The organism is Mesorhizobium sp. M0938 (assembly GCF_040319125.1).
Lineage (GTDB): Bacteria > Pseudomonadota > Alphaproteobacteria > Rhizobiales > Rhizobiaceae > Mesorhizobium > Mesorhizobium robiniae.
Window position 1 is genome coordinate 1 of sequence record NZ_JAMYNS010000025.1, and the last position, 56141, is coordinate 56141.

Consider the following 56141-nt stretch of genomic DNA (forward strand, 5'->3'; position numbering starts at 1 on the left):
GTAGTGCAGAGTAGCCATTTATATTCCTTTTTCTTATTTTCTTAGCGCCCCGCGGTGCCCTGCCTACCCGACAGGTATATTAGCTACAAATCACATACCCACACGCACTGATAGAAATCTTGAGAATTTTCGGAACGGAACGGCCCCCTGCAAGCTGGATATCGTCGCGCTCAAACCGCGTGCTGCGGCCAGCGCTGTAAAGCTGCATAGCCAGCATCTGTAAGCGCATAGACGCCGCGCTCGGCCCGGGCGAACCAACCATAGACGTTGTCAAGCAGGATCTTGGCGGCGCGCGGTGAAATGGTTTTCAGATCGCGGGGCCGCTTCGGGCCATCGGTCATCGCAGCGGCGCAGGCCAGAGCATCTTGTCGGTAAGCGGTCATTATCGGCGTACGGGAGCCACCGCCGACCACAGGGTCGCCGCGCCGGCGCCGATGCTCGTCCACAAGGCGCGATCTTCGCCTCGGGTCTCGTCTTGGCGGCAAGGCCGCCGGGCTAAGCAGCAATTCGACATTGCCGGCAGAGCCGACCCCCAAAAGCCCGAAGCCAAGCCGCCGGCAGAGTGCGCGGAACCGACGATCGTGCTCGCGGCCTTTGCCTCGGCTCGACATCCGCGCCGCAAGCCAGACCTCGTCGCATGACGCGGCACGATCGACACCTTGAAGTATGAGCTCGAGGTTAAACTGCAGCTTCAACTCGCAGATGACGACCACGGGCGGCTCGCCGTCACGCACGCCCACGACATCGCAGCCACCAATTTCGCCTTTGACGGTGAATTCCAGGCTCTCAAGAAACCGCTTCACCGGGACGTAGAGAGACGTTTCCTGCATGCCCGTGGCATAGCCGATTCGTGGCTGGGTGGCACCGAACCCCTTAGCCATTAACAATAGTCACCCTGCGGCCTTTGTAGAAACAATTCCAAAAATTGACATCGACACCAGAATTTGTAACTTCTCTATCATCGGCTGAATACGGGAAGGGAGAGGTCCGGTGTCGATCCGCGAAGAGTTGGCGCATACCACCCTGGCCCTCACATCCGCCGAATCCAAGATCGTGCAGGTCCTGCTTGCCGACTATCCGATGTCCGGCCTCGGGACTGCCTCGCGCCTGGCAAAGGCAGCGGGCGTCAGCGACCCGACGGTCATGCGCCTCATGGTCAAGCTCGGCTATGGCGGCTTTGCCGCCTTCCAGGCCAAGCTTCTGGCGGAAATCGAATCCCGCCTGCATTCTCCTCTGCTGATGATGGAGGCGAAGCGGCCTGCCAATTCGAGCGAAGGTACTGTCAGCGACTACTTCCATTCGGTTTCCGACAGCCTGGAGCGGACGCGCACGGCGGTTCCCTCGCAGAGCTATGGCCGCGCCGCCAGGATGCTGCTCGACTGCAAAGGCCAGGTCGTGCTGCTCGGCGGACGCTTCAGCCGCCACATCGCCTCGATGCTCGCCGGCTATCTCGTGCAGTTCCGTCCCAGCGTGCACGACATCGGCGCTCTGGCGCCGACAGATTTCGACCTGCTGATCGATCTCGGCAAGCGCGACCTGCTCGTCGTTTTCGACTATCGCCGCTACCAGTCGGACGTGGTGAACTTCGCCCGCCAGGCGCGCGAGCGAGGCGTGGGCATCCTGCTTTTCACCGATCCATGGCTGTCGCCGATCTCCGAACACGCCGACCTGACGCTGATCGCGGCGATAGAGGCCAACTCGCCGTTCGACACGCTGGCCACCGCCGTCGTCCAGATGGAGACCGTGTTTGCCCATGCGCTGGAGAGCGAAGGCCAGACGGTGCGCAAGCGCATCGAGGACATCGAAGGGATCCGCCGCGCCAACGGCGTAACGCTCGATGCCTCGGATTTCGTCGATCCCGGTGGCCGCAGCGCAGCCGCCGGAGATCCGGCAAAGTGGGCGGCACCATTCGTCAGGGGCAAACCCAAATCGACGTAACCGGCCCGACATGATCGGCGCAGCATCAGCGGCTGAGCCACCCGCAACACCAAGCAACACCAAAGAGACAATCACGAACGCCGCAGAGGCACGAAAGGACATCGACATGCTGGACAGGGATGCGGCCATCGCCGCTGCGCAAGCCGAGATCGACAAGGATCGCGACTGGGTGATCGGGCTGACCAGCGACATGGTGCGGATTCCTTCGGTGAACCCCAAATTCGAGGCCAAACAAGGCCTGAACCGCGAGGCCGACGTGCAGGCGCTGCTGGAGCCGATCCTCAAGGCGGACGGTTTCGCGACCGAACAATGGGACGCGTTGCCGGGGCGGCCCAATCTGGTCGGCGAATGGGCCGGCGACGAGGAACGCAGCCTGATCCTTTGTGGCCATATCGATGTCGTGCCGGTCGGCGAAATGAAAAACTGGTCGGTCGATCCGTTTGGCGGCGACATTACCAACGGGCGCCTTTACGGCCGCGGAGCTGTCGACATGAAGGGCGGCGTTGCGGCCTGCATCGCGGCGGCGCATGCCATCCGCAAGGCGGGTATCACGCTGCAGGGCCGGCTGGCGATCCACACTGTGGTCGACGAGGAGGCCGGCGGCTTCGGCGCCATGGACGCGGTCGCCAGGGGCAAGCTCGCCAAGGCGGTGCTGGTCGCCGAACCGACCTGGGGCGATGTCCTGCCGGTCGAGGGCGGGCTCGAATGGGCGCGGGTGACGATCCGCGGCCGCAACGCGCATTCGGCGCTGCGCTACAATGAGATCTATCCGCAGCGCCACGACAAGGACCGGCTCGAACCCGGCGTCAACGCCATCGAGATCGCCGCGCGCTTCATCGCCGCCGTGCGCCAATACGAACTCGACCGCACGCGAGCCAGATCGCATCCGCTGCTGCCGCTCGGCATGAACACGATCAACATCGGCGTGATGTATGGCGGCACCGGGCTTGGCGAGAACGGCTTGCCTACGGTGATGACCAATCCGGCGATCATCCCTGATGTCGCAGTCCTCGACCTCGACATGAAGTTCCTGCCCGACGAGAACTCGGCCGATTATCGCCGCGATTTCGAAACTTTCGTGCATCATTTCGCCGCCACCGATGCCTGGCTGCGCGACAACCCGCCGACCATCCAGTGGGAACTGGGCGGCCTTTATTTTCCGCCGATGAACACCTCGCCGGATCATCCGCTGGTCAGGTCGCTCGTCACCAACAAGGCGCGCATCGGCAAGACCCCTGAGGTGAAGGGCTTCGTCGCTGTCTGCGACGCCGCGCACTATGCCGGCGCTGGCGTCGACGGCGTCATCTTCGGTCCGTCCGGCGACGGTTTTCATGGCGCCGACGAATATGTCGAGGTCGACTCTGTGGTGGAGACCGCCAAGGTCATCGCCGCCTCCGTCATCGACTGGTGCGGCGTGCGTTGATGATGTCGCCCCAAGCCCGACGGTTTGACGGCCTCGACCGCCTATTGAGCAACGGTGTATCGTGGCAGATACCAAATACCGATATCGAGTTCCATGTACGAGCTAAGGCAGAGTTAGACGACATTAGACTAGGGTCGCCAAGATCAGGATAAAAATGAACGCGCCCTTGATCTCAGATGATTTCATCCGTGATAAGGTGATTGGCTGTTCTGTAGCGGACCTCCATCGGAGGGAATACTCGCAGGGCCATAGGGGAGAGCGTCACCGCTCCCTGCCCTAGCTTGAAATTTGTCAACTTGCTGGGACTGTGTACATAGCCTCGTCCCATAGCGGCGTTTCTATACCGTCCGCTTTATTAGACGTTTCCATTTTGGAGAACTTGGAGTTATCAATTGGCGGCTCTGGGTTTCCTCCCATGTCGGAGATCAATTTGAAAACTTCCTCGGGGCTGTTGCTTACAAGCTGGATCGCGTTTCCTATCTGCAACGCGGAATTGGCTTTGCCCTCTTTCAGTCTAAGCCTATTGACTGATGTTAGGGGAACTGGGCCGCTCGCCTTCGCACCGTCGAACCAAACGGGCTTCCCGCCCGGTTGGTTGAGACTAGTGAACGTTTTGATTTCAGCATGCACCGCATCAGCTATAGTTTGTGGCTGATCCATGTAAAAGGGAACTACCAAGCCGTCGACACGTGAGTTTCCATGCTCTTTCAGCACGGTAGCGTTCGTCTGCCTAACTCGAACAATCAACGGTGCTTTTACTTCGACAGATACACCGTCAAACCGTGTAAGTTTGATCATTTTATTAACCTCCCTTCAGTTGACATCATAGGTAAATCACTGATGGCGGCCGTCTACAAGCAGCGCCCGTTCTCTCCGGTTGAATTACTTGAGGCAGACGAGATTAAATCCGCGTCAGTCAACGATCTGATCGAATGGGCTCGCGCCACCTTCATTGCCGAGGGCGCTGCGCTCCGCAACGATGACCACCGCCACCTCAACCAAGCGAGGATTGGAGCGCTTTGTCGTAACCTCCCGTAACGATCATGCCGTCCTTACCCCAAGGCATCAGCCATGTAGTCGAAATTCTCATGTACGATGCGAGCCTCTGGGGATAATCCCGCGAGACCAAGTGTTAGGACGCACAACTCATATCCGCGCGCCGAAACCAAACCGTCTATCGAGCTAATTCTTAGGCCCTTGACGCATTCTCCTGGCCGGACCCTGACATCTTCACGGCAAAAGGCAAGTTCAATACAAAGGTGCAAACCTTCGTTGTACGGTCGCTCGCGTACTTCGATACACCTTCGGTCGCGGTCGAGGCGGTCTGGCCCTATCAGGCCGGGCGCTTGATGCGGTCGGCCACCGCCGTCCATGCTGCCCGGATCATGCCGACGAGGCCGCTCGGGTAGACCAGCATGATCACGATGATGAGCAGCGCCGAGATCATCAGCCGCCACGCGCCGAAATCGGCCATTGCCTCGGAAAAGACGGTGAGCACGAAAGACGCGATGATCGCGCCATAGATCGTGCTCGTTCCGCCGAGAAGCACCATCGACAGGATGATGGTCGCCAAGCTCATGCCGAACACGTCGATCGAGGCGTTGCGCTGGTAGGCGGCGTAGAAGGCGCCGGCAATCCCGGTGAAGAAGGCGCTTGCCGCCAGCGTTACCATGCGCTGCCTCACCAGCGAGACGCCGCGGCTGATGGCGTATTCCTCATTGTCGCGCAGCGCCACGATGCTGGCGCCGGCGCGAGAGCGCACGAACAGTCGCAGGAACAGCGTGCTGAGCACAAGAAGTGTCAGCGCGATGTAAAAATAGGCGAGCTTGCCGTCGCGGACCATGTTGTGGTCGAACAGATAGAGGCCGGGCACCCGCACCAGACCTTGCGTGCCGCCCGTCAGGTCCGACTGGCTGATGATGACCTGCATGACGAGCTGTGCGAAGCCGAAGGTCACCAGGATGATATAGATGCCCTTGAGCCGCAGGATCGGAATGGTCACCAGCACGGCCGCCAAGGTGGCGATGGCGCCACTTGCCAAAAGCGCGATCCACGGATCGACGCCAGCCAGCTTGGCAAGCAGGCTGTAGGCATAGACGCCGATGCCGAACAGCGCCAGATGGCCGAAATTGAAGACGCCGCCATAGCCGAGGCTGAGGTCCCAGTTCGAGGCGACGATGGCGTAGATGAAGATCATGATCAGCACGTGCCGGCTGTAGCTGTCGCCGAAGACGAGCGGCAACAGGGCAAGCAGTAGGAAGCCCGCCACGAAGCCGATCGCCTCGCGGTTCCATGCGACGCGGCCGGGAGCAGACGGGATGACGATGTCGAGAAGGGTCATGCGAGCCCCCTGGAGCGGCTGGCAAAAATCCCCTCGGGGCGCACCATGAGCGTCGCGATGAGCACGAGGAAAAGCAGTGCAGGCGTCCAGTAGAGGCCGAAATAGTAGTTGCTCGCCGCCTCGAAGAACCCGATCAGGTAGGCAGCGAAGATCGGTCCCGAAATGCTTGAAATGCCACCGAAAACCACGACGATCAGCGCCTTGAGCAGCGGGTCGGCGCCCATTGACGGGTTCATGAAACGGTAGCCGCCCATGAAGATCCCGGCCAGCCCCGCCAGCGACGCGGCGATGGCGAAGGCAAGGCCGTAGAGCGCCGTGACGTTGAGGCCGACCAGTTGGCTTGCGTCCTCGTTCTGCGCGACGGCCCTGAGCGCAAGGCCAAGCCGCGTGCGGTTGAGGAACGACCACAAGGCTGCGAGGATCAGCGGCGTGATGACGATGATCGCGATCTGGTGCAGCGACACGCCGACACCGGCGATAGTGGTGTTGCCCTCGATCAGGCTCGGCAGCTGCTTGGAGCGCGGCCCCCAGACCGTCAGCGCGCCGTTTTCCATCAGCGAGCCGGCAGCCAGCGTGGTGATGACGACGACCAGCACGATGTTGGGACGGCCGATAAGCGGCCGCACCACCGAGGCCTGCAGGATCCAGCCTGCGCCGGCCATGACGATGACGGCGAGCGGAAAGGCGATCACCACCGGCAGGCCAAAGGCAACGAGCTGCCAGGCGAAATAGGCGCCTAGCATCATGAACACGCCGTGGCTGAAATTGAAGACGCCGATCGTCGTCCAGACCAGCGCCAGCCCCACCGCCATCATGGCGTAGAGCGAGCCCTGGAACAGGCCGCCGAAGAAGATATCCGAAAAGACGCTCATACCCGAATCCTGTCCGATCCTGCCTTCAATGTCCGAAATACATCGCCATGATTTCGCTGTGCTCGATGCTCTCGCCCGGCCGGATCTCGGTCTTGACCGCTCCGTGATCGACAAGAAAGAGCTGCCGGCTGAGTTCGAGCAGGAATTCGATATCCTGCTCCACGACGACGAGCGGCACGCCGCCCTTCGAAATATCCATGACGGCGGTGCAGAGTTCGTCCTTGATCTTCGGCGCCAGTCCAAGCGTCGGCTCGTCCAGGATCAGCAGGCGCGGATGGCTCATCAGCGCCGTGCCGATCGACACCATCTGGCGCTCGCCGCCGGAAAGCGTGCGCACCCTTTGCCGCCAGCGTTCGGCCAGCTTCGGGAACAGTTTCACCACCTTTTCGCGGTTCTCGGCCTCGTGCGGCCGCGCCCGCGGCGAATAGGCGCCGAGCGCCATACAGTCGCCGATCGTCAGGTCGGGAAACAGCTTGTTGCCCTGCGGCACGTGGATGAGACCGGTGGCGACGATGGCGCGCGCGCTCAAGCCGGTGATGTCCTTGCCGTCAAAGACGATGCGGCCGCGTTTCGACGCGACCAGGCCGGAAATGGTCCTCAGCAGCGTCGTCTTGCCGTGACCGTTCGGCCCGAATAGCCCGACATTGCCGTACCGGCCGGCCTCGAGCGTGATGTCATGCAGAACGGTCACGCGGCCATAGCCTGATGTCACCGCCTCGACGCTCAGGATCGGGCTCTCGCTCACGCCGCCGATCTCCTTGTCCCGAGATAGGCTTCCACCACGCGCTGGTCGGCAATCACGCTCTTGGGCTCGCCCGCGGCGAGCACGCGGCCCTGGTTCAGCACCAGAAGATGCTGCGACAGGCTCATCAGGAAGGTCAGCACATGCTCGATCAGCACCACGGTGATGCCGCGCGCCGCTGTCCGCCTGATCAATCCGATCGACGTCTCGATCTCCGGCTTGGTCAGGCTCGATGCCGGCTCGTCGAGCAAAAGCATGCGTGGTTCCGTGGCGATTGCCGTTGCGAGCATCAGGCACTTGCGGTCGAACACCGACAGTTCGCCGGCAAGCCGTCCAAAGATGGCCGACGAAAGGCCGACGAACTCCAGCGCCTCGGCGGCGTGGGTCCGCGCCTCGACCACCCCTCGCCCGGGCTTGCCGTAGCTCGCGCCGATCAGCGCGTTCTCGAACACGGTCAGCCCGTCGAAGCTGGTCTCGCGCTGGAAGGTCCTGAGAAGGCCGAGCTGTGCAATGGCGTTGCCTGTTTTGCCCTGGATCTCCATTCCGTCGAACCGTATCCGGCCCTTGTCGGGGCCGAACGGGATACCGGTGATGACGTTGAACAGCGTGCTCTTGCCGCTGCCGTTCGGCCCGGCGACGCCGAAGATTTCCCCGGCCTCGACGGCGAACGACACGTCGTCGACCGCCTTGAGCGAACCGAACGCTTTCGATACGCCCTCGACTTCAAGCAGCGGCATGCCGCTATTTCATCCAGGGCTGCGGCTTGAACTCGCCGGTCGCGTATTTGGCGGGCGAGATCAGGGTGCGGTTGCCGTCCCATATCTGGAAAAAGGTGATCGGAATGTAGTCGTCGCCCTGCATGGCAAGATGCGTCGCCGGATCGAATTTCAGGCGGCCTTCGGCGACCTGCTTGTCGGTCTCGGACAGCGCCTTCATGATCGCGGCATGGTCGCTCGGGTCGCCGGCCTTTTTCAGCGCGTCGAAATAGACATTGACCATCTCGTAGAGGCCGACGCCGTAGGTGCCGCTTTCAACGCCGTATTTGGCCTTGAACTTGCCCGCCACTTCGTCGGCGCGCGGGTTCTTCGGCGTCGTCAGCGCGCCGCCGAGAAGGTTGTAGATCACGCCGTTCGACTTTTCCTTGGTCAGCTCGACGAATTCCGGAACGCTCGGCGCATATTGCAGGAACACCAGGCTCTTGGTCGGCTGCTCCAGGAACTGGTTTAGGAACGAGGCCGAGTTGCCGGGCAGATAGTCGGTGTTGATGGCCACGTCAGGCACGTCTTCACGCACCTTGGCCAGGATCGAACGCCAGTCGGTCACGTCGCCGAAGGGCACGAGTTCGTCGACGGTGATGGTCCAGCCCTTCTCCTTGAAGGTCTTCTTCATGCCCTCGGAAATGGTCTTCGAATAGGCATTATCGGACGAGATGATGGCGACCTTCTTGGTCGGCAGCGTAATCTTGCCTTCGGCCGCCAGCTTCTCGACAAAAACCGTTACATCGGTGTTGTAGGCGTCGAAGGACGGGGTCAGCGACCAGCAGCAGGCATATTTCTCCGGATCGGGCGCGATGATGTCCTTGGTCTGCTGCGATGTGGCGGCAAGCATGTAAGGCATCTCCGCCTCGGCCATGTTATCGATCTCGAAATTGGTCAGGCTGGCATAGCCGGTCAGCATGAAGTGCACGTCCTGGTCGCCGAGCAGGCGCTCGACCGCGCTGGTGACGTTCGCCGCCGACTGGTCCTTGACGTCGCCCACGACCAGCTCGAACGTATGGCCGTCGACGCCGCCGGCGCTGTTTGCCTCGTCGATCGCCATCTGCGCGCCACGCTGGAATTCCTGGCCGTCGGCTGCCGCCGGGCCGGTCAGCGGCGCCAGCAGGCCGATCTTGACGACGTCGGCTAATGCCGGCGCAGTGGCCAGCATCATGCCGAGCGACGTTCCGATCAGCATATGCCTGAAATGGCGTTTCATCGACTTGGTCATCATTGATCCTGTTCCCCTGTTATTATCGTGGCGATGGTTGGATGATTGACAAATTATGCACAGGCGGGTCAATTTGAAAAGATATTTTCATGCACGCGCGAACAAATTGACTGCTAAGCAGTCCGCGGGAACTGCAGCGGCCAGGCGAATCGCCGCCGATCGCGGTCCTCAACGGCTCGGTCTCGACCAGGTCGACCGTGGCCCCGAAGCATGCATTGAACGCAGCCTGATAGACCGGACCTTGCCGGCGAACCGGCCAAGCCTGCAGGAAATCCAACGCCTGTTCGACGCTGTAGATTTCCTCGATAGGCAGGCCGGGTGCGGGCATGATGCGTACCGGCACCTTGAATTGCAATCTATCCATTCATTGTCTCCCGACATCGCCGCAGCAACGCCGTTCGTCGCGAAAGGTTGCTCGACCGGCTCTCGCCTTGGGCTCGACGCCTCGGAAGTGGCTAACGAGGAGGTCACCTCGGACCGCCAACTTCGATCGGAGCCCCGTGAAGGATGGGCTGAAACCTGAAATAAAAAACCCGCCTCAGCGGCGGGTAACTGGCGCACATCAGCACCGTGCCTAAATCAATAGCATAACTGCCGTCACAAAGCAACGGATTCGCGAACTCGCTCTTTCGTCCCGGCCTCTGTCCAAGCAACATTCAAGCCATTCTCGCCAGACAGATGCGACGGAGCGCGCAAGGATCGATGTGCGAAACCCTGGTCGAACGACCCTCACCGCATTTCGCCCTTCGAATAGCTTCACGCATCAGAGCGAAAAGGCTTTCGCTCTCAGGCGAACAAAAAGTCATCCGCCGTCAGCACGTTCGTAAAGTTTTCGAGAGTAACTTGATTGACCCCCGCGGTAATGATGGTGCTGGTTCCACTTTGGGCAATAGCGAGATCATTGAACGATTGCACGCCCTCCACACCACTAAACATGATACTATCGCCTTGGTTCTGGCTGAAGTCGTAAATGGTATTTTGGGTTCCGACCGTCATTACACCATCGTCCTCGAATATGAACAGATCTTGGCCACCCTCTGCCAAGTCGCTCAGTTGCCCATCACCCCACATGTCATTGATGACCGTGCAGCCGGCTGCCGCGCTCCCCGCGTACAGGACATCGTTGCCGCCCGTGGCCGAACCGGACATTTGTAAAGCGTCACCGCATAAGAAGTTACTGACTTGGCCGCTTTCGCTGTTCTGGCCCCCGGTAAGAATATCGTTACCGCCCGTGGCGGCCCCGGACATAGCGAATGCGTCGCCGTACAACTCGTTTTGAGTGTCAGGAAAGAAGCTCTTATTGCCGCCGGTTAGGTCATCATTGCCGCCCACAGCGCTGCCGAGCATCGTAACAGCGTCGCCATAGCCCAGATTATTGGTGCCTTGCAGCACGGCCACGTCATCGCCACCGCGAGCATCGTCGGACATGTTGGCGCCCGCGTCGCCGTAGAACGTTACCTGAGACCCACCCACGCTCGTGAAGGTGTCGTTGCCGCCCTCGGCGAAACCGGAAAGATCGCCGCCCGCATCGCCATAGAGAGTTTTGCTCGGGATCTCTCCACCCAAGTCCGTGTAGTGGTCGTCGCCGCCCTGAGCATGGTCAGACATATTGCCGCCGGCGTCTCCGAAGAAAGTGGCGGTGGAGAAGAAGCTGCCCGTGAAGGTGTCGTTGCCGCCCTTACTGTGACCCGACATATCGCCGCCGGCATCACCGTAGAAAATGTTGAGGGAGTCGGTCCGGCTCGTGAAACTGTCGTCGCCGCCCCGCGCATTGCCGGACATATTGCTGCCGGCGTCGCCGAAGAACGTGTTGGCGGCCTGTCTGGAGCCCTGGAAGGTGTCGTTGCCGCCCTTACTGTGACCCGACATTTCGCCCCCCGCATCGCCGTAGAAGGTGTGGGTGGCTCCTTGTACAGTGCTGGTCACGAAAGTGTCGTCGCCGCCCTGAGCATGGCCGAACATGTTGCCGCCAGCGTCACCGTAGAAGGTGTTGTCTAGCCGTCTACCCTCTTCACTGCTGAAGGTATCGTTGCCGCCCTTGCTGTGACCCGACATATCCTCGCCCGCGTCACCGTAAAAGGTGTTGAAGGAGTCGCCGTCGGCGCTAAAACTGTCGTCGCCGCCCTGAGCGTGACCGAACATGTTACCGCCGGCGTCACCGTAGAAAATGTTGGTGGATAGGAAGGCGCCCGTGAAAGTGTCGTCGCCGCCCTTGCTGTGACCCGACATATCCTCGCCCGCATCACCGTAAGCAGTGATGGTGGAGGAGCTTGACCCCGTGAAGGTGTCGTTGCCGCCTCGCGTAAAATTGAACATGCTGCCAACCGCGTCACCGTAGAACGTGTAGGTCGAGGGTTCGTTTTCGGTGAAAGTGTCGTTGCCGCCCCTCGAGAAATCGAACAGGCTGCCGCCAGCATCGCCGATTAAGATAGGTGTAGCCAGATCGCCTACGAGGATGTCATCAGTACCCCATTGACGATGCGACAGATCTCCGGGCGTAAAGGGAATGCGTTTAGACTTAGCCATCGTACGCTCTCCTGTTAAGCCTACCCGACCCATCACAGTCCTAAGCTGTCGGGCTAGAGCGAGCAATAATCACGGAGGATTAGTTCGGCTCTTTACCGTGAGACGGACGAGCTATTCTTCGCGAAACGCCTTGCCGAAAGAATCCAGGAAAGACCGCAGGAGATAATTAAGAAAGGTCCGGTCGCCGGTTCCGATGAAGGTTTCAACAGGCATTCCGGGATAAATCTGTTCTCGGCAGCGGTTAAGGAACATTCCACCCTTGGCGAAGTTGGGGACGAAGGCCCGCTTTTAAGGTGCCAGATAATTTGATGCCGGCGGGCTTTTGGGAGGAAGCCATGATCCGTGCTACGCCTTCACTTCATGTTTCGCGCCGCCGCGCATTGCAATTTGGCCTGGGAGCCACACTCGCTACGACCACCGGCTTTACCCCCGTTTCCCGCGCCTATGCGCAGGACGATGTTAAAGACGAAGACATTCTCCGGTTCGCCCTCAATCTGGAATACATGGAAGCCGAATATTATTTGCGCGGCACCACCGGAAAAGGCATCGATGACTCCGATGCTGGCCCCGAGGCCGGCGCTGTCGTCGGTGGCAAACAGGTTTCCTTTGACACGCCCGCCATCGGTGAATTCATGCAGGAAGTCGCGGAAAACGAACTTGCTCACGTCAGGTTCTACCGCAAGACGCTTGGAAGCGAAGCCGTAGACCGGCCGGCAATCGATTTCGATGCAGGCTTTGCTGCGGTCGCGAAGGCCGCGGGACTCGGGGACGACTTTGATCCGTTCGGCAACCAGATGAATTTCGTGCTAGGCGGAATGCTGTTCGAGGACGTTGGCGTCACTGCCTATGCTGGCGCCGCGACCGTCCTGAAGAACAAGGACTTCGTGGCGGCTGCCGCCGGCATTCTGGCCGTCGAGGCTTACCACATGGGAATGGCACGATCGTCGCTTTACCGAATGGGCGAGGATGCCTGGAAGGCCGCCAACGCCGTTTCCGACGCACGTGACAAGATTGACGGACCGGAAGACAAGGACCAAGGCATCCGAATGGATGACAAGGCCAATATCGTTCCATCCACCCCAGATGCGATCGCCTTCACGAGAACGCCGCAAGAGGTGCTTCGGATCGTCTATCTGACCGATCAGGCCGGCGTGAGCAAAGGCGGCTTCTACCCGAACGGCATGAACGGAATGCTCAAAAGCACCTGAGCGGACTGCGAACGAGAAGCTGGATGCGGACGGATGCACGCCGAACATTGGCTGCGCCTGCAGCCCACGTCCAATCTGGTGCAAACGAAGTAGCGCACAGCGCAAGAGGAATTTGCGCGCTACACGGCTGGGCATCTTTGCACGGGCTTAACGCACAAGACGGTGTTAGGCAGGAATTTCGCCGGCTTGTGCCCGTGATCGGCAGTTCGTCCTTGAACCTGGCGCCATCAGGTGCCAAATCTGGGAGGATTTTCGCGCGGGCTCATTAGAAGCCCCCTCTCCCGACGGACAAGAATGGTCACCTATCTCGACGCCGCCACGGCACCGCTCAGAAACACCGGCCAGATCCGCCTCTATGGCGAAGAGGGCTTTGCCGGCATGCGCAAGGCCTGCGATCTTACCGCGCGCTGCCTCGACGAACTGGTGCCGATGGTCGCGCCCGGCGTCACCACTGAAGCCCTCGACCGCTTTGTCTTCGAGTTCGGCATGGATCACGGCGCATTGCCGGCGACGCTCAACTATCGCGGCTATACGAAGTCGTCCTGCACCTCGATCAACCACGTCGTCTGCCATGGCATTCCCGACAACAAACCGTTGAAGGACGGCGACATCGTCAACATCGACGTCACCTACATCCTCGACGGCTGGCATGGCGATTCCTCGCGCATGTATCCGGTGGGCACGATCAAGCGCGCCGCCGAGCGCCTGCTCGAGGTCACGCATGAATGCCTGATGCGCGGCATCGCCGCGATCAAGCCCGGCGCCCGCACTGGCGCCATCGGCGCCGCCATCCAGACCTATGCCGAAGGCGAGCGCTGCTCGGTGGTGCGCGATTTCTGCGGCCACGGCGTCGGCCAGCTCTTTCATGATGCGCCGAACATCCTGCACTACGGCAGCGCCAACGAGGGCGTCGAGATGCGGCCGGGCATGATCTTCACCGTCGAGCCGATGATCAATCTCGGCCGGCCGCATGTAAAAGTCCTGTCGGACGGCTGGACGGCGGTGACGCGCGACCGCTCGCTGTCGGCGCAGTACGAGCACACGATCGGCGTCACCGAGACCGGATGTGAGATTTTCACGCTGTCGCTGAAAAAACTCGACCGTCCCGGCCTGCCGGCCTAGTGTTTCTCCCGGCGCCGGACCTTTCCGGTCAATGGGGTGCGGGCGGCTTATGGGGACACAGAATGACGACGAGCGGAGTTTCTTCTCCGAAAATCATGTTCAGCCTTCGGCGAAAGCCAAGTCGGTCGAAAAGCCGCATTATCTCGGTCATCGCGATCGCTTGCGCCAGAGGTTCGCAGCCGCGGGTCCCGACGCCCTCCCCGACTACGAATTGCTGGAGCTCCTGCTCTTTCGGCTGATCCCCCGCGCCGACACCAAGCCCGTCGCCAAGGCATTGCTGGCACGCTTCGGCACGCTGGCCCAGGTGCTTGGCGCGCCCGCCGCGAGGCTTGAGGAAGTCAAGGGCATAGGTCCGGCGGTGGCGCTCGACCTGAAGGTGGTTGCCGCAACCGCGCAGCGCATGGCGCGCGGCGAGATTGCCGGCCGCGAGCTATTGTCGACCTGGACGCAGGTTCTCGAATATTGCCGATCGGTCATGGCCTTCGAGGAACGCGAGCAGTTCCGGATCCTGTTTCTCGACAAGAAGAACGCGCTGATCGCCGACGAGGTGCAGCAGGTTGGCACCGTCGATCACACGCCGGTCTATCCGCGCGAAGTGGTCAAGCGCGCGCTCGAACTCTCGGCCACGGCGATTATTCTGGCGCACAATCATCCGTCGGGTGACCCGACGCCGTCGCGCGCCGACATCGAGATGACCAAGCTGGTCATCGAGACGGCCAAACCGCTCGGCATTGCTGTCCACGATCACATCATCATCGGCAAGAAGGGTCATGCCAGCATGAAGGGCCTGCTGCTGATCTGACGCCCGATCTGAACATGCACCGGCATCTCGTCGAAAGCGTCCGGGTTGCGCTCAGACTACGGTGTCATGACACGCCAGACATCGAAGCGCGTGCCGCGAGAGCACGGCTTCCAACCGCGATGGCGAGCGCGACGACAATCAGTATCGTCGCGACCGCGAACGTGATCCGCATACCGGCGGCAACGGCCTCTGGGCGCGCCATCGTGATGTCGGTCGTCGCTGACGCAACCGCGAACACGGCGCCCATGACGGATGCGCCAGTAATGAGCCCGAGATTGCGCGACAAATTAAGCAAGCCGGAAATGACGCCCCGCTGGTCCGGGCGGATATCTGACATGACAGCGGTGTTGTTGGCGGTTTGGAACAGCGCGTAGCCTGATGTGATGATTGCGATCGGGGCGATGTAGCCAGGGAGCGTTGCCGGCATCATGGACAGAATGAAGCAACCGGCCGCTATCGCGACGAGCCCAATGATGGTCATCCGCCCAGCGCCAAAACGGTCCGCTATGCGACCAGCTGGCACACCGGTCAGCGCGGCGACAAGCGGACCGACCGACATGACGATGCCAACAAGAGCAGCATCGAGCCCGAGCGCAAGAGACAGGTAGAACGGCCCGACCACCAGCGTCGCCATCATCACCGTCGCAACGAGTGCACTCATGGCCAGGCTTGCACTTAGCGTCGCATTGCGGAACGCGGCCAGTCGGATCAAAGGCGACGCCACCCTCGCCTCCACAAGCACAAAGAAGCCGGCGCCGAAAACGGCTGCTGCCAATAGCGCCATGTTGAGCGGACCAAAATTGCCACGCCCGGTCGTCATCGCGAGCGCATAGGCGCCAAGCGCCAAGGCAAGCAGCAGCGTGCCCATAACGTCGAAGCCGGCCCGATCCGTCTTCGGCTCCCGGCGATCAGCTGGCAGATAGCGGTAGGCGAGAACAAAAGCCAGAAAACCCAGTGGCACGTTGACGAGGAAGATCGCCCGCCAACCGGCTCCGGCAATCAGAAGGCCGCCGAGCGATGGACCGAGAGCGGTACCGATCGCCGACATCGTTCCGAGCAGCCCCATGGCACTGCCGGTCCTTGCCTTCGGAACCGTCTCACCGACAAAAGCCATGGTGAGGGTCATCATGATGGCCGCCCCTAATCCCTGCGCCGCCCGGGCCGCAATCAGCAGCCAGAGCGTCGGCGCGACGCCACACAGGACCGAGGCCACCGTGAACAGGAAGAGTCCGGCCAGCAGCAGTCGCCGGCGACCGGTGATGTCACCGAGCCGCCCGACGCTGACGATCAGGGTGGTGATGGCGAGGAGATAAGCCACCACGACCCACTGGACTTCCTGGAACGAGGCGTCGAACGCCTGCGCCAAGGTCGGCAAGGCGACATTGGCGATACTGATGCCGAGTGAGGACAGCAACATGGACAGCGAAAGGCTGGCGAGCGCCCACCGAACCGAAGGTGCCCGTTCCGCATCTTCGGCGACTGCCCCTTCTGCATCGATTGGCTTCAACATGAACTCCGTTTTCCGGCGGCTCCGGAACGGAGCTGTCAGACACGTAGTCGATTTGTTTGATATGACGGAAGGCGCATCATTTGCACTTATTCATTGCGTTTGACGCCATGTCAGATCATGCCGACCATGCTACAATCCGTTTATGTCGCATCCCGATCTCAATCTGCTTGTCACCCTTGATGTGCTGCTTGCCGAAGGCAGCGTTGCGCGCGCCGCCAAGAGGCTTCGGCTGAGCCCATCGGCGATGAGCCGCGCGCTGGCGCGATTGCGGGAGACGACGGACGATCCGCTGCTGGTCAGGGCTGGGCGCGGCCTCGTCCCCACTCCCCGAGCCCTCGAGCTCCGCGGGCGCGTCGGTCAGCTTGTGCAGGATGCCGAAGCCGTTCTGCGTCCTGTTGAGACGCTCGACCTGACACGGCTCGTGCGAACCTTCACCCTTAGAAACAGGGATGGCTTCGTTGAGAATTTCGGGCCGGCTCTCATCGCGCGCGTCGGTGAACAAGCACCGGGCGTGCGGCTGCGTTTTGTGCTGAAGCCGGACAAGGACAGCACGCCACTACGGGACGGCAGCGTAGACCTGGAAACGGGTGTCGTCGGAAAGACCACGGGACCGGAGGTGCGCGCGCAAGCGCTGTTCCGTGATCGCTTCGTCGGCGTCGTGCGGATGGGGCATCCACTATGCGAGGCCACGATCACCCCTGCCCGCTATGCAGCAGGCCGGCACATCCTTGTCTCCCGTCGCGGGCTCGACAGGGGACCGATCGACGATGCCCTTGAGCCGTCAGGGTTGAAACGGGAGATCGTGACGGTCGTCGGCGGCTTTTCGGAAGCCCTGGCTCTGGCGCGCGCCTCGGACCTGATCGCCAGCGTTCCCGAGCGCTATACGGGGAACCTGCGCGACGGCATGTTCTGTTTCCCTCTGCCGGTTCCCTTGCCGGAAATCACGGTTTCGCTTTTGTGGCACCCGCGGCTCGATGCCGATCCGGCGCACCGCTGGCTGCGCGGGTGCGTTCGAGACGTTTGCGCGGAGCAGATCGCCGATCCATCTCCAATCTGAACGACTTGGCCGAACTGGCGACCCGATGACGAAGGAAATCATCGAGACCGGCAAGCGCCTATATCAGAGGCCTGAGCGGTTTCGAACTTGCCCGTGATTGTCTGCCCGCATAGGATGTTACTATCGGCCGAGTACAACTCGGCTTCCGGCGTTGCGGCATAGGCAGCGACCGGCACGAGGGGGAGTTTGCGACCATGGCCGTCTTCACCGTCACCAACACCAATGCCAGCGGAGCCGGCAGCCTTGCCGAGGCCGTCACCAACGCAAACGCCTTGGCGGGCGTCGACACCATCACCTTCGCCGGCATCGGCGGCCAGACCATCGCTGTCTCCGGCCTCGTTCTCAACGATGTCAATGTCGACGGCGACCTCGACAACAACGGCACGGCCGATATCACGCTGTCGTTCCAGCCCAGCGGCGTGCTGCCGACGACCGGCGCCATCTTCGGCGTCCAGACCACCGGCACCGTCAACATTGACGGCATTCGATTTGCCAATGCCAACATCCACCAGACCAATGGCAGCGCCACCGCCACCTATGTCGGCGGCCTCTACAACACCGGGACGACGACCGTCACCCATTCGGCCTTCTCCAACAACAATATCGCCAATCAGGGCGGTCAGGGCACGGCCGTCAGCGCCATCCTCAACGAGGGCACGCTGACCGTCTCCAGCACCGATATATCAGGCAACTTTGCCACGGCAGGAAAGGGCGTCGTCGAATATGGCGACGCTTTCGGCAATGCCGGCTTCAATGCCGCGACGATCCTCAACCGGGCGACCGGCACGCTGACACTGGACACGGTGACCATCGCCGGCAACCATGCCACAGGGGGCAATGGTGCCGATTTCGGCGGTATTCCGGCACCCATCAGAGGCGGTGATGGCGGCGATGCGGCCGGCGTCGCCATCAATCAGGGAATGCTCACTCTCTCCAACGTGATGGCTGACACCAACCCCGCCGTCGGCGGCAATGGCGGCAATGCTGGTTACGGCACCGCAGATGGCGGCGATGGCGGCGACGGCATCGAAACCATCTTCAACACCGGAACCGTTGTGGGGGCGCTAACGGTCACGGGCGCCAGTTTCCACCCCATAGCCGGTGGTTTCGGCGGAAAAGGCTCAGGAACTGGTGGAGCGCCCTACGGCCTCGATGGTCAGGATGGCCGCGTGCTCCCGGGTGAGACTGGCACTTCCGGCCCCGATATATTCAACGCGCCTGTTGTGCCATCCACTCTGCCGGGCAGCCTCTATTACGGTCTTGGCGGCGGCGACCAGATCACCGGCGCCGCCGCCGCCGATACCCTCTATGGCGACGACGGCAACGACATCATTCACGACGGTGATGTGCTCGGTCCGAACCATTCGCTGCCGGACAGGCTCTATGGCGGCGACGGCAACGACCAGCTGTTTGGCGGCATCGGCCAGGATGTGCTTGACGGCGGCGCCGGCGACGACATCGTTGACGGCGGCTCCGGCAACGACATCATGAAGGGTGGTACCGGCAACGACCTCTATTATGTCAACTCCCCCGACGACATCGTCAACGACAATGTGCGCGTCGATGGCGGCATCGACACCATTCGCTCAACGATCAACTGGAGCCTCGCCGACCCTTACCGGGTTCGCGGCGGCATCGAGAACCTGGAGCTGCTGGGTACGGCTGTCACTGGCACCGGCAACGCACTCGACAATATCCTGACCGGCAATGCCGTCGCCAACAATCTGAATGGCGGCGCCGGCGCCGACACCATGCAGGGCGGCGCCGGCGGCGACAGCTACACCGTCGACAACGCCGGCGACACCGTCGATGAAAGCGTCGCCGGTTCGGACGGCATCGACACGGTGCTGGCCTCGATATCCTGGGACCTCGGCGACCTCATCCACAACAAGGGCGTCATCGAGAACCTGTTGCTGCTGGGCAGCGCCGACGGCCTCACCGCGACCGGCAACGGTCTGGCCAACACTTTGACCGGCAATGCCGGCAGCAACACACTCAATGGCGGCGGCGGCGCCGACCTGCTGCGCGGCCTGGCCGGCAACGATTTCTATGGCGTCGGCGAGGCTGGCGACGTGGTCGACGAGACCGGCGGCTCGGGCATCGACCGGGTGGTCTCCTCCATCAACTGGAACCTCGGCGATACGGTCCACAACAAGGGCGACGTCGAGCAGTTGCAGATCACCGGCAGCGCGACAATGGCGGTCGGCAACGGCTTCGACAACCTTTTGATCGGCAACGCCCTGTCCAACGTGCTCGATGGCGGTTCCGGTATCGACACCATGCAGGGTGGTGGCGGCAACGATGTCTACTATGTCGACAACTATCTCGATGTCGTCGACGAAAGCGTCGCCGGTTCTACCGGCAGCGATCAAGTCCGCACCTCCAACATCACGGTCTATCTCAGCGACACGGCACACTTCAAGGGTGACATCGAGAGCGTGCTGTTGCTCGGCAACCTCAACATCAGCGCGGCGGGCAATGCGCTTGCCAACACGCTGACAGGCAATATCGGCAACAATGTCCTCTATGGCGGGGACGGCCGCGACATCCTCACCGGCGGCGCCGGCGACGATGCCTTCCGTTTCGACACGATCGGCCAGTCGGCGGCCAATGTGAACCGTGACATCATCACCGACTTTAACGATATCGACGGGCCGGCCGGCGACACCATCAACGTCTCGGGTATCGACGCCAACACCCTGGTCGGTGGCAACCAGGCCTTGGTGCTGCTGGCGGCGGACGGCGACAGCTTCACCGGCGCCGGTCAGTTGCGCTGGTACACATCGGGCGGCAACACCTTCGTCGAGGGCAATGTCGACGGCAATCTCGGCGCCGACTTCTCCATCCAGCTGACCGGCCTCAAGACACTCGGCAGCGACGACTTCCTTCTGTAGCCCGATAGAGGCGCCGCAAGGGTCGTTCGCGGCGGTTAGGATTGATGGGGGTGCGACGTCGCCTTCACACCAGTCCCAGTCCGAACTCAGGCGGCAATGAACTGGAGATCGGTAGTCAAAGCGACGTTTTCAATGTCAGGACGTTTACGGCGTCGCGACGCCGCGCTCCGGAAAGGCAGAGTGTCCACCGAAGTTTTTGGACCACCTTCCAGAAGTGCGCGCTCGTACAAGACGTGTTTCCACTATCCACTATCACGGCACCTCGGTATTGCAGGTGGCGGCGATCTGGCCGACGGCCTCGCTGAGCCCGGCAAGGTCGAAATCGGCCTCGCCTCGCCCCGACAGCAGCCCGAAACGCCAGGACAGCAGCAGCCGGTCCGCGGAAACCAGCCGCCTGATTCCGTCGGAACCGTCCCGAACCAGCGTCCTGCGGCGCGGGCCGACCGACCAGCTTTCGTTGACCTTGCTGGCCTTGTCGACAGTCACCGACACGGTGACGGTCCGGCTGGCGGAGACGGCATCGTTCAACTGCAACCATTCGCTCCAGCGCGGTTCGCCATTCGCCCGGCACGCAATGGTCAGGACCGGGCTGTAGCTCAAGGCGCCGCCGCCGGTGATGAGCTTGTTGGTGGCATGCAGCGAGGCCGTGACCAGACCACCGCTGCCGGTGTCGAACCGCCAATTGTCGAGAGCGCTGCTTGCCTGGGCGATGCCGCAGGCCGAGGCGAGGAGGAACGCTGCTACGACCGCGCCTCCGGTACCGACGAATAGCTTCAACGATGCCTCCAACAACCCTGCACTTTGCACCAACACAACCCAGATAATGATCAAGATCTCGTATCGCCAGCCGCCACCCGCTGCTTGGGTGCGAATCTGTCGCTACCGCATCCGCACGAAAATCAGAATCGATTCTCGAACAGCCCGATGCGAGGAAAATAAGAGTTCAGAGTGTACTTTGTGCGTCCAAGTGGCCGCACGTCGCTCTAAGGTCACAACGAAAAAGGCGGCATTGAGGGCGTCCTTTCACAATTCGGCGGAATGCCGTGTTGTTCGGCGCTCGCAGCAGGTTTTTTCTTCGCCACAGCCCTCTTCTTCTTAGGTTTATCCACACCATCGCCATTGCCTTTTCGGCTGACCGGAAGACCGCACTAGAATTTCGACCGGAAATCGAGCTATGATGCACTTGGCATTTCCTGGGAGGGCTTCGCGCCGTTGGAATGCCGGGAGGAAACGGGATATGGCCACCGCGCTTGTACTCGTTTTGGTAGTCGTGGGCTCGGTGTTGTTCCACTTCCTGAGCCCATGGTGGTGGACGCCGATTGCCTCGAACTGGGACTATATCGACAACACCATCATCATTACCTTCTGGATCACCGGCGTCGTCTTCGCCGCCGTCGTCCTATTCATGGCCTATTGCGTCTTCCGCTTTCGTCATCGGGAAGGCAATCAGGCCGCATACGAACCAGAGAACAGGCGGCTCGAATGGTGGCTGACGATCGCCACCGCAATCGGGGTCACGGCCATGCTGGTTCCTGGCCTGTTCGTCTGGAACCAGTTCGTCAGCGTCCCAAGCGACGCAACCGAGGTCGAAGTCGTCGGCCAGCAATGGCAATGGAGCTTCCGCCTCCCCGGCAAGGACGGCAAGCTCGGCACGTCCGACACCCGCAACGTCACCGCTGAAAATCCGCTTGGCGTCATCGACAGCGATCCCAATGGCCAGGACGATGTCGTGGTCGAAGCCGCCGATCTCCATCTGCCGGTCGGCAAGCCGGTCAAGATGCTGCTCCGCTCGATCGATGTGCTGCACGATTTCTACGTGCCGGAATTCCGCGCCAAGATGGACATGATCCCGGGCTCGGTCACCTATTTCTGGTTCACCCCGACCAAGACTGGCAGCTTCCAGGTCCTGTGCGCCGAACTTTGCGGGCAAGGGCATCCTTTGATGCATGGTGTGGTCATGGTCGACACGCAGGAAGATTATACGGCGTGGCTCGGCGAACAGCAGACTTTTGCGCAATTGTCGGCCCCCCAGCAGGTGGGCTCGGCAGAGTAGACGCCGGCAAAGACGGCGACGTGATTGAAATTACGGCAGGGCTCGAACTGTTGAGCCTGGCCGAAAAGGGCACGGAGGTGTTCCTATGGTCGATATCACACCTGCAGATGCGGTACCGCCGGCCGAAGTCGCGGAAATGGAACTCTACCATCCGCACAGCTGGTGGACGAAATACGTTTTCTCGCAGGACGCCAAGGTCATCGCCATCCAGTATTCGGCGACGGCGACGGCAATCGGCCTGGTGGCGCTGGTGCTGTCCTGGCTGATGCGGCTACAACTCGGCTTCCCCGGCACGTTCGATTTCATCACCCCCGAAGCCTACTACCAGTTCATCACCATGCACGGCATGATCATGGTGATCTACCTGCTCACGGCCCTCTTCCTGGGCGGTTTCGGCAACTATCTGATCCCACTGATGGTCGGCGCGCGCGACATGGTCTTTCCCTATGTCAACATGCTGAGCTACTGGATCTACCTGCTCGCCGTGCTGGTTTTGGTATCGAGCTTCTTTGCGCCCGGCGGACCGACGGGTGCCGGCTGGACGCTCTACCCGCCGCAGGCGATCATGACCGGCACACCAGGCGGCCAGGACTGGGGCATCATGCTGATGCTCATCTCGCTGATCCTGTTCATCATCGGCTTCACCATGGGCGGCTTGAATTACGTCGTGACGGTGCTGCAGGCCCGCACGCGCGGCATGACGCTGATGCGCCTGCCGCTGACCGTCTGGGGTATCTTCACCGCGACCGTCATGGCGCTGCTCGCCTTCCCGGCGTTGTTTGTCGCCTGCGTGATGATGTTGTTCGACCGTGCGCTCGGCACCTCCTTCTTCATGCCGGCGATCGTCGAGATGGGCGAGCAATTGCAGCACGGCGGCGGCAGCCCGATCCTGTTCCAGCATCTGTTCTGGTTCTTCGGCCACCCCGAGGTCTATATCGTGGCGCTGCCGGCCTTCGGCATCGTATCCGACCTGATCAGCACCCATGCGCGCAAGAACATTTTCGGCTACCGGATGATGGTCTGGGCCATCGTCGGCATCGGCGCGCTGAGCTTCGTCGTCTGGGCGCACCACATGTACGTCAGCGGCATGCATCCCTATTTCGGCTTCTTCTTCGCCACCACGACGTTGATCATCGCGGTCCCGACCGCGATCAAGGTCTACAATTGGGTGCTGACGCTGTGGCGCGGCGACATCCACCTCACCATTCCGATGCTTTTTGCCCTGGCCTTCATCGTCACCTTCGTCAATGGCGGCTTGACCGGATTGTTCCTCGGCAACGTCGTCGTCGACGTTCCGCTATCTGACACGATGTTCGTCGTTGCCCACTTCCATATGGTCATGGGCGTCGCTCCGATCCTGGTGATCTTCGGCGCGATCTATCACTGGTACCCGAAGGTCACGGGCAGGATGCTGAACGAGGCGATGGGCCAGTTCCACTTCTGGGTCACCTTCCTCGGCGCTTACCTGATCTTCTTTCCCATGCACTACATCGGCCTGATGGGGGTGCCGCGGCGCTACAACGAATTGACCGACACGACGGTCATGACGGAATCGGCCCAGCACCTGAACTCGTTCATCAGCATCATGGCGTTGATGGTCGGCTTCGCCCAGATGGTGTTCCTGTTCAATCTGATCTGGAGCATCCGCCATGGCCGCGAGGCCGGCGGCAATCCGTGGCGCGCCACTACCCTCGAATGGCAAACGCCGCAAACACCGCCCGCCCACGGCAATTTCGGCAAGGACCTGCCGATCGTCTATCGCTGGGCCTATGACTACAGCGTGCCGGGCGCCAAGGAGGACTTTATCCCGCAAAACATGCCGGGCACCTTCGGATCCTCAAGAGAGCCGGCATGAGCGTCATTCTGGTCTTCCTCCTGGTGATCGTCGGCTTTGCCGCATGGTGGCTTTCCCACCAGCGACTGATGGCCAAGCCTTGGCTCGAGCAAGGTGTGATCGGGGATATTATCGGCCCGGAAGGATCGGCGCTGCCGACCGCCAAGATCGGCCTTGGCGTCTTCCTCGCCGTCGTCGGCTGTCTGTTTGCGCTTTTCACCAGCGCCTATTTCATGCGCATGGCGCTGTCGGACTGGCAGGCGCTGCCGCTGCCGCGCGTGCTCTGGTTCAACACCGGCGTGCTGGTGCTGAGCAGCGTCGCGCTGCAATGCGCCGCGGTCGCGGCGCGCCGGGGCCAGATCGACACCGTCAGGCTCGGCCTCGTCACGGCCGGTCTCACCGCCCTTGCCTTCCTGATCGGGCAGCTTGTGGCATGGCGGGAACTGACCGCCGACGGCTATCTGCTGACCGCCAATCCGGCCAACAGTTTTTTCTACCTGATAACCGGGATGCATGGCCTGCACATACTGGGAGGGCTGGTCGCCTTGGGCAGAACGACTGCCGGCGCCTGGGACGGAGCGCGGCCGGAGCGGCTTCGCCTCAGCGTCGAACTGTGCGCCATGTACTGGCATTTCCTGCTTTTCGTCTGGCTCGCCATTTTCGCGCTTCTGGCTGGCTGGGCCGCGACTTTTATCGAGATTTGCCGACAGTTGCTGACCTAGGAGGGCCGGGCGAATGGCAGACACGACACTGACGCAGATCGGCCGGACACAGCCGCGGCCGGCGGGCTTGCAAGGCGTCGCCGCCGATTGGTCCTCGGATCAGCGCGCGTTCAAGAACGTCTCCTGGGGCAAGGCCATGATGTGGATCTTCCTGCTCAGCGACACCTTCGTCTTCGGCTGCTTCCTGCTCTCCTACATGACCGCGCGCATGTCCACCCGAGTGCCGTGGCCCAATCCGAGCGAGGTCTTTGCCCTTCATATTGGCGGCTCGAATGTTCCGCTGATCCTTATCGCCATCATGACTTTCGTGCTGATCTCGAGCAGCGGAACGATGGCGATGGCGGTCAATTTCGGCTACCGCCGCGACCGCCGCAAGACGGCGATTCTCATGCTTCTGACCGCCGTACTCGGCGCGACCTTCGTCGGCATGCAGGCGTTCGAATGGACCAAGCTGATCAGCGAAGGGGTACGGCCCTGGGGCAATCCGTGGGGCGCGGCGCAGTTCGGATCATCCTTCTTCATGATCACCGGCTTCCACGGCACCCATGTGACGTTCGGGGTGATCTTCCTGATCGTCGTGGCGCGAAAGGTCTGGCGCGGCGATTACGACACGGGACGGCCCGGATTCTTCACCAGCCGCAAGGGTAACTACGAGAATGTCGAGATCATGGGGCTCTACTGGCATTTCGTCGACCTGGTCTGGGTGTTCATTTTCGCATTCTTCTACCTTTGGTGAGAGGCAGAGATGGCTTTGGTGAGAGGCAGATATGGGTGAGGCGACCGCAAACGGCCTGGGGCAACACACGCTGCACGGAGCTCAAGCGCATGAAGGGACGCCAACCGGCGTCGCCCCTGCGGAGGTTCATCAGGAGCATCCGATCAAGCTCTATCTGGTGGTCTGGGCATGGCTGTTCATCCTCAGCGCCTGCTCCTATCTGGTCGATTACATCGGCCTTCAGGGCTATCTCAGATGGTCGCTGATCCTGATCTTCATGATGCTCAAGGCCGGGCTGATTGTCGCCGTCTTCATGCACATGGCCTGGGAACGGCTGGCGCTGACATATGCGATCATCTTGCCGCCTATATTGGTGCTGGTGTTCGTGGCGATGATGGTCTTCGAATCGGATTACACGCTCCTCACCCGCACGGTGTTTTTTGGGGCCGGTCCCTGACGCGCAATCCGGTTCGGGCTTTTCGGCACACTTCCCGTCAAGAGCCGAACTGCTGTTTTGCGGCCCGCTCTGCCTTGCCTTGAAACGATCGACAGGTGGCCCATTTTTGTCACCACCGGAAACGACAGGAGGAGAACGATTTTCGCCGTTTCTCCGTCGCGAACTCCAGCAAGGGAGGCTCAAGATGACGATCGCCAACAAACTGAAGGACTTTATCGACGGGAAAGGAATTTCCTATGACACCGTCGAGCACCACCGCACCTCGACAAGCAGGCAGTCCGCCATAGCGGCCCATGTGCCCGGCAGCATAATGGCCAAGTCGGTGGTCGTTCACCACGACCGCGGCTATGCGCTGGCCGTGGTCCCCAGCACCCACAGGATCGAACTCGGAACGTTGCAGGACGTCATGGATCAACGCATCGGCCTGGCCTCCGAAGACGAGGTGGAGTCGATTTTCCAGGATTGCGACACCGGCGCCATCCCGCCGATCGGCGCGGCCTACGATGTGCCTGTTATTCTCGATGAAAGCCTCGGCAAGGCCGCCGACATCTATTTCGAGGGTGGCGACCACAGGACGCTGGTGCATGTCAGCGGCAAGGATTTCCGCAACCTGACCAGCGACGCCCGCCAGGCCCGCTTTAGCTACCCGGCCTACTGAACACTCTGGCCAGCCTGCCGCACCGGCGCTCTCGCCGGTGCGGCAAAGGCCGGATTTTTCAGTCGGCCGGCCTGGTCGAGGCCGGCGATTCCACAACTTTGCGATAGACGTGCCAGGTGGCGTGACCGAGGATCGGCAGCACCACTGCCAGCCCGGCGAACACCGGCAGCGAGCCGATGATCAGCGCGACGGCGACGATCAATCCCCAGACGGCCATCACGACCGGATTCGCCAGGACCACCCGCACCGAGGTGTGGATGGCTTCATAGGCGCCGACGTCGCGGTCGAGCAACAACGGGAACGCGACGACTGTGGTGCACAGCACGACCGCGGCGAAGACGAAGCCGATCGCGTGGCCGAGGATAATCAGCGTCCAGCCGCGGCCGGTGGCGAATATTTCACTGATGAAGCTCGACAGCGATTCCGGCGGGGCCGGGCCGAACACCTGCTGGTAGAACAGCTGCGCGGTCAAAAGCCAGGCGATGAAGATCGCAAGCAACATGATACCGACCGCCGCGATGGCCGGCAGCGCCGGAGAATTCCTGATCTCGAAGGCGTGGCTCCACGAGGCGTCGAGCCCGGCCTCCCGTCGCCGGCTGATCTCATAGAGGCCGAGCGTCGCGAACGGACCGATCAGCGCAAAACCCGACACCAGCGGAAACAGCAACGGCAGCGCGTTGTTGCCCGAGGTCCAGACGGCGAGCACGACGCCGACAAGCGGATAGATCAGGCAGAGGAAAACGATGTGCGACGGTTTGACCATGAAATCGTCGACGCCGCGCTTGAGCGCGTCGAAAAGGTCGGAAACGCCGATTTTTCGAATTCTGGTATGTTCCAGCGTCTCGCTGGCGCCTGCAATCACGTGAAAACTTGCCATGACCATTCCTCCAGACCAGGTCCGGTAAGGTCGCGGTTCACGGTGCCGTCGTTCAGCGTGACTGGCCACGCAAAACCGCGACCTGCACCATGATCAACATACTCTCTTGCATGGCGTTTGTCGCCCTTTGTCAGAACAGCGCGGCTCCGGTGATCAGGCTAGCTCTAACGGCCTTTCTTCGATAATCTCCAAAGTGGGTTGAAGGGTGAAGGTCATGGATGGAAAGACCGTTCTCATACTCGGCCTTGGCATAGTTATTCTGCTGTTGCTGGGATTCTGTGCGCTGCCAACGTGAGGTTTGAGCAGGTTAGGACAGACCTTGTTCAGGCAGGTGCCGTCAATTTCCGGCCGACATGACGGCACGCATTGCAATTGTGTCGGCAAGCAGCACGGCAAAGATCGCGAAAAGATAGAAAATCGAATAGGCAAACAGCGCCTTTGCGCGTTTCGTCTCCCACCCTTCACTCGCCCTTTTGTCGACCAGAAGCTTCCAGGCATGCCAGATGAAGCCCGCGCCCAATGCGGCCGAAACAATCCCGTAGAATCCGCTCGCGAATCCGAAAGCCCAAGGGAGCACGCCGATTGGCGCCAGGATCAGCGAATAGACGAAGATCTGTTTTCTGGTTGAAGCCTGGCCGGCCACGTTCGGCATCATCGGGATGCCGGCCGCCGCATAGTCGCCGATCTTGAACAGCGCGAGTGCCCAGAAATGCGGCGGCGTCCACAGGAAAATGATGAGAAACAGAATAAAGCTCTCGATCCCGACGGCGCCGGTGGCCGCCGCCCACCCGATGACAGGAGGTAGGGCGCCGGCGGCGCCGCCTATGACGATGTTCTGCGGCGTCGAGCGTTTCAGCCACATCGTGTAGATGACGACGTAAAAGAAGATGGTGAAGGCCAGTAGCGATGCGGCAAGCCACCCCACCAGCACACCGAGCGTCATGACCGAAAGCACGGAAAGCACCAGGCCAAAGCCGAGAGCTTCGCCTGGCGTGACCCGGCCTGAAGGGACTGGCCGCTTTGACGTGCGCGACATCAATGCATCAATATCGGCATCGTACCACATGTTGAGCGCCCCGGCCGCTCCTGCGCCAACTGCAATTGCGCCGATTGCAATCACGGCGATGATCGGATTCGTCATTCCGGGCGCCACCATCAGGCCGACGAAAGCGGTAAAAACGGCAAGCGCCATGACACGGGGTTTCAGAAGCGCGAAGAAATCACTGACCGTCGCTTCCGAGATCTGGATACCGGTATCCTTGAGGCCGCTTTCCCGAGCCGACATTTCAGGCGACCCCAGATGGGAGCAGGCAATCTGGCCGGCCGATCGGCCGGCGGAAGAACCGGGTCATTTGGAGAATTGCTTCAGATAGGCGATGACATTGGCGAGGTCCTCGTCCTTCTTGAGACCGGGAAACGCCATCTTCCCGCCTTTGATCATGGCTTTGGGATCGCGAAGGTAATTCGTCAGCGTGGCGTCGTCCCATTTGACGCCGGATTTACCCGCCTCGATCATGGCTTTGGAATAGCGGAACCCCGGATGCGTGCCGGCCGTCCGGCCGATAACGCCGCTCAATGACGGACCGACCTTGTTCTGGTCCTTGTCCACGACGTGACAGACCTTGCATTTGGTGAAGACCTTCTCACCCGCCGCGGCATCCTGTGCCTGGGATTGGTTGGTGATGAACGTCGCAACAAATACGGCGGCGAAAAAAGCGATCACGCGCATGGCATTTCCTCCCCGATCGCCAAATCTGCGTTGGACGATCTGCGCGTGCCGGCATTTCGCCGGCATGCGCCCCTTGCACGACAGAGCGGAATATCCGCTTCTGCCGCATGGAATTGCGGCATCTACATACCACAGAATCTGGCTGGCAGATAGAAGAAGCCGACCAGCAAGATTTGCCACCGAAGCAACGGGCAGTTCGATCGGCGTCGAACGCGGTCGGAACGCATGCCGGCCAAAGGCGTTAGACCAGCTACGGTTCAGCGTCAGCAAGATCAAAGATCAGAGAAGCGTCCATGAACGACAGCAGCGTCCTGGAGGTGCGCCACGGCACCCTCACGATCGACGGCGAGACGGTCTTCTACAGAGAGGCAGGCTCTGAAGCCGCGCCGGTGTTGCTGCTTCCGCACGGCTATCCCTGCTCATCCTTCCAGTATCGCCGGCTGATGCCGGCGCTCGCCGATCGGTGGCGGACCGTCGCGCCGGACTTCCCCGGCTTTGGCTACAGTGGAACCCCAGATCCGGCACGGTTCGGCTATGATTTCGACGCCTACGCGACTTTCCTGGAGCGGTTCACCGACGCGCTGGGGCTCAGCAGCTACGCGCTGTGGCTGCACGATTATGGCTCTCAGATCGGCCTGCGCCACGGAATAACGCATCCATCGCGGATCAGGGCCCTCATCATCCAGAACGGCGACATCTACGCGGATGCCCTTGGCCCCAAATACGAAACGATCCAGCGCTTTTGGCGGGATCCTTCACCAGAGAACCGCGCGCCGCTGGAAGAAGCGGTGAGCGAGGACGGCTTTCGCGCCGAGTTCGTCGGCGAAGTCGATGACGACGTCGCCCGACGTGTCCCGCCCGATCTGTGGAAATTGCATTGGCCGCTGATGGATACGCCGGTTCGCCGTGCGCTTTCGGTCGGACTGATGGAGAAGCTCAAGGCTAATCTCGACTGGTTCCCTCGTTACCAGGAATACCTGCGCGAACAGCGGCCGCCGGCAATGATCCTTTGGGGGCCGAAGGACGAATACATGCCCGAGCCGGCAGCGCGCGCCTATCTGCGCGATCTCCCGGAGGCCGAGCTGCATTTCGCCGGGCATTGGCTGCTGGAAACCCATTTCGAGGCCGCCCTGCCCCTGGTGCGAGGGTTTCTCGGCGAGGTCCTGCATTAATCGTCCGCCCAACAGCGCAGCGGATCCCGCCATCGCTCCCCATCCTCATCACAATCTATCGAGAGGAGCACTTCATGACCGACAACGCCACAATTGCCCGGATCTGGCGGGGAAGGACGCGCCGCGATCTGGCAGACGTCTACGAGCCGTATCTACGCCGCGAAGGCATTCCGCCGCTCGAGGAGAAGGCGCTTGGCGTGCAGTTGTTTCGCGAAGATCGCGAAGAAGAAACGGAGTTCGTGACGATCTCATACTGGCCTGACGTCGAAGCCATGGCGAGCTTCACCGGCGGCGACCCGCACAAGATCCATCACCTGCCGCGCGACGAAGAGTTTCTCGTCGAACTGCCAAAGCGAGTGACCGTGATGCGGATCCTCGTCAATCAGTCGCCTCGCGATTAGGCAGCTGCGGTGATGCGATTTTCGTCAGCCGAGCCCTAAAGGCAGGCGGCCATCAGCGTATCGGTCTCAATCCCCGGTGCGGAAAATTCCTGCACGAAGTTCCCGTCCTTCAAAACCAGGACCCGATCGCAGACCTTCGGCAGTTCCTCGATCTCGCTGGACACGAAAATGATGCTTTTGCCCTCGGCGGCAAGCTGGCGGATGAGAGCATAGATCTGCGATTTCGCTTCGACGTCGACACCGCGGGTCGGCTCATCGAGCAGCAGGATACGGCTGCCGGCATAGACCCAGCGGCCGATCACCACTTTCTGCTGGTTGCCGCCGGAAAGCGTACCGACCGGCGTATCGATACGCGCCGTTTTGATTCCGATACGACGGATGATGTCGCCGGCCGCTTCCGCCATCCTCGACGCCGAGATTATGCCGTTCACCGCCACCTTCGAGAAATCGGTCGCGACAGTGTTTTCGTCGACGCCGAGCAGCGGCATGATGCCGTCTTCCTTGCGGCTTTCCGGCGTCATGCCGATCCCGCTCTTGACCCGCTCGCTATAGGAGCCGCGGGTGATGTCCTTTTCATCGAGCAGGACCGTGCCGGCGCGGACTGCATCGAGCCCGCCGATCGCCCTCAGCAGCTCGGTACGGCCCGAGCCGAGCAGGCCGGCAAATCCCAGCACCTCGCCGCGCTTCAGGTCGAACGAAACACCCGAAAGCTTTGGCGGCACGGCAAGATCGCGCACCGACAGCACGGTATCGCCTCCCCTCGCCGCGCCGACGAGCCGATCTTCCTGGCCGCTGCGACCAAGCATCAGCCGGATGATCTCGGCGGTGTCTGCGCCGGCAAGCTCGACAGTCCCCGCAACCTTGCCGTCGCGCATCACCGTGGCCGCCTCGGCGATCTGTCTTATCTCGCTCATGCGGTGGCTGACATAGATCACTGCGATGCCGGCGGCGGCGAGACTGCGCACGGCCTTGAACAGGAACTCGACCTCGGCAGCCGCAAGCGAGCTGGTCGGCTCGTCGAGAATGACGAGCTTCGGTTCGCCGATCATGACGCGGGCGATCTCGACGAGCTGTCGTTCGGCCGGGCTCAGCGTCGCGACGCGGCGGCGCGGATCGAGTTTTAGCCCGAGCCGGGCCAGCGTCTCGCGCGCCTGATGTTCCATGTCGCCGTGGGAAAGCACGCCCATGCTGGACGGCCAGCGGCCGAGGAAAAGGTTCTCGGCGATGCTCATGCCGACGATCAGGCTGAGCTCCTGATAGACGGCGCGCACGCCGAGCCGGGCCGCTTCGACCGTCCGCTGGGTGCCGGAACCGGTCAGCGCCGCGCCATCGATGGTGACCCCGCCGCTGTCGGGTACCGTGGCCCCGGTCAGCAGCCGGATCAGTGTCGATTTCCCCGCACCGTTCTTGCCGAGCAGGGCGCGGACTTCGCCGCGGCTGATCTCGAAATCGACAGCGTCCAGCGCGAGCACGCCGGGATACTGTTTGGTCGCGCCATGCACTGCGGCGACCAAGGTCTGCGGATCCTGCTGGCGGGCGGTCTGCATGGCTGATCCTCACTGGTTTCCGTCACGCGCCGAAAATCTGGCGTTCGCGATAGCGCGTGACCAGGATGTTGGCGAGCACGGCGGCGACGATGATGACGCCGCGCACCACTTCCTGGAAGAACGGATTAATGCCGCGCAGCACCAGCCCGTTGCCGATCAGCGTGATGACGAAGACGCCGAGCAGTGTGCCAAGCATCGAGCCGCGCCCACCCGACAGCGCCGTGCCGCCGATGACGACGGCGGCGATCACGTCGAATTCGAGGCCGGAGGCGGTGCCGGCATTGCCGGAGCCGAGCCGCGCCGTCAACAGCACGCCGGCAAGTGCGGCCATCACGCCCGACGTGGTGAAGATCAGCACGCGAATGCGCGCAACATTGATGCCGCAGAGTTCGGCCGCATTGGCGTTGCCGCCGACGGCGAAGATCGACCGGCCATAGGCGGTCTTCTGGCTGATGAAGGAGAAGACGGCGAACAGCACCAGCATGACGATAGCCGAGGTGGGGATGCCGAACATGTTGTCGGCAAGGATGTCGAGGAAGGCGTTGTCGGGAAAGGTGACCGGCAGCGCGTTGGTGGTGAAGAACGACATGCCGCGCAGCGCGCTCCACAGGCCGAGCGTGGCGACGAAGGACGGCACTCCGAAATAGGCGCGCAACGAACCGGCGAAGGTGCCGAGCGCGCCGCCGATGGCAAGCGCCGCCAGGATGGCGAGCGCGACGTTGACGTCGGCTTTCAGCATGAAGGCCAGGCAGACCGAGGTGAAAGCGACCATCGGCCCGACGCTGACGTCAATCTCGCCGGCGATGATGATCAGCGTCACCGCCCAGGCGGCAATCGCGATGGAGGCGGCATCGCGCAGCAGCGACAGATGGTTGTTGGCCGACAGAAAGCCGTTGGTGGTCGCGCCGAAGCCGAAATAGAGCAGAAGCAGAATGACGATCAGGCCGATCTCGTTCATGTCGAGCGCAAGCAGGCGAAAGCCGCGCCGGCGGTCGGTTGTGGTTGTGGTGACGCTCATCGCAATCTTCCTCGTCAAGGCCGCTGGCAGGTATAGCGAACGGAGCCCGTGAGACTTTCACTGGGCGCCAGCCTCACCAGCCCGCCGCCGGAGGGCATGTTATGCCCGTCAGCGCTGTGGCTCATCGGTTCGAAACAGAAGAAATCATAGTCGTAGCCGGCATCGAAGGCCGGATCGGAGACGAAGACCAGATAGCGGGAAAAGATGGGGTCGGCATCGATCCTCAGTGAAATCCCGCTCTCCGGCCAATCGATGTCAGCCGCGCCGTTCCAGCCCTCGAAAACCGTGTTGACCCACCGGCGCGGCAGGCCGCGCGGCTGGGCGAAGTCGATATCGCCGGCGACCGGATGCTCGACAGTCGGCAGCCAGGATGAATCCTCGTCCCAACAGGAGCGAGCCGCCGCCTTGAGCGTGGTTCCTTTCGTCAGCGGAAAATAGGGATGCCAACCGAGGCCAAACGGCAGCGCGAACTCGCCGCGATTGGTGACCGACAGTGTCGTCGTCAGTGTAGAGCCGTCGATCGAAAAGCGCTGTTCGGCATCGTAGACATATGGAGTGCCGTCGCTGCGATGGCTGAACACAAGTAGGATCTCGGTGCTCGTCTGGCGGACAATCTGCCATTCGCCGGTCCAGCCGTCACCATGCAGATAGTGCCTGTCCCAATCCATGTTGGGTTTGAGCGAATACTCCCGGCCTTCGAAGGAAAAGCGGTTGTCGCGCACCCGGTTGCCGAAAGGCACCAGCGGGAAGCAGCCCGATTTCAGCGCTTCTCGTTCCGCTCCCCGCGGCGGCTCGCGAAACAGCGGCATCTCCGCGCTGCCCGAAAGCGAAAGAAACCGCCAGACCGATCCGCCGGTCGTGGTGACGGTGAGGCTCAGCGCTTCGTTGGCGATGTCGATATCGGCCATTGTTCAGTCCGGAAATTCGACGATGACTTTTCCGGAGCGTCCACCGGCCATAAGCGCATAGGCCGCGGGCGCTTTTTCCAGCGGGAAGGCATCGGTGATGATGTCGTGCGGGTGCAGGCCCCACGCGTCGAGATCCTCGCAGCACTGGTCCATATTGTGAACGCTGGTCACCCATGAGCCGTAGATGGTGCGTTGGCGGTGCAGAAGGTCGTCGCTGACGTCGAACTCGACCTTGCCGGTTTCGCCGATATAGACGCAGCGCCCCCAGGTGCGCGTCGCCTGCAGCGCCAGCAGCCGGCCGCGCGGATTGCCGGAGCAGTCGATGGCCACCGCAGCACCGCCCTTGGTCAATTCATTGATGGCGCCGAGCGCGTCGGGCCCGGCGACGAGACCGTGATCGACCAGGCCAAGCTTCCTCGCTGTCTCGACCCGGTCGGGCTGGGTGTCGACGCCGATGGCCAGGCGCGCACCACGGCCCTTGGCCAGCATCAGCGCTGCCATGCCGACCGGCCCGAGGCCGACCACGAGCACCGCGTCACTGCCCGAAACGTTACCGCGCAGCACGGCCTCGTAAGCGGTGCCGACGCCGCAGGAAATGAAGCAGCCGTCCCGATAGGACAGCGTGTCCGGAAGGTGCACGAGATCGCGCTCGTCGGCGATGAGATATTCGGCGTGACCGCCGTCGCGCTGCCAGCCATAGGCGGCACGCTGTGGATCGGTGCAGGATATCTGAAACCCCTTGCGGCAGTTGCGGCAGAAGCCGCAGCCGGAAATATGATAGACCGCGACACGGTCGCCCGGTTTGAAATGCCGGCAACCGGCGCCAAGCTCGACCACCTGCCCGGCCGGCTCGTGCCCCGCCACCACGCCCTGATAGGACGTGCGCGGATCGTCGCCGAGATGCTTGTGGTAGATGTAGTGGATGTCGCTGCCGCAGATGCCGGACGCCTTCATCTTCAGGAGCACCTGGCCTATGCTTGGCTGCGGACGGTCGATTTCGCGCAGGTCGACAGTGGAATTGCCGGGAAGGTAGGCGGCAAGCATTTTTGGCATGATCAGGCTCCGGACCCCGGTTCTTTCGACCGCGGGCAGTATCCGAGATTTGTCGGTTTCCCGGAAGGTTATCAGTTCCCGAAAGGACTGGCCGCCGGGATGCGGCGGCCAGTATCGCATGGTTCGGGAGGATGCGATCAGGAAAGGCCGTCCTTGTGGGTTTCGAGCCACTTCTTGGCATCGTCGGCCGATTTGAAGATCGATATGCCCATGGGCACGATGATGTCGGCGGCCTTCTTGCCCTCGGCGCCATTCAGCGCCTGTTCCAACGCCAGCTTGCCGATGCCTTGGCCGGACACGTCGGCGACTGCCTTCATCACCGAGAAGTCGGCGAGTTCGGTCGCGGCCGAAGACGTCATGTCGGCAGCGAAGACGACGACCTTCCCGGTCAGGCCGCGCTGCTTGATGGTCCGCACCGCACCGGTGCCGGCATCGCCGCCCTCGCCGAAGAAGGCGTTGATTTCAGGATTGGCCGACAGCATCTGGTCGCTCACCGAAACGGCGTCATCGAGCACCGTGCCCCGCTGGTTCGCAGCGATGACATAGCCGGGAACCTTGGCCTTGAGCGCCGCTTCGAAGCCCTCGCGGCGCTTGACGCAAACCTCGACGAATTCGCAGTTCAGCACGCCGATCTTCGGCTCCTTGATGCCCTGGGCGATGAAATAATCGGCCCCGACGTCGCCGAGCTGGCGGCCGAACTCCGTCGGATCGGCAACCGCATAGGCATAGACATATTTCTTCATGTCGGCGTCGTTGATGCAGGTGTTGTAGCACACCACCGGAATGCCGGCCTCATGCGCCCGCCTGATGGCGCGCACCGAACCGTCGGCGGAGACGGCCGACAGGATGATCGCCTTAACGTCTGCAGAGATCAGGCGGTCGATGAACGAGGCTTCGGCACCCGGATCGGCGCGGGCATTGGTCTCGAGCAGGTCGACCTCCTTGCCCATCGATTTGGCGCTGTCCTGGATGCCCTTGCGCACGGCGGCATAGAAACCGACATCGTCGAGATAGATGGCGCCGATGCCGGTCGAATCGGCCAGCGCCGGCGCTGCCGCCGAACCAACCGTGGCGGCCGCAAGCGCTGCGATTGCAAACTGCTTTATGGATTTCATGTCGTCCTCCCAACGGATGGTGAATTGTGCCCGTCGCGGCGCCGCAGCCAAGTCGGACTGCAGGCAACCTCTCCCTACGGGACTTGCCCAATCCGAGATCGACGTAACATCTAGATCGGATCAAACTAATTTATAGATACTATGTTTGATACAGCTGTCAACGCCTTTCTCACAGCACATTGATCAGCTCTGCGCCGTTGCTGAGCCGCAGTTTGGCGTTGAACACATCGGCAAAGTCGACTAACGTGACTTATAGATATGATCTATTAGGCAATTGCGCGGGAGCTCCCAAGTGAGGATCACAAGTATCGAGACCCGCGTGGTCAATGCGGAAATGCGGAACTGGGTGTTCGTGAAGGTGCTGACCGACGAGCCGGGGCTGCATGGCTGGGGCGAAGCGACACTGGAATGGAAGACCCGGGCGGTGGTCGGCGCGGTCGAGGATCTGGCGCCGCTGATCATGGGGCGCGATCCTCGCGACATCGAACAGGCCGTACGGGTCATGCGCAAGCAGTCGTTCTGGCGGCTCGGGGCGATCGGCATGAGCGCGATCTCGGGCATCGAGATGGCGTTGTGGGATATCATGGGCAAGCATTTCGGCGTGCCCGTCTGGCGTCTGCTTGGCGGCAAAGTCCGCGACAAGGTCGGCGTCTACACCCATCTCGGCCTTGGCGACATGCGCGCCGTCTACGAGACAATGGAAACCGATCCGCTGGTCGAGCGCGCGCATGCCGTGGTCGAAAAGGGCTACCGCGCCTTCAAGGCGGTGTTCATTCCCTATACCCACTATCACGCGCCGCTGCCCGATGTGGACAAGGTGGCGCGGCTGATGGAGGCCCTGCGCAAGGCAGTCGGACCGGGGATCGAGATCATGGTGGATTTTCATGGCCGCCCGGCCTCGGTTTCCGCCGCACTTGCCTATGTCGACGCCCTCGCTCCCGGCCGGCCGATGTTCATCGAAGAGCCGTTGCCGCCCGGCGACACGGCCGGCCTGAAAGCCCTCGCCGCCCATACCTCGGTGCCGCTGGCGACCGGAGAGCGACTGGTCGAGCGCGCCGAATTCGTCGAACTGCTTTCGGCAGGCGCGGTCAGCATCATCCAGCCCGACATCTGCCATTGCGGCGGCCTCTCGGAGGCCAAGAAGATTGCGGCCCATGCCGAGGCAGTCGGCGTCGGGGTAGCCCCGCATAACCCGCTGGGGCCGATCGCCGGCGTCGCCGCGCTGCACTTTGCCGTCTCGACGCCAAACCATATCATCCAGGAGGAAATGGTCGGCGCGGTGCCGTGGTATTTCGACGTGGTCAAAGGCCCGATCCGCATGGTTGATGGCTTTTGGCAGGTTCCCGAAGCGCCGGGTCTCGGCATCGAGGTCGACGAGGCGATCTGCGCGCGCTATCCCTTTGCGCCCGAGGTGCTGCACACGCAGAACGCCGTAATGCCTGACGGCACCATCGTCGATTGGTGAACGGGGTCGACTGGTGAGGATGACCCACTGGTGAGGATGAAATGACCGGACGCCTGCAGGACAAGGTCGCGATCGTAACCGGCGCCGGGCGCGGCATCGGCGAGGCGATCGCTCGGGCCTTCCACCGCGAAGGCGCTAAAGTCGTCATCGCCGAGATCGACAATGTAACCGGCGAAACGCTTGCAAAGGATCTTTCGCCAAACAGGGCAAGCGCCCTGTTTGTGTCATGTGACGTGCGTCAGACCGCTTCCGTCGAAGCCGTCGCCGCGCTGGCGAAGGAAACCTTTGGCCGGATCGACATCCTCGTCAACAATGCCGGCATCAACGTCTTCCACGATCCGCTGGAGACAAGCGAAGCCGAATGGCGGCGCTGCTTCGACATCGATCTCGACGGCGTCTGGCGCATGAGCAAGGCGGTGCTGCCGGCCATGCTTGACCAGCGCGCCGGCTCGATCGTCAACATTGCCTCCACGCACAGTTTTTCGATCATCCCCGGTTGCTTCCCCTACCCCGTCGCCAAGCACGGACTTCTCGGCCTTACCCGGGCACTCGGCATCGATTACGCGGCCAGGGGTGTGCGCGTGAACGCCATCGCGCCCGGCTATGTCGAGACGCAGATCGCTGTCGACTACTGGAACACGTTTCCGGACCCCAAGGCCGAGCGGCAGCGCACCTATGATCTGCATCCGCAAAAGCGCATTGGCAAACCCGAGGAGGTGGCGATGACAGCGCTGTTCCTCGCCTCTGACGAGGCACCTTTCCTCAACGCCGCCTGCATCGTCGTCGATGGTGGCCGCTCGGTGCTCTACCATGACTGAGGGGATCATGACCGAGGGCGGCGTTGCGCAGGGTACCGGTCGCGCCTATGAGTTGCAGGTTGGAGAAGGGCTGGGAAGACATGGCATCTGACCTTGGCGTGGTTGAAGACGGTTCGTGGCGCCGCGTCGAAACCGAAGGCGCCGGCGGCAGCCGCATCCACGATTCCGTAGTCAACGTTCTCGGCAGTCGCATCCTTGGCGGTGTCTATCGGCAAGGCGAAATGCTGCCGCGCGAGGAAGAGCTCTGCGCCATGTTGGGTGTCAGCCGCACCTCGATACGCGAAGCGATCAAGGTGCTGTCGGCAAAGGGGCTGGTCGAGGCGCGGCGCCGGGTCGGCGTACGCGTTTTGTCGCGCGATGACTGGCGGCTGCTCGATCCGGTGGTGCTGAGCTGGCACCCGGATATCAAGAATGACAGCGAACTGATTTCCGGCCTGATCGAGGCGCGCCGCATCTTCGAACCGGCCGCCGCCGAACTTGCCGCCAGACGCGCCACCGGCTCCGATCTCGCCGCGATCGAGGCCGCCTTCAACGCCATGCGCGATTCGATCCCACATGATCTCGATGGGGTCTGCCGGGCAGACCTGGCCTTCCACCGCAGCGTGATCGCGGCAAGCCACAACGTTGTTTTGAAAGGATTGATCGGGATGCTGGAGGCGGCGCTGAGCGCATCCTTCCTCGTTACCAACAGGCTGATGGAAGCGCAATCGCGGGCGCTGGCAGCGCATCAAACCGTGCTCGAGGCGATCCGTATGCGCGACACGGCCGGAGCCAGGGCCGCGATGAACCGGCTGCTCGACATCGCCGCCGACGATCTGCAGGTCGCCTAGTCTAAAAAAAGAAAAGGCCGCCTCGAGGGGCGGCCTTTCACCATCCTGAGAACGCGGTGTTATTCGGCGTCCTTGGCCGCTTTCTTTTTCGGCGCGGCCTTCTTCTTGGGCTCTTCCGCATCCTCGGCCTTCGCGTCGTCGGCCTTCTTGGCGTCCTTCTTCGCGGCGGCTTTCTTCGCCGGCTTCGCCTTGGCCGTGTCGGTGTCCTCGTCGTCGGCCATCAGCTCTTCCTTGCTGACCTTGACGTCGGTGACCGAGACCTGGCCGAGCAGGTGGTCGACCACCTTCTCCTCGAACAGCGGCGCACGCAGCGTGTTCAGCGCTTCGGGATTGCTGCGGTAGAATTCGAAAGCTTCCTGCTGCTGGTTGGCCGGATAGCGGCGCACCTGCTCGAACAGGCCGCGCTGCAATTCGTCGTCCGACACGGTGACGCCGGCCTTCTCGCCGATTTCGGCGAGAACCAGGCCGAGACGCACGCGGCGCTCGGCGAGCCGCATATATTCGGCGCGCGCCTCTTCTTCCGTCGTTTCCTCGTCGGCGAAGGTGCGGCCGGCGGCTTCCAGATCGCGATTGACCTGGCTCCAGATGTTGTTGAACTCGGCCTCGACGAGCTTCGACGGCGCCTCGAACGAGTAGGCAGCATCGAGCTGGTCGAGCAGCTGGCGCTTGATCTTCTGGCGCGTCATCGAGCCGAACTGGTTCTCGATCTGGGTGCGCACCACTTCCCGCAGGCGCTCCAGCGACTCCAGGCCGAGATTCTTGGCCGTTTCGTCGTTGATTTCCAACGCACCGGGCTTGGACACTTCCTTGACGGTGACGTCGAAGGTGGCTTCCTTGCCGGCGAGATGCGCCGCCTGGTAGTTTTCCGGGAACGTGACCGTGACCTGGGTCTCGTCGCCGGCCTTGCTGCCGATGAGCTGATCCTCGAACCCGGGAATGAATTCCTTGGAGCCGAGCACCAGAGGCTGGTCCGTACCGGCGCCGCCGCTGAAGGCTTCGCCGTCGATCTTGCCGACATAGTCGATCGTGACGCGGTCGCCTTCGGCGGCCTTGCCGGTCTTCGGCTCATAGCTGCGCGCCGATTCGGCGACACGCTGGACCTGTTCGTCGATCTCCGTGTCAGGCACGTCGAACACCTGACGCGTCACCTTGATGTCGGAGAAATCCTTGATCTCGATCGGCGGAATGATCTCGTAGTTCAGCCTGAACTCGAAGTCGGCGCCGCCGGCCAGGATCTTCTCGGCCTCCTTCTCGTCCTCGGTCATGATCACTTCGGGCTGCATGGCGGCCTTTTCGCCGCGCCCGGTAATGATCGAACGGGTCGAATCGTTGAGGATCTCGTTGACCACTTCGGCCATGAACGACTTGCCGTAGACCTTGCGCAGGTGCTGCACCGGCACCTTGCCGGGGCGGAAGCCGTTGATGCGGACCTTGTTTCTAGCATCGGAAAGCCGCGCCATCAGCTTGGCTTCCATGTCACCGGCCGGCACGGTGATCTTGATCTCGCGCTTGAGACCGGAGTTGAGCGTTTCGGTGACCTGCATCATAAAACCTTTGTTTCCACCAATGAGGCCGCCAAACGGCCCCTGCCGTTTACAGCCTGCCGGTATGATCTTGCCGGGAATGGCTTTTGGTGCGGGACTTGGCGACTTGTCCGCCCAACGCGGTTCAAATCGTTCAAAAATACGCTCCAAAATGTGAATAAGTCTTTGTTTTTCCTACTTCTTATCACATTCTGCAGAAGCGGATCGTCGCATCCCGTCACATTCGACACGCCTTTTGTCACACGCGCGGCTAATTTTCAACCATCTTCGCATCTACAGCGCCGCGGGTCTTCTTGGACGCGCAAAGGACGCTGTAGCACCGTGATTTTGGCGCATGATCGCGAAATCGGCTCTTCGATTTTCGCGATCATTCGCCGGCGAACAGCCCTATTTTGATCGTGACATTGACAGAATGATGGCTACATGGGTTGCCGGGCTACGCGCATGTGGCGGAATTGGTAGACGCCCTGGATTTAGGTTCCGCTCCGTCAGGCTCAGCTAGCGTAGCTAACTCGCAATAGTCGGCCGCTCAGTGCAGCGACCCTGAATGCAGAGAAGCCCGCCACGTTGCCAGTGGCGGGCCGGCCGCAAGACCAGGAGAGTGTTGTCAAAGCCTTCACAGCCGATGCGACCCTCCCTTTGCGTTATACTCAGCGACGCGCGATCAGCATGCAAAGCTGCCGCAGGTCACGGTCATAGGTGCCTTCGCTGTCGAGCACGTCGACACAGCGTTTCTTCATGCGCATCAGTTGGCTGCCGGACATCTGAGCAACGACGCTCGGCACGTCTGGAGTTCCCGGCGTACCTAGCGTTCCGGGCGTCCCCGGTGTTCCAGAATTACCAGGAGGGGTTCCGCTTCCAACGCCGACATCGACGCCCACGCCGACACCGCTCGTGCCGCCGACATTGGCACCCAGACCCGCTGTAATGCCGCCGGAGCCTCCCACATTTGCGCCGGCACCGGCAGTGACACCACCAGTGCCGCCTATGTTTGCTCCTGCGCCAGCCGAAACGCCGCCAGTGCCGCCCACATTAGCACCGGCACCTGCGGTAATGCCCCTGCTGCCGCCAATCGATGCACCGGCGCCGGCGTTCACCCCGCTCCTGCCACCGATCGAGGCGCCGAGCCCTGCGTTTATGCCGCCCCGACCACCGACTGATGCGCCGGCACCGACATTAATGCCGGCCGCGCTGGAAGGAAAAGCCAGAGATAAAACAAGTGCACCGCTGGCTAAAGCTGTGGCGAAACTCTTAACGACATTTGCCATGACACTCTCCTTTGGTAGATACCTCACAGCAGCAGAGTCGACGCCTGCTACTTCACCGGTAACGAGCCCAGAGAGTTTTTGAATTGCTCACACAAAACGATGTTTGCGTTTATAATTTACTGATAGCAAAATATTCCGATTCATTTTGAAGGAATTGTGAATACATCCTGGAGCATGAAGATCTGATCACCGACCAGTTCGTCGCGTCGACGGAAAGATCCGCCCAAAGGCCGCCGACGGCACCACCGATACTTGCAAAAAACCGAATGTCTCGTCACGACTTTATGCTCCAGCGGCAGATCGACGACCCTAATATGATACGTCAGTTCGCGCGCGAGGAGAGCGTCGCGCCGCGCGAAGTCCACGGTCCACCGGCTGGGACTTGCCCAAGTCACGGGCGAGACCCAAGAAACCTCGCAAATCTAAGCCTTGAACTTGTGATATAGCTTGTGACATAGACGTGCCTGACCCAAAGCCAGCGGGTATGGCGGAATTGGTAGACGCACCAGATTTAGGTTCTGGCGTGAGAACGTGGGGGTTCGAGTCCCTCTACCCGCACCACTGCTCCTCTTGAACAGCGGATTAAGTTTCCAGTGCCGAAGGCGTGCGGGTTCGAATCCCTTCATCCGCAGCAAGTTTTTCGCCATAAGGCCTATAACGCTGCGTTTCTCCCACGCGCGATCTGTTCGGCAGGCATCACTAGGCCCCTGTGATCGCTCACCCTGCTCAAGATGGCTGCCGGGAACCAGCCTCGGCAAGACACGTTGCTAAGTCATGAACCTTACAAAAAGGATCGTGCAATGGCGAAACACTTATCTCGCGAGGAGGAGAAACGCGGCACCGGAAACGTCCTGATGTGGGGCGTCGTGATTATTGCTATGCTTTTCGTCGCCCTAATGGCCGTGTTCGTCCTCGGACCGTTCTGGTCTTAGCCACGATTGGGCATCGTGAAACTGGCCATGCTGGCAAGACAGCCGAGAGCCTCTTCATCCGGACCAATAAGCGACCTAGTCCTCGAAAACCTGGCGCGTGAACCAATCGGTCAAATTCGCAAGCTCGGGTCCCAGCACGCGATCGTCGCCGACCGGCGGCACGATGCTCCTGATCTCCGCGGCGAACGACTGAAGCGCTGGAGGAGCCGTGCGCTCGGTGACATGTAATGCCTGCGAGGCGATCACGGCCAGCATCGCCATAGCGGCGTCGAGGCAGCGGGCGGCGCGTGCTTCCTTCGTCCATGCGAGGAAGACCGTCGTCGCGACATCGTCCTGGCCGGCGCCCGCCGATTCGGTTCCCGGGATGAAGGTGCGCTGCGCCGAAAGCTTGGCCTGCTCCAGGTAACCTGTGATCGCCATCGGCACATAGCCGACATTGCCGTGACCGTCGCTGTCACTCCAGTCCCTCCCCGTCAAAAGCAGGTCGGGCAGGAGCGACACCTTGCCGTTCAGGAGCTTCGAGGCGTGGCGGTCGCACAACAGGCAGATATCGGCCCATATCGCCGCCAGGTCGTCCAGGGCGGGTGTGGCCATGGCGTTGTGATAGCCGCCGGTGCTGATGCAACGCCCAATCGGATGCGCGTCGTCAGGCGGGATGTAGACCGGGTTGTCCGAGATCGAAGCGAGCGACACGGTGGCCGCCCGCTCCGCCGATGCCAGCGCGCGATGCGCGTGCCCGAGGACGCGAGGGACAATGCGGTAGCTGACCGGTGCCTGATAATTGCGGCGCCCGGTGCCGGCACCGGCAAGAAACGCCCTCAATCCCCGCAGGGCCGCTGCTTCGTATTCATCGCCCCAAAGCGCGTCGAGCGCCGGATCGTAGTGTTCGAGCGGTGCGCGAAACGCTTCGATCGAAAGCGCAAAGACTTTTTCGGCAAGGCGAACGCGGCGGCGAGCCGCCAAGGCCGCATCGGCCACGAGTGCGGCAGCGCAGGGCGAGCCATTGATCAAAGACCCCCGTTCCTTGACTTCTAGGTCGAAGCGGCTCGAAAGCTCCGCAAACAGCGGATAAAGGGCGAGGATTTCACCGGCACCGCCCTGGCCGGAGGATGGCACCATGGGCATCGGTCCGCCGTCCAGCATCGCCGCGACGGCGACCGCCATGCGCGGTGTCGTCGCGGCATTTCCTTCAAGGAAATTCGCCAGGCGGGCGAGCACGATCGCCCTCACCACGCGATCCGGCAAAGGCTCGCCGAATGATGTGGCGGCTGCGAACGCCTTGATGCGGGCATGGCGATCCCGCTCGCCAAGTTCGAGCCGCCGGCTCGCCAGTTCTCCCATCGCGGTGGTCACGCCATAGATGACCGGAACGGGGTCGGTTTCAATGAGACGCAGGAAGGACGCGCGGCACTCTGCAATGCGCTGCAAGGCCTTGTCGCTGATCTGCACCGCGTCTTTTTTCCAGGCGACGCGGAAAACAGAGCTGAGATTTATGTCTTCTCGTGTCGTCAGGATAATTGTCATGCTTGATGCTGTCCGAGCCAGCCGCGCCTTTCCATTCTAATAAAGCGGTTCCTCGAACAGCGCCTTGTCTCCATTCTAATAAAGCGGTTCCTCGAACAGCGCCTTGTCGCCGTCCATCAGCGCCTTGATCTGCGCGGTGCCATCCTTGGCGATGGCGACGCGGATGCCGAATGGCCGCACCCGCATGTCGTTCTGGATCGCTATGCCCTCGCCTTCCGGCAGATAGAACCGCTCGATGCCGTATTCCGGCGTGATCGTCGTGGCTGCGCTGAGGTCCCACCCCTCGGCCACCTGGCCGACGATATCGACTTCGTCGGATGCTGCCGGCGCCGGCGCTTTACCGAACCAGGCCGTGGTCGCCTCCCAATAGCCGTCGGCGCCCTGCTTCAGCCTGACCACAAGAGAGGTGTCGTCACTAGACAGCTTGCCAGCCGGAACGTTGGCGATCAGCTTCACCGGTATCTGCGAAATCTCATAGCCAAGGCGAATAAAGTCGCCGCGCAGGAGATCGCGCGGATCGACGGGTTCGACCCTGAGCAGCACTTGCTTGCCGTCGCGCAAGATCGCCGCCCGGCCCGCGATGATCCAGCTCAGGAAGCCGATCTGGACGAGCGCCAGCACCAACGCCGAAATAATAAGTCTTTTGCCGGCCATCACGCCGCTGCTCCTTCTGCGCTGGGCGCCCTCATTCGCTTTTCGATGCGCAGGATGACAAAGGCAAGGATGCCGAGAAGCACCGCTGCCGCCAGGAAGAAGCCTGCCGTATCAAGCATCGACTGCAGCATCACCCCATAGATGATGGCGAGTTCGAAGGCGAAGCCGGCATAGGCAACCCAACGCAATCCCCTGCTTTCGCGGCCACCGAGAACGATTGCAGCGACAATGCCCGCAAGTGCAATGGCCGAAGCGATGGCAAAGCCGCCATTGTTGCTTTCATCGGCCAGCTCAAACTGGATCATCGCCAGACCGGTGAGAAATCCGATCAGCGCATGCAAGGGCAGCCGGCCGCCAAGCTGCACGAACCTGTCGACGGGCCCGGCAGCGAAGATCGCTGCCGCGAAAAGCAGCGCCGACGCGACAACGAGAGGGATGGCGACCTGCAGCGTATCGTAATGAATCACCAACAGCACGAGATAGAAGATGATCGACAAAACGATTAAATGCCGAGCCACCTGGCTGCGCGTCCAGAACGAAATGGCGAACAGTACGATCGCCATGACGACAAAGAGGTGCGGAAATTCCGTGTGCCTGAAATAGTCGAACCCGGTGAGGACCAGCCATGCATCGGCGATTCCGACCGCCGCAACGGTCAGCGGGTTCGAGCGCAGCGCAACCGCCGCCAAGGCCGTGCCTGCGCCCCAGGTGATCAGGGCGGATGCCTCGTCGCCGGATAGATGGTACATCTGGCCGATCAGCGCGATCGATCCGCCGAATGTCGCAGCAGCGACGATCCAGACTGCCTCGCCGAGCGCAGCATGGTCGCGTATCTTCAACACTGCGCCGCCGACATAGCCTGCGAGGATGATGGCGAAGAGCGCCGCCACCCGCGCCAGCCGCGGGATAGCTTCCCAATTGGCGGCGACGAAGATCAGGACGGCCGCGCCAAACAGCAGCGCCGCCATCATCGCCAGTATCGAACCGAAGCTCAGCGATCTCCGCTCGTTGGCCGCGACGTCGCGCCTCAGCGCGTCGGCTGTCGGCACATCGATCAGGCCGGCCTGCAGCCATCGTGCGATATCGGCCCTGACGCGTGACGAATAGCTCGCCATACCCTTCTCCCCCAGCTCGGTCTTTTTTTCAGCCGACCCGGCCAAATCGTTGACGCCACGACATTTTCCGATTCCGGTTTATCTATGTCGAACACGTGAACGCCCCGTGATGGTGCATTGCACAATTTGCATTGCTGCCATGCACCAATAGCGCTTTTAAACCGATACGACCCCACCTATCTTCGGCGCGTACACAAAGACGGAATGATCCGAAAGAAAGACGAAACGAGAAATACCATGAACCTGATCCGCAACTACCGCAACTGGCGCCGCTACCGGGACACCGTTTCCGAGCTGAGCCGCCTGAGCAACCGCGAACTGACCGACCTCGGCATCAGCCGCAGCGACATCCACTACGTCGCTCGCAAGGCGGTCTAATCCTCTTCGGACCGCAAATGGTCCGAACCAGTTTGACTTGAAAAGAGAACGACAATGAACCTGATCCGCAACTATCGTAACTGGCGCGTTTATCGCTCGACGGTTACCGAGCTGGGTCGCCTTTCGAACCGCCAGCTGCATGATCTCGGTATCGTCCGCGACGAGATCAAGATCATCGCTCGCAAGGCGATCTAAAAGGAATTTCGCCAGGGTCGACCTCCTCCCCGACCCTGACGAATACGGTCAGCCTTCACCTCCTCCCGAGGGTTGACCACAAAAACGGCGCCCGCCGCACCTCCTCCCGCGGCGGGCGCTGTTTAAAGGACGAAACGAGTTTCGTCCCGGGGTTTCGCCCCCTTCGTCAGGCGAAAGGAATTTCGTCAAAGCCGACCTCCTCCCCGGCGATGACGAATACGGTCGATCTTCACCTCCTCCCGAGGATCGACCAGCAAAACGACACCCGCCGGACCTCCTCCCCCGGCGGGTGTTGTTGTTTTCAGGGCAGGCCTTCCCCGGCAGCGGTTTGTCCCGTCCTGTGCCCGGCAATTGCAATCGCAGCTGCAAGCGACTATTTCGGCGCTCATGAGCAAAAATCCCATTCACGTCATCGGCGGCGGTCTCGCCGGTTCCGAAGCAGCATGGCAGGTGGCAGAAGCCGGCGTTCCGGTCGTCCTGCATGAAATGCGGCCCGTGCGCGGCACCGATGCGCACAAGACTGATGGGCTGGCCGAGCTCGTCTGTTCCAATTCCTTCCGCTCCGACGATGCGCAAACCAACGCCGTCGGCCTGCTGCACGCCGAAATGCGGTTGGCCGGATCGCTGATCATGAGCGCTGGCGATGCAAACCAGGTGCCGGCCGGTGGCGCGCTGGCCGTCGACCGCGACGGGTTTTCGCAAGCGGTGACCAGAAAACTCGAAGCGCACCCGCTCATCAGCATCCAGCGCGAAGAAGTGCCCGGTTTGCCTCCGGCTGACTGGGACCAGGCGATCATCGCCACCGGCCCACTGACCGCACCAGGGCTCGCCCAATCGATCGCGGAAGCGACCGGCGCCGATGCGCTCGCCTTCTTCGATGCCATCGCGCCGATCGTCCACTTCGACACGATCGACATGGACATTTGCTGGTTCCAGTCGCGCTACGACAAGGTCGGGCCGGGCGGCACCGGCAAGGATTACATCAACTGCCCGATGGACAAGGAACAGTACCTTGCTTTCGTGCAGGCGCTTGTGGCGGGCCAGAAGACCGAGTTCAAGCAGTGGGAAGGCACGCCCTATTTCGACGGCTGCCTGCCGATCGAGATCATGGCCGACCGCGGCGTCGAGACGCTGCGCCATGGGCCGATGAAGCCGATGGGGCTGACCAATGCGCACAACCCGTCGGTAAAGGCCTATGCGGTCGTGCAACTTCGCCAGGACAATGCGCTCGGCACACTCTACAACATGGTCGGCTTCCAGACCAAGCTGAAGCACGCCGAGCAGGTGCGCGTGTTCCGCACCATCCCGGGTCTCGAAAACGCCGAATTCGCCCGCCTCGGCGGTCTGCACCGCAACACCTATATCAATTCGCCGACGTTGCTTGACCATTCGCTGCAGCTGAAATCGCGGCCCGGCCTGCGCTTCGCCGGCCAGATCACCGGTTGCGAAGGCTATGTCGAAAGTGCTGCCATCGGCCTTCTTGCCGGGCGTTTTGCCGCCGCCGAGCGGTTGGGCCACACGCCGGCGCTGCCGCCGTTGACTACAGCTTTTGGCGCGCTGCTCAACCACATCACCGGCGGCCACATTGTTTCCGACGACGAACCGGGAAAGCGCTCCTTCCAGCCGATGAATGTCAATTTCGGTCTGTTCCCTCCGGTAGAGGCACCGAAGTCAGAGGGAAAGCGCCTGCGCGGCAAGGACAAGACCGTCGCCAAGCGGCGAGCGGTGACGTCGCGCGCGCTGGCCGGTTGCCGCGAATGGCTGGGGCTGCCTGCACAGGCGGAAGCGGCGGAGTAGCAGGCCTCCTCGGTTTTGGCTTGGACCACGGCATAAAGTGGGATAGTATCCTACTGCTAAAGGGAGAGCAGCTTCATGGAGCCCGCCGAGAAACTGTCAGTCACCGTCACGCCCGCCATGGCGCGCATGATCCGCGAAAAAGTCGAGGATGGCTCCTTCGGATCGGCAAGCGAGGTCATCCGCGCAGCGCTTCGCGCGTTCCAGCGCGAGGAGGAAGAGCATGCCGAGCGCATGGCGTCGATCAGAGCGCGCGTAAAGGCATCGATCGAGGATAAGCGGCCGGCTGTTCCGCTGGACGAGGCAATCAAAAGAGTAAAAAATAGGATTTCGGAATTGGCGAGAGACAGCGATGATTCAGCGTCTCGCCGTAGTTCTTAATGAAAGCGCGCTCACAGACCTAGAATCGATTGCCGCCTATATCCTCGATAGTGGTGGAAGCGAAACCATCGCCAACAGCTTTGTCGATCGAATCAAAGTGCGCTGTAGGAATATCGGCAATGCGCCTCGCGGCGGGCGGTCGCGCCATGACATTGTACCAGGGTTGCGAACGGTACCGTTCGAGCACTCCGCCATCATCACTTACGTCGTTGATGGCGATCTCGTCCGCATCGTCAACATCTTCTACGGCGGCCGCGACTACGAGACGCTGATGCGCGATGCCGGATCGAGCGATCCATCGTGACAGATCTCAACGGCTGCGGTGGTCGTTCCGGCTTTCTGGATTCCTTCGTACTTGGCCGCGTTCAGGCGTCCGGCCAGCCTCGCGTTGCGCACCGGAACAGCAGCCAATGCCGTCGTATAGCCGACAGCCGCGCCGCGCCATCGAGCGGCGAATGACTTTCCATCTTGCCGAGATAGGCGCGCGAGAGGGCCAGCGGCAGAAATGCCGAGCGCAGCGAAACCGGCAAAGCCGATGCGCCGCTTTCGAAAGCGGCTAGATGTTCCCGCGCCAGTGCGATCATCGCCGCGACAGCGCGTTGCGCTCCAGACCCACCATCGCCCGCAACGAACTCTTCCGGCGACGACCCTGCCGCCGCCAGAATGTCGGCCGGGACAAAGCACTGCCCACGCTTGCGGTGCTGCGGCAGCAGCAGCAAAAGGCCGGTCATCGCCTGGGCGCAGCCTGCCCTGCCCGCAAGCTCGGCGAAACGCGGCGCTTCAGCCGGATCAAGCACCATCGCCGCCAGCTGGATGAGCGCTGCTGCCGTCTCACCGCAATACCCCTCCAGATCGGTGCGCGACGGCATCGGGTCGTCATAGAGATCGAAGACGCGCGCTTCGAGCATGTTCTCGAACGCCAGTTTCGGCAGCCGGTGGGCGGCAATCGTCGCCTTCAACGCATCCGCGACAGGATGGCCGGTGCCTGCCCCATCGTCCTCGGCTGCGATGACATCGCGCCACCATTGCAGCCGCACTTCGCCGGGCAGTGCCTCGCGGATGCGGTCGCGGATGCCTGATATCTCGGCATTGAAGCCATAAAGCGAAAAAAGTGCGTCACGCTTGTCTTCAGGCGCATAGAGCGCGGAAACATAGCGGTCATGGTCGGCAGCTCGCACCGTTTCCATGACGATTTTGGCGTTTTCGGTCACGTCACTCGACGGCAATCAGCGCGGCGGCCACCGCACGGTTTTCCGCCAGAAGAACATTGTAGGTCCGCACGGCAGCACCAGTCGACATCGGATCGGCCGCAATGCCCGCCGCCTTCAGCGCGGCACGCAACGCCGCCGGCAACGGCTTGAGGTCCTTGCCGGCGCCGACCAGCAGGATCTCGACCTTGTCGACCTCGTTGAGCAGCTTGGCGAAATCCGCCGCCGTCAGCGCCAGGGGATCGGCCGGCTCCCAGCCATAGATGCCGGAAGGCAAGCACAGAAGCGAGCCGCGATGCGACATGTCGGCGAAACGGAATCCGCCATTACCGTAGGCCTCGATCGGCGCACGGCCGGGGAAATGCGCTTCGCGGATGACGATGCCTTTTGCCACTAGTGGCCCAATTCTAACATTCGCGTCCCATTCCAACAGCGTCGTTTGCGAATGTTAGAACCATAGGGATCACTAGCAAATAGATGTTTCCAGCGCGGCAACCCCGTCAGGTTGCCACGGCTTTGCCGCCGCCCACCGACCTCTCCTCATCGGATGTCGCGGCCTGCGGCCGCAGCTTGAACAGGATGAGCAGTGGCGCGGCAATGAATATCGACGAATAGGTTCCGAAGATGACGCCGAACAGCATCGCCAGCGTGAACGAGCGGATCACCTCGCCGCCGAACAGCACCAGCGCCAGCAGCGCAAGCATCGTCGTCACCGAGGTCAGCGTCGTTCTGGACAGCGTCTCGTTGATGGCGTTGTTCAACAATTGTGGCAGCGGCATCCTCTTGTATTTTCGCAGATCCTCGCGAACACGGTCATAGACGACGATCGTGTCATTGAGCGAATAGCCGATGATGGTGAGTATCGCTGCGAGCGACGATTGGTTGAATTCGAGGCCGGTAATGACGAAGAAACCGATCGTCATGACCACGTCGTGGACCGTCGCGATGATGGCGCCGACCGCAAACTGCCATTCGAAGCGGAACCACACATAGATCAGGATTCCGAGCAGTGCGATGAGCATGGCGATGGTGCCTTGCTTGGCAAGCTCGCCGGAAACCGTCGGTCCCACCACCTCAACGCGGCGGAAATCGTAATCGTCCTGCAGTTCGCCGCGCACCTTGTCGATGACGGTCTGTTCGGCGTTCTCGCCGCCATCCTGCGTGCCGACGCGAATCAGCACATCATTCGGGTCGCCGAACTGCTGCACCTGCACTTCGCCGATGTTGAGCTCCGAAAGCCTACCGCGAATGTCGGCAAGATCGGCGGTGCCATCCTTGGCCTGGACCTCGAGCAGCGAACCGCCCTTGAAGTCGATGCCGTAATTGATGCCGGCCGTCATGAACGCCACGACCGCCAGGATCGAAAGCGCGCTCGACAGCGCGAACGTCCAGCGGCGAATGCCCATGAACGGAATTCTCGTGCCCGGCGGGACGAAGGTCACCGGCGCGCGCGGCAACTCCTTCGGGCGGGCGCGGCGAAGCCAGATCGATACCAGCAACCGGGTGAAGGTGAAGGCGGTGAAGACGGTGGTCAGGATGCCGATGGCGAAGGTTACGGCAAAGCCCTTCACCGGCCCGGTCCCGAGCCAGAACAGCACTACGGTCGCGATCAGCGAGGTGACGTTCGAATCGACGATGGTCGCCAGCGCTTTCGAAAAACCCGTGTCGATCGCCTGGATGACCGACCGACCGTTTCGCCGCTCCTCGCGGATGCGCTCGTAGATGAGAACGTTTGAATCGACCGCCATGCCGATGGTCAGCACGATGCCGGCGATGCCGGGCAATGTCAGCGTCGCACCGAGCAACGACAGCACCGCGATGATCATGCCCACATGCACCACCAGCGCAATATTGGCGATGATGCCGAGAAAGCCATAGGCCACGAACATGAACACGACGACGAGGACGGAGCCGATCACGCCGGCAATCTTGCCGGCGCGGATGGAATCCTCGCCAAGGCCCGGGCCTACCGTGCGCTCCTCGATGACCGTCAGCGTCGCCGGCAGCGCGCCGGCCCGCAACAGCACGGCCAAGTCGTTGGCGCTCTCGGCGGTGAAATTGCCCGAAATCTGGCCGCTGCCGCCAAGGATCGGCTCCCGGATCTGCGGCGCCGAAATCACCTGATTGTCGAGGATAATGGCGAACAGCTTGCCGACATTCTGCGAGGTGGCCTGGCCGAAACGCGCCGCTCCCTTGGAATCGAAGGTGAACGAAACCACCGGCTCGTTGGTCTGGGAATTGTATGTTGCCTGCGCATCGACGAGATTTTCACCCGAAACGATGACCCGGTTTTCGATCAGATACGGAACCGGTGGATCATCCTGCGAATACAACACCGAGGATCCCGCCGGCGGACGGCCGTTGAGCGCATCCTGCACCGGCATCGACTGGTCGACCATCTGGAAGGTCAGCTTGGCGGTCTGGCCAAGAATGTCCTTCAACCTCTGCGGATCCTGCAGGCCAGGCACCTGGACAAGAATGCGGTCGTCGCCTTGACGTTGCACGATCGGCTCGGTGGTGCCGAGTTCGTTGACGCGGCGGCCGACAACTTCGATCGACTGCGTCAGCGCCGCGGACGTGCGGTATTTGATGCCGGCATCGGTAACAGTGAATTTGAGCAGGCCGGGCTCGGAATCATCCAGCGACATCTCCTGGATGGAGCCGCCGCTGAACAGGCCGGCGGCCACCGGGTCGGTCAGTGTCTTCAGCGCCGCCTTGGCGGCATCGACCTGGCCGGGATCGGTGATGCGGACCTGCACGGCCCGGCCTGATCCGGAAAGGCCGGTGTAGCCGATCTTGGCGTCGCGCAGCCGCGTCCTGATTTCGTCGCGCGTCGTCTCCAGCCGATCCTTGATCAGATCGTTCGGATCCATCCTGAGCAGGATATGCGAGCCGCCCTGCAGATCGAGGCCGAGTGTCATCTGACGCTTCGGCACCCAGCTGGGAAGCTGGGCCAGTGTGCTGGCAGAGAAAAGGTTGGGCGCAGCGAGGACCACTGTGACGGCCACGGCCAGCCAGATCAGGATCATCTTGAAGCGCGAGAAGTAAAGCATATGGCGTCGTCCGTCAGGGGCATTCTGGCGGATCGTTCCGCCTGGAATTGGGTTATTTCTGGGCGTTCTGGTTCGCCACCGGCTCGCCTTGGGTGCGCACACAGGTCATGTCGGGCACAAGGCAGTTCACTTGGGTGCTGCCATCGGGCTTTCTTCAACTATTGTCAATCTTGCCGGCAAGGGACCTGCGCGCAAAAGCACGGCAATATCTTTGGCGTTCTGAGCCGTGAAGTTGCCCGATATCTGGCCAGCACCGCCGAGGATAGGCTCGCGGATCAGCGGCGCCGAAATCACCTGATCGTCGAAGACAATGGCAATCAGCTTGCCGACATTCTGTGAGGTTGCCCGACCGAGGCGTTCCGCTCCCTTGGAATCTAAGGTGAACGAAACCACCGGCTCATCCGTCTGAGAATTGTACGTCGCCTGCGCGTCGAGGAGATTTTCGCCCGAAACGATGACGCGGTCCTCGATCAGATACGGAACCGGCGGATCATCCTGCGAATACAGAACCGAGGATCCCGCCGGAGGTCGGTCACTGAGCGCATCTTGCACTGTCATCGAGTGATCGATCATCTGGATGGTCAGCTTGGCGGTCCGGCCGAGGATTTCGTTCAGCCTTTCCGGGTCTTCCAAGCCCGACACTTGAACCAGGATACGGTCGTCGCCTTGCTGGTGCACGATCGGTTCGGCGATACCGAGTTCGTAGAGACGACGTTTGATGACCTCAATCGACTGCGCAAGCGCCGTTGAGATGTGACGTTTGATGCTCGCGTCAGTTACCGTGAATTTGAGCAACCCCGGCTCGGACTCATCTACTGTCACCTCCTGGAGAGCGCCGGCGGCGGCGACTAGATCTGTCAATGTTTTCAACGCCGTCTTGGCGGCATCAACCTGCGTGGTATCCGAGATGAGGACCTGAACCGTGCGTCCTGACCTGGCAAGGCCGGTATAGCCAATGCGGGCGGAACGCAGCAGAGAGCGGACTTCATCTCGTGTCGTCTCCAGCCTGCCCCGGATCAAATCGTCTAGATCCAAACTAAGCAGGATATGCGAACCGCCTTGCTGATCGAGGCCGACCGCCATGTGGAGTTTCGGTATCCAGTCCGGCTGCTTGGCGAGCGGACCGGCGGCGAAAAGACTGGGCGCATCAAGAACCCCTGCGATGGCCACGGCCACCCAGATCAGAGTCATCTTGAAGCGCGAAAAATACAGCAAATGGCGTCGTCCGTGAGGGCGTATCCGCGGATCGTTCCGCCGACATCCGGCTATTTCTTGGCGTTCTGGTTCGCCACCGGCTCGCCCTTTACGCGCACATCGGCGATCGTCGAGCGCAGCGCCGTTACCTTGGTGCCACCGCCGAGATCGATCTCAAGCTCATTGTCGTCGATCACCTTGGTCACCTTGCCGACGAAGCCGCCGCCAGTGACGACAGTATCGCCGCGGCGAACTGCCGCCAGCATCTCGCCGCGCTTCTTCAACTGCGTGCGCTGCGGCCGGATGATCAGAAAATACATGATCACGAAAATCAGGACAAACGGCAAAATGCTGATGAACATATCCGGGGAGGCGCCGACGCCTTGAGCGTATGCCGGTGTCACGAACATCGAAGTACTCCTGAATTTTGAAAACCAGCCGCCAATTTGGCCGCCCCGTGAAATTTCGCCGGAATATAGTCGGTAAAGTTGCCAATGCAACTGCGGTCAGGCATTTCGGCTGCTTTTCCGGCTGGTTGAGCCGTGTTAGAGCATGTTCCCGAAAACGAAGCCCGGTTTTCGGAAAAGATCACGCTCTAACAAAAGGTTGGAACTGGTTCCGAAACGCCGGAACCAAGTAGGTTCCGTGTCATATCCTCCTGAGTGCAAGATAAAATGAGCGACAGCACCATCGAAGTTCTGAACAAGAAGCTTGACCGCCTGATCGAGGCAGTCGCCCGCCTCGCCCCGCCGCCGGTGCCGGAAACCGACCTCGGCGAGGCCGATTGCTTCGTCTGGCAGGCCGATCCCGGCCATCTGGAGCCGGTGCGCAAGGTCAACCGCGTCGACATCGGGCTGATCCGCGGCGTCGACCGCGTCCGCGACATATTGGTCGACAACACCGAACGCTTTGCTTCCGGTTACGCAGCCAACAACGTGCTGTTGTGGGGCGCGCGCGGCATGGGCAAGTCCTCGCTAGTCAAGGCAGTGCATGCGGCGATCAATGCGTCGGCTAAGCTGGACCTGCCGCTCAAGCTTATCGAGATCCACCGCGAGGACATCGACACGCTGCCGAAGCTGATGAATTTGCTGAAAGCAGCACCTTACCG

Annotated in this window: 53 protein-coding genes, 1 tRNA gene and 1 pseudogene (1 of these 55 running past the window's edge); 26 read left to right on the forward strand and 29 right to left on the reverse strand. The window is 61.6% G+C overall.

Going from position 1 to position 56141, the window contains the following annotated elements; all coding sequences use genetic code 11:
* Positions 1-170: 170 nt before the first annotated feature.
* Entirely contained in the window at positions 171-830 is a 660-nt protein-coding gene (locus NKH73_RS29370; protein WP_352938427.1) for a DUF2161 domain-containing phosphodiesterase, read from the reverse strand.
* Between the two features lie 160 nt (positions 831-990).
* On the opposite strand from NKH73_RS29370, the gene NKH73_RS29375 reads away from it, so the two are divergent.
* Positions 991-1938, forward strand: coding sequence for a MurR/RpiR family transcriptional regulator (locus NKH73_RS29375; RefSeq protein WP_352938276.1), 948 nt, complete (start codon positions 991-993; stop codon positions 1936-1938).
* A gap of 106 nt (positions 1939-2044) precedes the next feature.
* Entirely contained in the window at positions 2045-3361 is a 1317-nt protein-coding gene (locus NKH73_RS29380; protein WP_352938279.1) for a M20 family metallopeptidase, read from the forward strand.
* Positions 3362-3652: 291 nt separating this feature from the next.
* On the opposite strand, the gene NKH73_RS29385 is transcribed toward NKH73_RS29380, so the two are convergent.
* Positions 3653-4159 (reverse strand): hypothetical protein, encoded by a 507-nt coding sequence (locus tag NKH73_RS29385; RefSeq protein ID WP_352938282.1) that lies wholly within the window; start codon positions 4157-4159, stop codon positions 3653-3655.
* 42 nt (positions 4160-4201) lie between these two features.
* Between NKH73_RS29385 and NKH73_RS29390 the strand changes: the two genes are divergently transcribed.
* On the forward strand, positions 4202-4399 hold the full coding sequence (locus tag NKH73_RS29390; RefSeq protein WP_352938284.1) for a hypothetical protein: 198 nt from the start codon (positions 4202-4204) through the stop codon (positions 4397-4399).
* Between the two features lie 295 nt (positions 4400-4694).
* Here the strand turns inward: NKH73_RS29390 and NKH73_RS29400 are convergent, their stop codons facing one another.
* The 7 genes from NKH73_RS29400 to NKH73_RS29430 form a co-directional block, all read right to left on the reverse strand.
* A complete protein-coding gene (locus NKH73_RS29400) occupies positions 4695-5702 on the reverse strand; it encodes a branched-chain amino acid ABC transporter permease (protein WP_352938286.1) in 1008 nt (335 codons plus the stop codon).
* A complete protein-coding gene (locus tag NKH73_RS29405) occupies positions 5699-6574 on the reverse strand; it encodes a branched-chain amino acid ABC transporter permease (RefSeq protein ID WP_352938289.1) in 876 nt (291 codons plus the stop codon). The genes NKH73_RS29400 and NKH73_RS29405 overlap by 4 nt, the downstream gene beginning before the upstream one ends.
* 25 nt (positions 6575-6599) lie before the next feature.
* The gene (locus NKH73_RS29410) at positions 6600-7319 is read right to left on the reverse strand and encodes an ABC transporter ATP-binding protein (RefSeq protein WP_352938291.1); all 720 of its coding nucleotides are present in this window, start codon (positions 7317-7319) and stop codon (positions 6600-6602) included.
* Positions 7316-8053, reverse strand: a complete 738-nt coding sequence (locus tag NKH73_RS29415; RefSeq protein WP_352938294.1) for an ABC transporter ATP-binding protein — start codon at positions 8051-8053, stop codon at positions 7316-7318. Before NKH73_RS29415 ends, NKH73_RS29410 begins: the two co-directional genes overlap by 4 nt.
* A 4-nt stretch (positions 8054-8057) precedes the next feature.
* Entirely contained in the window at positions 8058-9302 is a 1245-nt protein-coding gene (locus tag NKH73_RS29420; protein WP_352938297.1) for an ABC transporter substrate-binding protein, read from the reverse strand.
* 22 nt (positions 9303-9324) lie between these two features.
* Positions 9325-9666: a DUF982 domain-containing protein gene (locus NKH73_RS29425; protein ID WP_352938300.1), complete on the reverse strand. Its 342-nt coding sequence runs from the start codon at positions 9664-9666 to the stop codon at positions 9325-9327.
* A gap of 422 nt (positions 9667-10088) precedes the next feature.
* A complete protein-coding gene (locus NKH73_RS29430) occupies positions 10089-11828 on the reverse strand; it encodes a hypothetical protein (protein WP_352938303.1) in 1740 nt (579 codons plus the stop codon).
* A 335-nt stretch (positions 11829-12163) separates the two neighbouring features.
* On the opposite strand from NKH73_RS29430, the gene NKH73_RS29435 reads away from it, so the two are divergent.
* The 3 genes from NKH73_RS29435 to radC all read left to right on the forward strand — a co-directional run bounded on the left by NKH73_RS29435 (position 12164) and on the right by radC (position 14960).
* Entirely contained in the window at positions 12164-13036 is an 873-nt protein-coding gene (locus NKH73_RS29435) for a ferritin-like domain-containing protein (protein WP_352938306.1), read from the forward strand.
* 294 nt (positions 13037-13330) lie between these two features.
* Positions 13331-14158: a type I methionyl aminopeptidase gene (map, locus tag NKH73_RS29440; protein WP_352938309.1), complete on the forward strand. Its 828-nt coding sequence runs from the start codon at positions 13331-13333 to the stop codon at positions 14156-14158.
* A 49-nt stretch (positions 14159-14207) separates the two neighbouring features.
* A complete protein-coding gene (gene radC, locus NKH73_RS29445) occupies positions 14208-14960 on the forward strand; it encodes a RadC family protein (RefSeq protein WP_352938312.1) in 753 nt (250 codons plus the stop codon).
* Between the two features lie 64 nt (positions 14961-15024).
* On the opposite strand, the gene NKH73_RS29450 is transcribed toward radC, so the two are convergent.
* Positions 15025-16470, reverse strand: a complete 1446-nt coding sequence (locus tag NKH73_RS29450) for an MFS transporter (RefSeq protein WP_352938315.1) — start codon at positions 16468-16470, stop codon at positions 15025-15027.
* A gap of 142 nt (positions 16471-16612) precedes the next feature.
* Here NKH73_RS29450 and NKH73_RS29455 point away from each other — a divergent pair, with 142 nt between their 5' ends.
* Both NKH73_RS29455 and NKH73_RS29460 read left to right on the forward strand, forming a co-directional pair.
* Complete coding sequence (locus NKH73_RS29455) at positions 16613-17527, forward strand: LysR family transcriptional regulator (RefSeq protein WP_352938318.1); 915 nt, start codon at positions 16613-16615, stop codon at positions 17525-17527.
* Between the two features lie 194 nt (positions 17528-17721).
* Positions 17722-20421 carry a beta strand repeat-containing protein gene (locus tag NKH73_RS29460; protein WP_352938321.1) on the forward strand — a complete coding sequence of 900 codons (2700 nt, stop codon included), beginning with the start codon at positions 17722-17724 and terminating at the stop codon, positions 20419-20421.
* A gap of 252 nt (positions 20422-20673) precedes the next feature.
* Here NKH73_RS29460 and NKH73_RS29465 read toward each other — a convergent pair whose 3' ends face one another.
* The gene (locus NKH73_RS29465; protein ID WP_352938323.1) at positions 20674-21198 is read right to left on the reverse strand and encodes a hypothetical protein; all 525 of its coding nucleotides are present in this window, start codon (positions 21196-21198) and stop codon (positions 20674-20676) included.
* A gap of 460 nt (positions 21199-21658) precedes the next feature.
* Between NKH73_RS29465 and coxB the strand changes: the two genes are divergently transcribed.
* The 6 genes from coxB to NKH73_RS29495 all read left to right on the forward strand — a co-directional run bounded on the left by coxB (position 21659) and on the right by NKH73_RS29495 (position 26860).
* Positions 21659-22474 (forward strand): cytochrome c oxidase subunit II, encoded by an 816-nt coding sequence (coxB, locus tag NKH73_RS29470; protein ID WP_352938326.1) that lies wholly within the window; start codon positions 21659-21661, stop codon positions 22472-22474.
* Positions 22475-22559: 85 nt separating this feature from the next.
* Complete coding sequence (ctaD, locus tag NKH73_RS29475) at positions 22560-24329, forward strand: cytochrome c oxidase subunit I (RefSeq protein ID WP_352938329.1); 1770 nt, start codon at positions 22560-22562, stop codon at positions 24327-24329.
* Entirely contained in the window at positions 24326-25030 is a 705-nt protein-coding gene (locus NKH73_RS29480; protein ID WP_352938332.1) for a cytochrome c oxidase subunit 3, read from the forward strand. Before ctaD ends, NKH73_RS29480 begins: the two co-directional genes overlap by 4 nt.
* A 13-nt stretch (positions 25031-25043) precedes the next feature.
* Positions 25044-25766, forward strand: a complete 723-nt coding sequence (locus NKH73_RS29485; RefSeq protein WP_352938335.1) for a heme-copper oxidase subunit III family protein — start codon at positions 25044-25046, stop codon at positions 25764-25766.
* Between the two features lie 31 nt (positions 25767-25797).
* A complete protein-coding gene (locus NKH73_RS29490) occupies positions 25798-26202 on the forward strand; it encodes a cytochrome C oxidase subunit IV family protein (protein WP_352938337.1) in 405 nt (134 codons plus the stop codon).
* Between the two features lie 184 nt (positions 26203-26386).
* Positions 26387-26860, forward strand: coding sequence for an aminoacyl-tRNA deacylase (locus NKH73_RS29495; RefSeq protein ID WP_352938339.1), 474 nt, complete (start codon positions 26387-26389; stop codon positions 26858-26860).
* Positions 26861-26918: 58 nt separating this feature from the next.
* Here NKH73_RS29495 and NKH73_RS29500 read toward each other — a convergent pair whose 3' ends face one another.
* The 3 genes from NKH73_RS29500 to NKH73_RS29510 form a co-directional block, all read right to left on the reverse strand.
* A complete protein-coding gene (locus NKH73_RS29500; protein ID WP_352938342.1) occupies positions 26919-27737 on the reverse strand; it encodes a DUF2189 domain-containing protein in 819 nt (272 codons plus the stop codon).
* A 337-nt stretch (positions 27738-28074) separates the two neighbouring features.
* Positions 28075-29022, reverse strand: coding sequence for a heme o synthase (locus NKH73_RS29505; protein ID WP_352938344.1), 948 nt, complete (start codon positions 29020-29022; stop codon positions 28075-28077).
* Between the two features lie 63 nt (positions 29023-29085).
* On the reverse strand, positions 29086-29466 hold the full coding sequence (locus NKH73_RS29510; RefSeq protein ID WP_352938347.1) for a c-type cytochrome: 381 nt from the start codon (positions 29464-29466) through the stop codon (positions 29086-29088).
* Between the two features lie 293 nt (positions 29467-29759).
* Between NKH73_RS29510 and NKH73_RS29515 the strand changes: the two genes are divergently transcribed.
* Together NKH73_RS29515 and NKH73_RS29520 are read left to right on the forward strand one after the other, a co-directional pair.
* A complete protein-coding gene (locus NKH73_RS29515; RefSeq protein WP_352938349.1) occupies positions 29760-30638 on the forward strand; it encodes an alpha/beta fold hydrolase in 879 nt (292 codons plus the stop codon).
* A gap of 74 nt (positions 30639-30712) precedes the next feature.
* Positions 30713-31039, forward strand: a complete 327-nt coding sequence (locus tag NKH73_RS29520) for an antibiotic biosynthesis monooxygenase family protein (protein WP_352938352.1) — start codon at positions 30713-30715, stop codon at positions 31037-31039.
* A 35-nt stretch (positions 31040-31074) separates the two neighbouring features.
* Here NKH73_RS29520 and NKH73_RS29525 read toward each other — a convergent pair whose 3' ends face one another.
* The 5 genes from NKH73_RS29525 to NKH73_RS29545 all read right to left on the reverse strand — a co-directional run bounded on the left by NKH73_RS29525 (position 31075) and on the right by NKH73_RS29545 (position 36680).
* Positions 31075-32586: a sugar ABC transporter ATP-binding protein gene (locus NKH73_RS29525; protein ID WP_352938354.1), complete on the reverse strand. Its 1512-nt coding sequence runs from the start codon at positions 32584-32586 to the stop codon at positions 31075-31077.
* 22 nt (positions 32587-32608) lie between these two features.
* Positions 32609-33604: an ABC transporter permease gene (locus NKH73_RS29530; protein ID WP_352938356.1), complete on the reverse strand. Its 996-nt coding sequence runs from the start codon at positions 33602-33604 to the stop codon at positions 32609-32611.
* Positions 33605-33618: 14 nt separating this feature from the next.
* Positions 33619-34512: an aldose 1-epimerase gene (locus tag NKH73_RS29535; RefSeq protein ID WP_352938358.1), complete on the reverse strand. Its 894-nt coding sequence runs from the start codon at positions 34510-34512 to the stop codon at positions 33619-33621.
* A gap of 3 nt (positions 34513-34515) precedes the next feature.
* Positions 34516-35565, reverse strand: a complete 1050-nt coding sequence (locus NKH73_RS29540; protein ID WP_352938361.1) for a zinc-dependent alcohol dehydrogenase family protein — start codon at positions 35563-35565, stop codon at positions 34516-34518.
* A 137-nt stretch (positions 35566-35702) separates the two neighbouring features.
* Complete coding sequence (locus NKH73_RS29545) at positions 35703-36680, reverse strand: substrate-binding domain-containing protein (protein WP_352938364.1); 978 nt, start codon at positions 36678-36680, stop codon at positions 35703-35705.
* Between the two features lie 292 nt (positions 36681-36972).
* Between NKH73_RS29545 and dgoD the strand changes: the two genes are divergently transcribed.
* The 3 genes from dgoD (at position 36973) to NKH73_RS29560 (ending at position 39793) form a co-directional block, all read left to right on the forward strand.
* Entirely contained in the window at positions 36973-38145 is a 1173-nt protein-coding gene (dgoD, locus tag NKH73_RS29550; RefSeq protein WP_352938366.1) for a galactonate dehydratase, read from the forward strand.
* A gap of 41 nt (positions 38146-38186) precedes the next feature.
* A complete protein-coding gene (locus NKH73_RS29555) occupies positions 38187-38963 on the forward strand; it encodes an SDR family oxidoreductase (protein ID WP_352938368.1) in 777 nt (258 codons plus the stop codon).
* Positions 38964-39043: 80 nt separating this feature from the next.
* A complete protein-coding gene (locus tag NKH73_RS29560; protein ID WP_352938371.1) occupies positions 39044-39793 on the forward strand; it encodes a FadR/GntR family transcriptional regulator in 750 nt (249 codons plus the stop codon).
* A 59-nt stretch (positions 39794-39852) separates the two neighbouring features.
* Here NKH73_RS29560 and tig read toward each other — a convergent pair whose 3' ends face one another.
* On the reverse strand, positions 39853-41337 hold the full coding sequence (gene tig / locus NKH73_RS29565) for a trigger factor (protein WP_352938430.1): 1485 nt from the start codon (positions 41335-41337) through the stop codon (positions 39853-39855).
* Positions 41338-41987: 650 nt separating this feature from the next.
* On the reverse strand, positions 41988-42605 hold the full coding sequence (locus tag NKH73_RS29570; protein ID WP_352938373.1) for a TrbL/VirB6 family protein: 618 nt from the start codon (positions 42603-42605) through the stop codon (positions 41988-41990).
* Positions 42606-43083: 478 nt separating this feature from the next.
* On the opposite strand from NKH73_RS29570, the gene NKH73_RS29575 reads away from it, so the two are divergent.
* A tRNA-Leu gene (locus tag NKH73_RS29575) sits at positions 43084-43166 on the forward strand.
* A 446-nt stretch (positions 43167-43612) separates the two neighbouring features.
* Here NKH73_RS29575 and NKH73_RS29580 read toward each other — a convergent pair.
* The 3 genes from NKH73_RS29580 to NKH73_RS29590 form a co-directional block, all read right to left on the reverse strand.
* Positions 43613-45061 (reverse strand): aromatic amino acid lyase, encoded by a 1449-nt coding sequence (locus NKH73_RS29580; RefSeq protein ID WP_352938375.1) that lies wholly within the window; start codon positions 45059-45061, stop codon positions 43613-43615.
* A gap of 75 nt (positions 45062-45136) precedes the next feature.
* Positions 45137-45718, reverse strand: a complete 582-nt coding sequence (locus NKH73_RS29585; RefSeq protein ID WP_352938377.1) for a GDYXXLXY domain-containing protein — start codon at positions 45716-45718, stop codon at positions 45137-45139.
* Positions 45715-46830, reverse strand: a complete 1116-nt coding sequence (locus tag NKH73_RS29590; RefSeq protein ID WP_352938379.1) for a DUF2157 domain-containing protein — start codon at positions 46828-46830, stop codon at positions 45715-45717. The genes NKH73_RS29585 and NKH73_RS29590 overlap by 4 nt, the downstream gene beginning before the upstream one ends.
* Positions 46831-47067: 237 nt before the next feature.
* Here NKH73_RS29590 and NKH73_RS29595 point away from each other — a divergent pair, with 237 nt between their 5' ends.
* The 5 genes from NKH73_RS29595 to NKH73_RS29615 all read left to right on the forward strand — a co-directional run bounded on the left by NKH73_RS29595 (position 47068) and on the right by NKH73_RS29615 (position 49882).
* Positions 47068-47208 (forward strand): DUF1127 domain-containing protein, encoded by a 141-nt coding sequence (locus tag NKH73_RS29595; RefSeq protein WP_006335194.1) that lies wholly within the window; start codon positions 47068-47070, stop codon positions 47206-47208.
* A gap of 54 nt (positions 47209-47262) precedes the next feature.
* Positions 47263-47403 (forward strand): DUF1127 domain-containing protein, encoded by a 141-nt coding sequence (locus tag NKH73_RS29600; protein ID WP_095485458.1) that lies wholly within the window; start codon positions 47263-47265, stop codon positions 47401-47403.
* 387 nt (positions 47404-47790) lie between these two features.
* Entirely contained in the window at positions 47791-49200 is a 1410-nt protein-coding gene (gene trmFO, locus NKH73_RS29605; RefSeq protein ID WP_352938382.1) for a methylenetetrahydrofolate--tRNA-(uracil(54)-C(5))-methyltransferase (FADH(2)-oxidizing) TrmFO, read from the forward strand.
* A gap of 75 nt (positions 49201-49275) precedes the next feature.
* The gene (locus NKH73_RS29610; protein WP_352938385.1) at positions 49276-49578 is read left to right on the forward strand and encodes a type II toxin-antitoxin system ParD family antitoxin; all 303 of its coding nucleotides are present in this window, start codon (positions 49276-49278) and stop codon (positions 49576-49578) included.
* Entirely contained in the window at positions 49550-49882 is a 333-nt protein-coding gene (locus NKH73_RS29615; RefSeq protein WP_352938388.1) for a type II toxin-antitoxin system RelE/ParE family toxin, read from the forward strand. The genes NKH73_RS29610 and NKH73_RS29615 overlap by 29 nt, the downstream gene beginning before the upstream one ends.
* 61 nt (positions 49883-49943) lie before the next feature.
* On the opposite strand, the gene NKH73_RS29620 is transcribed toward NKH73_RS29615, so the two are convergent.
* The 5 genes and pseudogenes from NKH73_RS29620 to yajC all read right to left on the reverse strand — a co-directional run bounded on the left by NKH73_RS29620 (position 49944) and on the right by yajC (position 55443).
* Complete coding sequence (locus NKH73_RS29620; RefSeq protein ID WP_502894118.1) at positions 49944-50765, reverse strand: phytoene/squalene synthase family protein; 822 nt, start codon at positions 50763-50765, stop codon at positions 49944-49946.
* A 25-nt stretch (positions 50766-50790) separates the two neighbouring features.
* Complete coding sequence (locus NKH73_RS29625; RefSeq protein ID WP_352938393.1) at positions 50791-51180, reverse strand: Mth938-like domain-containing protein; 390 nt, start codon at positions 51178-51180, stop codon at positions 50791-50793.
* A gap of 106 nt (positions 51181-51286) precedes the next feature.
* Entirely contained in the window at positions 51287-53839 is a 2553-nt protein-coding gene (gene secDF, locus NKH73_RS29630; RefSeq protein WP_352938395.1) for a protein translocase subunit SecDF, read from the reverse strand.
* Between the two features lie 150 nt (positions 53840-53989).
* Positions 53990-55054 (reverse strand): annotated as a pseudogene (locus NKH73_RS29635) (SecDF P1 head subdomain-containing protein); the annotation flags it as partial.
* 50 nt (positions 55055-55104) lie between these two features.
* On the reverse strand, positions 55105-55443 hold the full coding sequence (yajC, locus tag NKH73_RS29640) for a preprotein translocase subunit YajC (RefSeq protein ID WP_008876289.1): 339 nt from the start codon (positions 55441-55443) through the stop codon (positions 55105-55107).
* A 264-nt stretch (positions 55444-55707) separates the two neighbouring features.
* Here yajC and NKH73_RS29645 point away from each other — a divergent pair, with 264 nt between their 5' ends.
* Positions 55708-56141, forward strand: the start of a protein-coding gene (locus NKH73_RS29645; protein WP_352938398.1) for an ATP-binding protein. Its footprint extends 442 nt past the window's final position; the window shows 434 of its 876 coding nt (coding positions 1-434); the start codon lies at positions 55708-55710; the stop codon falls past the right edge of the window.

What these genes read in the sequence shown, in the direction of transcription:
- NKH73_RS29370 (WP_352938427.1), bottom strand. Translation starts at nt 830, where the DNA reads ATGCAGGAAACGTCTCTCTACGTCCCGGTGAAGCGGTTTCTTGAGAGC.
- NKH73_RS29380 (WP_352938279.1), top strand. Translation starts at nt 2,045, where the DNA reads ATGCTGGACAGGGATGCGGCCATCGCCGCTGCGCAAGCCGAGATCGAC.
- NKH73_RS29385 (WP_352938282.1), bottom strand. Translation starts at nt 4,159, where the DNA reads ATGATCAAACTTACACGGTTTGACGGTGTATCTGTCGAAGTAAAAGCA.
- NKH73_RS29390 (WP_352938284.1), top strand. Translation starts at nt 4,202, where the DNA reads ATGGCGGCCGTCTACAAGCAGCGCCCGTTCTCTCCGGTTGAATTACTT.
- NKH73_RS29400 (WP_352938286.1), bottom strand. Translation starts at nt 5,702, where the DNA reads ATGACCCTTCTCGACATCGTCATCCCGTCTGCTCCCGGCCGCGTCGCA.
- NKH73_RS29405 (WP_352938289.1), bottom strand. Translation starts at nt 6,574, where the DNA reads ATGAGCGTCTTTTCGGATATCTTCTTCGGCGGCCTGTTCCAGGGCTCG.
- NKH73_RS29415 (WP_352938294.1), bottom strand. Translation starts at nt 8,053, where the DNA reads ATGCCGCTGCTTGAAGTCGAGGGCGTATCGAAAGCGTTCGGTTCGCTC.
- NKH73_RS29420 (WP_352938297.1), bottom strand. Translation starts at nt 9,302, where the DNA reads ATGACCAAGTCGATGAAACGCCATTTCAGGCATATGCTGATCGGAACG.
- NKH73_RS29425 (WP_352938300.1), bottom strand. Translation starts at nt 9,666, where the DNA reads ATGGATAGATTGCAATTCAAGGTGCCGGTACGCATCATGCCCGCACCC.
- NKH73_RS29430 (WP_352938303.1), bottom strand. Translation starts at nt 11,828, where the DNA reads ATGGCTAAGTCTAAACGCATTCCCTTTACGCCCGGAGATCTGTCGCAT.
- NKH73_RS29435 (WP_352938306.1), top strand. Translation starts at nt 12,164, where the DNA reads ATGATCCGTGCTACGCCTTCACTTCATGTTTCGCGCCGCCGCGCATTG.
- map (WP_352938309.1), top strand. Translation starts at nt 13,331, where the DNA reads ATGGTCACCTATCTCGACGCCGCCACGGCACCGCTCAGAAACACCGGC.
- radC (WP_352938312.1), top strand. Translation starts at nt 14,208, where the DNA reads ATGGGGACACAGAATGACGACGAGCGGAGTTTCTTCTCCGAAAATCAT.
- NKH73_RS29450 (WP_352938315.1), bottom strand. Translation starts at nt 16,470, where the DNA reads ATGTTGAAGCCAATCGATGCAGAAGGGGCAGTCGCCGAAGATGCGGAA.
- NKH73_RS29455 (WP_352938318.1), top strand. Translation starts at nt 16,613, where the DNA reads ATGTCGCATCCCGATCTCAATCTGCTTGTCACCCTTGATGTGCTGCTT.
- NKH73_RS29460 (WP_352938321.1), top strand. Translation starts at nt 17,722, where the DNA reads ATGGCCGTCTTCACCGTCACCAACACCAATGCCAGCGGAGCCGGCAGC.
- coxB (WP_352938326.1), top strand. Translation starts at nt 21,659, where the DNA reads ATGGCCACCGCGCTTGTACTCGTTTTGGTAGTCGTGGGCTCGGTGTTG.
- ctaD (WP_352938329.1), top strand. Translation starts at nt 22,560, where the DNA reads ATGGTCGATATCACACCTGCAGATGCGGTACCGCCGGCCGAAGTCGCG.
- NKH73_RS29480 (WP_352938332.1), top strand. Translation starts at nt 24,326, where the DNA reads ATGAGCGTCATTCTGGTCTTCCTCCTGGTGATCGTCGGCTTTGCCGCA.
- NKH73_RS29485 (WP_352938335.1), top strand. Translation starts at nt 25,044, where the DNA reads ATGGCAGACACGACACTGACGCAGATCGGCCGGACACAGCCGCGGCCG.
- NKH73_RS29490 (WP_352938337.1), top strand. Translation starts at nt 25,798, where the DNA reads ATGGGTGAGGCGACCGCAAACGGCCTGGGGCAACACACGCTGCACGGA.
- NKH73_RS29495 (WP_352938339.1), top strand. Translation starts at nt 26,387, where the DNA reads ATGACGATCGCCAACAAACTGAAGGACTTTATCGACGGGAAAGGAATT.
- NKH73_RS29500 (WP_352938342.1), bottom strand. Translation starts at nt 27,737, where the DNA reads ATGGCAAGTTTTCACGTGATTGCAGGCGCCAGCGAGACGCTGGAACAT.
- NKH73_RS29505 (WP_352938344.1), bottom strand. Translation starts at nt 29,022, where the DNA reads ATGTCGGCTCGGGAAAGCGGCCTCAAGGATACCGGTATCCAGATCTCG.
- NKH73_RS29510 (WP_352938347.1), bottom strand. Translation starts at nt 29,466, where the DNA reads ATGCGCGTGATCGCTTTTTTCGCCGCCGTATTTGTTGCGACGTTCATC.
- NKH73_RS29515 (WP_352938349.1), top strand. Translation starts at nt 29,760, where the DNA reads ATGAACGACAGCAGCGTCCTGGAGGTGCGCCACGGCACCCTCACGATC.
- NKH73_RS29520 (WP_352938352.1), top strand. Translation starts at nt 30,713, where the DNA reads ATGACCGACAACGCCACAATTGCCCGGATCTGGCGGGGAAGGACGCGC.
- NKH73_RS29525 (WP_352938354.1), bottom strand. Translation starts at nt 32,586, where the DNA reads ATGCAGACCGCCCGCCAGCAGGATCCGCAGACCTTGGTCGCCGCAGTG.
- NKH73_RS29530 (WP_352938356.1), bottom strand. Translation starts at nt 33,604, where the DNA reads ATGAGCGTCACCACAACCACAACCGACCGCCGGCGCGGCTTTCGCCTG.
- NKH73_RS29535 (WP_352938358.1), bottom strand. Translation starts at nt 34,512, where the DNA reads ATGGCCGATATCGACATCGCCAACGAAGCGCTGAGCCTCACCGTCACC.
- NKH73_RS29540 (WP_352938361.1), bottom strand. Translation starts at nt 35,565, where the DNA reads ATGCCAAAAATGCTTGCCGCCTACCTTCCCGGCAATTCCACTGTCGAC.
- NKH73_RS29545 (WP_352938364.1), bottom strand. Translation starts at nt 36,680, where the DNA reads ATGAAATCCATAAAGCAGTTTGCAATCGCAGCGCTTGCGGCCGCCACG.
- NKH73_RS29555 (WP_352938368.1), top strand. Translation starts at nt 38,187, where the DNA reads ATGACCGGACGCCTGCAGGACAAGGTCGCGATCGTAACCGGCGCCGGG.
- NKH73_RS29560 (WP_352938371.1), top strand. Translation starts at nt 39,044, where the DNA reads ATGGCATCTGACCTTGGCGTGGTTGAAGACGGTTCGTGGCGCCGCGTC.
- tig (WP_352938430.1), bottom strand. Translation starts at nt 41,337, where the DNA reads ATGCAGGTCACCGAAACGCTCAACTCCGGTCTCAAGCGCGAGATCAAG.
- NKH73_RS29570 (WP_352938373.1), bottom strand. Translation starts at nt 42,605, where the DNA reads ATGGCAAATGTCGTTAAGAGTTTCGCCACAGCTTTAGCCAGCGGTGCA.
- NKH73_RS29580 (WP_352938375.1), bottom strand. Translation starts at nt 45,061, where the DNA reads ATGACAATTATCCTGACGACACGAGAAGACATAAATCTCAGCTCTGTT.
- NKH73_RS29590 (WP_352938379.1), bottom strand. Translation starts at nt 46,830, where the DNA reads ATGGCGAGCTATTCGTCACGCGTCAGGGCCGATATCGCACGATGGCTG.
- NKH73_RS29595 (WP_006335194.1), top strand. Translation starts at nt 47,068, where the DNA reads ATGAACCTGATCCGCAACTACCGCAACTGGCGCCGCTACCGGGACACC.
- NKH73_RS29600 (WP_095485458.1), top strand. Translation starts at nt 47,263, where the DNA reads ATGAACCTGATCCGCAACTATCGTAACTGGCGCGTTTATCGCTCGACG.
- trmFO (WP_352938382.1), top strand. Translation starts at nt 47,791, where the DNA reads ATGAGCAAAAATCCCATTCACGTCATCGGCGGCGGTCTCGCCGGTTCC.
- NKH73_RS29610 (WP_352938385.1), top strand. Translation starts at nt 49,276, where the DNA reads ATGGAGCCCGCCGAGAAACTGTCAGTCACCGTCACGCCCGCCATGGCG.
- NKH73_RS29615 (WP_352938388.1), top strand. Translation starts at nt 49,550, where the DNA reads ATGATTCAGCGTCTCGCCGTAGTTCTTAATGAAAGCGCGCTCACAGAC.
- NKH73_RS29620 (WP_502894118.1), bottom strand. Translation starts at nt 50,765, where the DNA reads ATGGAAACGGTGCGAGCTGCCGACCATGACCGCTATGTTTCCGCGCTC.
- secDF (WP_352938395.1), bottom strand. Translation starts at nt 53,839, where the DNA reads ATGCTTTACTTCTCGCGCTTCAAGATGATCCTGATCTGGCTGGCCGTG.
- yajC (WP_008876289.1), bottom strand. Translation starts at nt 55,443, where the DNA reads ATGTTCGTGACACCGGCATACGCTCAAGGCGTCGGCGCCTCCCCGGAT.